Origin of the sequence: Scandinavium sp. (assembly GCF_036271055.1) — a bacterium.
Taxonomy (GTDB): Bacteria; Pseudomonadota; Gammaproteobacteria; order Enterobacterales; family Enterobacteriaceae; genus Scandinavium.
The window spans coordinates 115,343-158,855 of the sequence record NZ_DATBBJ010000100.1; the positions used below are offsets into that span (position 1 = coordinate 115,343).

General features: G+C 52.9%; 42 protein-coding genes and 1 other RNA gene (1 of these 43 only partly in view). 24 read left to right on the forward strand and 19 right to left on the reverse strand.

The annotated features are described in order from the left end of the window. The 6 genes from dapA to ypfH all read left to right on the forward strand — a co-directional run. A protein-coding gene (gene dapA / locus VH187_RS21550) for a 4-hydroxy-tetrahydrodipicolinate synthase (protein ID WP_329703477.1) crosses the window boundary here: on the forward strand, nt 1–757 show its 3' portion. The gene continues 122 nt to the left of window position 1, outside the view; 757 of the gene's 879 nt are visible here — the last part of the coding sequence; its start codon lies off the left edge, out of view; the stop codon is at nt 755–757. Nucleotides 758–773: 16 nt separating this feature from the next. Beyond that, a complete protein-coding gene (gene bamC, locus VH187_RS21555; protein ID WP_329703478.1) occupies nt 774–1,805 on the forward strand; it encodes an outer membrane protein assembly factor BamC in 1,032 nt (343 codons plus the stop codon). A gap of 112 nt (nt 1,806–1,917) precedes the next feature. Beyond that, nucleotides 1,918–2,631, forward strand: a complete 714-nt coding sequence (purC, locus tag VH187_RS21560) for a phosphoribosylaminoimidazolesuccinocarboxamide synthase (RefSeq protein ID WP_329703479.1) — start codon at nt 1,918–1,920, stop codon at nt 2,629–2,631. 127 nt (nt 2,632–2,758) lie between these two features. Then, nucleotides 2,759–3,643 (forward strand): KPN_02809 family neutral zinc metallopeptidase, encoded by an 885-nt coding sequence (ypfJ, locus tag VH187_RS21565; RefSeq protein ID WP_329703480.1) that lies wholly within the window; start codon nt 2,759–2,761, stop codon nt 3,641–3,643. A gap of 3 nt (nt 3,644–3,646) precedes the next feature. Further along, nucleotides 3,647–5,647 (forward strand): tRNA(Met) cytidine acetyltransferase TmcA, encoded by a 2,001-nt coding sequence (locus VH187_RS21570; protein ID WP_329703481.1) that lies wholly within the window; start codon nt 3,647–3,649, stop codon nt 5,645–5,647. Nucleotides 5,648–5,725: 78 nt separating this feature from the next. Continuing rightward, nucleotides 5,726–6,421 (forward strand): esterase, encoded by a 696-nt coding sequence (ypfH, locus tag VH187_RS21575; RefSeq protein WP_329703482.1) that lies wholly within the window; start codon nt 5,726–5,728, stop codon nt 6,419–6,421. A gap of 49 nt (nt 6,422–6,470) precedes the next feature. Here the strand turns inward: ypfH and VH187_RS21580 are convergent, their stop codons facing one another. The 3 genes from VH187_RS21580 to VH187_RS21590 are packed head-to-tail and all read right to left on the reverse strand — an operon-like array spanning nt 6,471 to nt 8,173. Beyond that, nucleotides 6,471–6,662 (reverse strand): YpfN family protein, encoded by a 192-nt coding sequence (locus VH187_RS21580; RefSeq protein WP_329703483.1) that lies wholly within the window; start codon nt 6,660–6,662, stop codon nt 6,471–6,473. Between the two features lie 26 nt (nt 6,663–6,688). Then, on the reverse strand, nt 6,689–7,816 hold the full coding sequence (gene dapE / locus VH187_RS21585; RefSeq protein WP_329703484.1) for a succinyl-diaminopimelate desuccinylase: 1,128 nt from the start codon (nt 7,814–7,816) through the stop codon (nt 6,689–6,691). Between the two features lie 3 nt (nt 7,817–7,819). After that, nucleotides 7,820–8,173, reverse strand: a complete 354-nt coding sequence (locus VH187_RS21590; protein ID WP_329703485.1) for an ArsC family reductase — start codon at nt 8,171–8,173, stop codon at nt 7,820–7,822. Nucleotides 8,174–8,527: 354 nt separating this feature from the next. Between VH187_RS21590 and ypfM the strand changes: the two genes are divergently transcribed. Next, nucleotides 8,528–8,587 (forward strand): protein YpfM, encoded by a 60-nt coding sequence (gene ypfM, locus VH187_RS21595; RefSeq protein WP_100780840.1) that lies wholly within the window; start codon nt 8,528–8,530, stop codon nt 8,585–8,587. 403 nt (nt 8,588–8,990) lie between these two features. On the opposite strand, the gene VH187_RS21600 is transcribed toward ypfM, so the two are convergent. The 3 genes from VH187_RS21600 to acrD form a co-directional block, all read right to left on the reverse strand. Next, nucleotides 8,991–9,599: a helix-turn-helix domain-containing protein gene (locus VH187_RS21600; RefSeq protein ID WP_329703486.1), complete on the reverse strand. Its 609-nt coding sequence runs from the start codon at nt 9,597–9,599 to the stop codon at nt 8,991–8,993. Between the two features lie 198 nt (nt 9,600–9,797). After that, the gene (locus tag VH187_RS21605; protein ID WP_329703487.1) at nt 9,798–10,052 is read right to left on the reverse strand and encodes a hypothetical protein; all 255 of its coding nucleotides are present in this window, start codon (nt 10,050–10,052) and stop codon (nt 9,798–9,800) included. A gap of 632 nt (nt 10,053–10,684) precedes the next feature. After that, nucleotides 10,685–13,798 (reverse strand): multidrug efflux RND transporter permease AcrD, encoded by a 3,114-nt coding sequence (gene acrD, locus VH187_RS21610; protein ID WP_329703488.1) that lies wholly within the window; start codon nt 13,796–13,798, stop codon nt 10,685–10,687. A gap of 218 nt (nt 13,799–14,016) precedes the next feature. Here acrD and nudK point away from each other — a divergent pair, with 218 nt between their 5' ends. Together nudK and VH187_RS21620 are read left to right on the forward strand one after the other, a co-directional pair. After that, complete coding sequence (gene nudK / locus VH187_RS21615) at nt 14,017–14,592, forward strand: GDP-mannose pyrophosphatase NudK (protein WP_329703489.1); 576 nt, start codon at nt 14,017–14,019, stop codon at nt 14,590–14,592. Nucleotides 14,593–14,667: 75 nt separating this feature from the next. Next, entirely contained in the window at nt 14,668–15,714 is a 1,047-nt protein-coding gene (locus tag VH187_RS21620; RefSeq protein WP_329703490.1) for a DUF1176 domain-containing protein, read from the forward strand. A 121-nt stretch (nt 15,715–15,835) separates the two neighbouring features. Here the strand turns inward: VH187_RS21620 and tkt are convergent, their stop codons facing one another. Further along, nucleotides 15,836–17,833, reverse strand: a complete 1,998-nt coding sequence (tkt, locus tag VH187_RS21625; protein WP_329703491.1) for a transketolase — start codon at nt 17,831–17,833, stop codon at nt 15,836–15,838. Between the two features lie 21 nt (nt 17,834–17,854). After that, on the reverse strand, nt 17,855–18,805 hold the full coding sequence (gene tal / locus VH187_RS21630) for a transaldolase (protein ID WP_329703492.1): 951 nt from the start codon (nt 18,803–18,805) through the stop codon (nt 17,855–17,857). A gap of 274 nt (nt 18,806–19,079) precedes the next feature. Between tal and maeB the strand changes: the two genes are divergently transcribed. Then, complete coding sequence (gene maeB / locus VH187_RS21635) at nt 19,080–21,359, forward strand: NADP-dependent oxaloacetate-decarboxylating malate dehydrogenase (RefSeq protein WP_329703493.1); 2,280 nt, start codon at nt 19,080–19,082, stop codon at nt 21,357–21,359. Nucleotides 21,360–21,393: 34 nt separating this feature from the next. On the opposite strand, the gene hemF is transcribed toward maeB, so the two are convergent. Both hemF and amiA read right to left on the reverse strand, forming a co-directional pair. Further along, nucleotides 21,394–22,293, reverse strand: coding sequence for an oxygen-dependent coproporphyrinogen oxidase (gene hemF, locus VH187_RS21640; protein ID WP_329703494.1), 900 nt, complete (start codon nt 22,291–22,293; stop codon nt 21,394–21,396). After that, nucleotides 22,293–23,162 carry an N-acetylmuramoyl-L-alanine amidase AmiA gene (gene amiA, locus VH187_RS21645; protein WP_329703495.1) on the reverse strand — a complete coding sequence of 290 codons (870 nt, stop codon included), beginning with the start codon at nt 23,160–23,162 and terminating at the stop codon, nt 22,293–22,295. Before amiA ends, hemF begins: the two co-directional genes overlap by 1 nt. 213 nt (nt 23,163–23,375) lie before the next feature. Here amiA and VH187_RS21650 point away from each other — a divergent pair, with 213 nt between their 5' ends. From VH187_RS21650 to VH187_RS21665, 4 genes are all read left to right on the forward strand, one after another. Beyond that, on the forward strand, nt 23,376–23,801 hold the full coding sequence (locus VH187_RS21650) for a GNAT family acetyltransferase (RefSeq protein ID WP_329703496.1): 426 nt from the start codon (nt 23,376–23,378) through the stop codon (nt 23,799–23,801). Further along, nucleotides 23,788–24,237, forward strand: coding sequence for a DUF2919 domain-containing protein (locus VH187_RS21655; protein WP_329703497.1), 450 nt, complete (start codon nt 23,788–23,790; stop codon nt 24,235–24,237). Before VH187_RS21650 ends, VH187_RS21655 begins: the two co-directional genes overlap by 14 nt. A 62-nt stretch (nt 24,238–24,299) precedes the next feature. Next, a complete protein-coding gene (locus VH187_RS21660) occupies nt 24,300–24,887 on the forward strand; it encodes an RpoE-regulated lipoprotein (protein ID WP_329703498.1) in 588 nt (195 codons plus the stop codon). A 103-nt stretch (nt 24,888–24,990) separates the two neighbouring features. Further along, entirely contained in the window at nt 24,991–25,890 is a 900-nt protein-coding gene (locus VH187_RS21665; RefSeq protein WP_329703499.1) for a Dyp-type peroxidase, read from the forward strand. 111 nt (nt 25,891–26,001) lie between these two features. On the opposite strand, the gene nudI is transcribed toward VH187_RS21665, so the two are convergent. After that, nucleotides 26,002–26,427: a nucleoside triphosphatase NudI gene (gene nudI / locus VH187_RS21670; RefSeq protein WP_329703500.1), complete on the reverse strand. Its 426-nt coding sequence runs from the start codon at nt 26,425–26,427 to the stop codon at nt 26,002–26,004. A gap of 180 nt (nt 26,428–26,607) precedes the next feature. Here nudI and cysP point away from each other — a divergent pair, with 180 nt between their 5' ends. From cysP to pdxK, 6 genes are all read left to right on the forward strand, one after another. After that, entirely contained in the window at nt 26,608–27,621 is a 1,014-nt protein-coding gene (gene cysP, locus VH187_RS21675; RefSeq protein ID WP_329703501.1) for a thiosulfate ABC transporter substrate-binding protein CysP, read from the forward strand. Continuing rightward, on the forward strand, nt 27,621–28,454 hold the full coding sequence (cysT, locus tag VH187_RS21680) for a sulfate/thiosulfate ABC transporter permease CysT (protein WP_319628066.1): 834 nt from the start codon (nt 27,621–27,623) through the stop codon (nt 28,452–28,454). Before cysP ends, cysT begins: the two co-directional genes overlap by 1 nt. Then, complete coding sequence (gene cysW, locus VH187_RS21685; RefSeq protein ID WP_329703502.1) at nt 28,454–29,329, forward strand: sulfate/thiosulfate ABC transporter permease CysW; 876 nt, start codon at nt 28,454–28,456, stop codon at nt 29,327–29,329. The genes cysT and cysW overlap by 1 nt, the downstream gene beginning before the upstream one ends. Beyond that, nucleotides 29,319–30,413: a sulfate/thiosulfate ABC transporter ATP-binding protein CysA gene (gene cysA / locus VH187_RS21690; RefSeq protein ID WP_329703503.1), complete on the forward strand. Its 1,095-nt coding sequence runs from the start codon at nt 29,319–29,321 to the stop codon at nt 30,411–30,413. Before cysW ends, cysA begins: the two co-directional genes overlap by 11 nt. A 96-nt stretch (nt 30,414–30,509) precedes the next feature. Beyond that, complete coding sequence (gene cysM / locus VH187_RS21695; RefSeq protein WP_329703504.1) at nt 30,510–31,421, forward strand: cysteine synthase CysM; 912 nt, start codon at nt 30,510–30,512, stop codon at nt 31,419–31,421. Between the two features lie 5 nt (nt 31,422–31,426). Next, on the forward strand, nt 31,427–32,263 hold the full coding sequence (pdxK, locus tag VH187_RS21700) for a pyridoxine/pyridoxal/pyridoxamine kinase (protein ID WP_329703505.1): 837 nt from the start codon (nt 31,427–31,429) through the stop codon (nt 32,261–32,263). Between the two features lie 63 nt (nt 32,264–32,326). Here the strand turns inward: pdxK and crr are convergent, their stop codons facing one another. From crr to cysZ, 5 genes are all read right to left on the reverse strand, one after another. Continuing rightward, entirely contained in the window at nt 32,327–32,836 is a 510-nt protein-coding gene (gene crr / locus VH187_RS21705) for a PTS glucose transporter subunit IIA (RefSeq protein WP_097333298.1), read from the reverse strand. A 40-nt stretch (nt 32,837–32,876) separates the two neighbouring features. After that, the gene (gene ptsI / locus VH187_RS21710; RefSeq protein ID WP_329703506.1) at nt 32,877–34,604 is read right to left on the reverse strand and encodes a phosphoenolpyruvate-protein phosphotransferase PtsI; all 1,728 of its coding nucleotides are present in this window, start codon (nt 34,602–34,604) and stop codon (nt 32,877–32,879) included. Nucleotides 34,605–34,648: 44 nt separating this feature from the next. Then, complete coding sequence (gene ptsH / locus VH187_RS21715; RefSeq protein WP_034459025.1) at nt 34,649–34,906, reverse strand: phosphocarrier protein Hpr; 258 nt, start codon at nt 34,904–34,906, stop codon at nt 34,649–34,651. A gap of 378 nt (nt 34,907–35,284) precedes the next feature. Further along, nucleotides 35,285–36,256, reverse strand: coding sequence for a cysteine synthase A (gene cysK, locus VH187_RS21720; RefSeq protein WP_329703507.1), 972 nt, complete (start codon nt 36,254–36,256; stop codon nt 35,285–35,287). 171 nt (nt 36,257–36,427) lie between these two features. Then, complete coding sequence (gene cysZ / locus VH187_RS21725) at nt 36,428–37,183, reverse strand: sulfate transporter CysZ (RefSeq protein ID WP_329703508.1); 756 nt, start codon at nt 37,181–37,183, stop codon at nt 36,428–36,430. Between the two features lie 230 nt (nt 37,184–37,413). Here cysZ and zipA point away from each other — a divergent pair, with 230 nt between their 5' ends. The 3 genes from zipA (at nt 37,414) to VH187_RS21740 (ending at nt 40,756) form a co-directional block, all read left to right on the forward strand. Then, nucleotides 37,414–38,451 (forward strand): cell division protein ZipA, encoded by a 1,038-nt coding sequence (gene zipA / locus VH187_RS21730; RefSeq protein ID WP_329703509.1) that lies wholly within the window; start codon nt 37,414–37,416, stop codon nt 38,449–38,451. 69 nt (nt 38,452–38,520) lie between these two features. Next, the gene (gene ligA, locus VH187_RS21735) at nt 38,521–40,536 is read left to right on the forward strand and encodes an NAD-dependent DNA ligase LigA (protein WP_329703510.1); all 2,016 of its coding nucleotides are present in this window, start codon (nt 38,521–38,523) and stop codon (nt 40,534–40,536) included. 1 nt (nt 40,537) lies between these two features. Next, the gene (locus VH187_RS21740; RefSeq protein WP_319628079.1) at nt 40,538–40,756 is read left to right on the forward strand and encodes a DUF3820 family protein; all 219 of its coding nucleotides are present in this window, start codon (nt 40,538–40,540) and stop codon (nt 40,754–40,756) included. Here VH187_RS21740 and VH187_RS21745 read toward each other — a convergent pair. Further along, nucleotides 40,753–41,751, reverse strand: a complete 999-nt coding sequence (locus VH187_RS21745; protein ID WP_329703511.1) for a bile acid:sodium symporter family protein — start codon at nt 41,749–41,751, stop codon at nt 40,753–40,755. The two genes, VH187_RS21740 and VH187_RS21745, sit on opposite strands and share 4 nt — an antisense overlap. An 89-nt stretch (nt 41,752–41,840) precedes the next feature. Here VH187_RS21745 and VH187_RS21750 point away from each other — a divergent pair, with 89 nt between their 5' ends. Continuing rightward, complete coding sequence (locus VH187_RS21750) at nt 41,841–42,767, forward strand: LysR family transcriptional regulator (RefSeq protein ID WP_329703519.1); 927 nt, start codon at nt 41,841–41,843, stop codon at nt 42,765–42,767. Here the strand turns inward: VH187_RS21750 and VH187_RS21755 are convergent. Then, a complete protein-coding gene (locus VH187_RS21755) occupies nt 42,758–43,102 on the reverse strand; it encodes a FlxA-like family protein (RefSeq protein ID WP_329703512.1) in 345 nt (114 codons plus the stop codon). The genes VH187_RS21750 and VH187_RS21755 overlap by 10 nt on opposite strands. A gap of 274 nt (nt 43,103–43,376) precedes the next feature. Then, nucleotides 43,377–43,502: non-coding RNA, RtT sRNA (locus VH187_RS21760), on the reverse strand. Nucleotides 43,503–43,513: the final 11 nt, after the last annotated feature.

The window sequence follows — 43,513 nt, forward strand, 5'->3', positions numbered from 1 at the left end:
GGTAGGCACTACCGGAGAGTCCGCCACCCTGAGCCACGATGAACATGGTGATGTGGTGATGATGACTGTTGAACTTGCTGATGGGCGCATTCCGGTCATTGCAGGCACGGGCGCTAACGCGACCGCAGAGGCTATCAGCCTGACCCAGCGCTTCAATAACAGTGGTATTGTCGGCTGCCTGACAGTCACGCCGTACTACAATCGTCCGACTCAGGAAGGTCTGTTCCAGCATTTTAAAGCGATCGCTGAACATACTGATTTGCCACAAATTCTGTATAATGTGCCGTCTCGTACTGGCTGCGACATGCTGCCGGAAACCGTTGGGCGTCTGGCGAAAATCAAAAATATTATCGCTATTAAGGAAGCCACAGGGAACTTAAGTCGCGTTCACCAGATCAAAGAGCTGGTTTCAGACGACTTTATTCTGCTGAGTGGCGACGATGCCACCGCGCTCGACTTCATGCAACTGGGTGGTCACGGTGTGATTTCCGTCACCACAAACGTAGCCGCGCGCGAAATGGCAGAAATGTGTAAACTGGCCGCCGACGGTCGCTTTAATGAAGCCCGTGCGATTAACCAGCGTCTGATGCCGTTGCACAATAAATTATTTGTCGAACCCAATCCTATCCCAGTGAAATGGGCTTGTAAGGAGTTGGGTCTTGTGGCGACCGATACGCTGCGCCTGCCAATGACCCCGATCACTGCCCATGGCCGTGACGAGGTGGCATCCGCGCTGAAGCATGCCGGTTTGCTGTAAAGTTTAGGGAGATTTGATGGCTTACTCAGTACAGAAGTCGCAGCTGGCAAAAGTTGCGGGTGTTTCGCTTGTTCTGCTCCTCGCAGCCTGTAGTTCCGATTCGCGCTACAAGCGCCAGGTGAGTGGTGATGAAGCCTATCTGGAAGCGCCACCGCTTTCCGAGCTTCATGCGCCAGCTGGCATGATCCTGCCTATCCAGAACGGTGATTACAACATCCCGGTTGCTCGCGGCGACGGTGCCACGGGTAAAGGGCTGGATATTCGTCCGCCAGCACAGCCGTTAGCATTGGTTTCAGGCGCGCGTACCCAGTTCACGGGTGATACCGCCTCGCTGATGGTCGAAAGTGGCCGTAGCGGTAACCTGTGGCCGCAGGTAGTGAGCATCATTCAGGACAAAAATTACACCATCGACAAGCGCGATGATGCGACGCAAACCCTGACCACCGATTGGGTGCAGTGGAACCGTCTGGACGAAGATCAGCAATACCGTGGTCGTTACCAGGTGTCTGTGAAACCACAGGGCTATCAGCAGGCTGTCGTAGTCAAACTGATTAATCTGGAACAGGCCGGTAAACCGGTTGCGGATGCCGCATCCATGCAGCGTTACAGCGCTGAAATGCTGAACGTGATCTCTGCGGGTCTGGATAAAAACGCCACGACTGCGCAAAACGCAGCGCAAAGCCGCGACGGGGCAACCTTTGACGTGCAGAGCGCCGCTGATGACACCGGCTTACCAATGCTGGTCGTGCGTGGTCCGTTCAACCAGGTGTGGCAGAAACTCCCGGCAGCGCTGGAAAAAGCAGGCATGAAAGTGACTGACAACACCCGCTCTCAGGGCAGTATGGCTGTGACCTACAAACCGCTGTCTGACAGTGGCTGGCGTGATCTCGGTGCACGAGATCCGGGCCTGACTTCCGGTGACTACAAATTGCAGGTCGGCGATCTCGATAACCGCAGCAGCATGCAGTTCATCGATCCGAAAGGGCATACGCTGACTCAGTCGCAGAACGATGCGCTGGTGGCGGTGTTCCAGGCTGCATTTAAGTAAGAAATAAAAGGGCTGGCGCAAACCAGCCCTTTTTTCTGTTACCATACGCAAACGTGTGCGTCGGCAGAAAAACCGATTTTAATGTCCATTTTCCTACCCGGAGTATTGAAAGATGCAAAAGCAAGCTGAGTTGTATCGCGGCAAAGCGAAAACCGTTTACAGCACCGAAAACCCGGATCTGTTGGTGCTCGAATTCCGCAATGATACGTCAGCCGGTGACGGAGCGCGTATTGAACAGTTCGACCGTAAAGGAATGGTGAACAACAAGTTTAACCACTTCATTATGAGCAAGCTGGAAGAGGCGGGCATTCCGACCCAGATGGAACAGCTGCTGTCCGACAACGAATGTCTGGTGAAAAAACTCGATATGGTGCCGGTAGAGTGCGTGATCCGTAACCGTGCCGCAGGATCACTGGTTAAGCGTTTGGGCATTGAAGAAGGCATTGAGCTGAACCCACCGCTGTTTGACCTGTTCCTCAAAAACGATGAAATGCATGATCCGATGGTAAATGAGTCGTATTGCGAGACGTTTGGTTGGGTTAATAGAGAAAATCTGGCAACCATGCGTGAACTGACTTACAAAGCCAACGATGTGCTGAAAAAGCTGTTCGATGACGCAGGTCTGATTCTGGTCGACTTCAAACTTGAGTTCGGTTTGTTCAACGGCAAAGTGGTGCTGGGTGATGAATTCTCCCCTGACGGCAGCCGTCTGTGGGATAAAAACACCCTGGATAAAATGGACAAAGACCGTTTCCGTCAGAGCCTCGGTGGCCTGATTGAAGCCTACGAAGAAGTCGCTCGTCGTTTAGGTGTGACGCTCGATTAAGGCTAAGTCCTTCTAAATTGAGAGGATGCTTAGCATCCTCTTTTGCTATCTGCCTTGTTAACTATGGTAATTCCGCGCTGAACCGCCTACGATCACTGTATCAGGAACACGAAATACAGAGGTTGTTATGCGTTGGCAAGGTCGTCGCGAAAGCGACAATGTCGAAGACAGGCGAAATGATTCCGGCGGAATGCCTCCGATGATGGGCGGCGGGCGCGGGGGATTTCGTCTTCCCAGCGGTAAAGGCGGCATTATTTTGCTGATTGTGGTGGTTGTGGCGGGCTATTACGGTGTCGATCTCACCGGCATGTTGACCGGACAACCGATGACCCAGCAGCAAACGGCGCAGCGTTCTATCAGCCCGAATGATGACGAAGCGGCCAAATTCACCTCCGTTATTCTTGCTACCACAGAAGATACCTGGGGGCAGGTTTTCCAGAAAATGGGCCGTCAATATCAGCAGCCAAAACTGGTGATGTATCGCGGGGCTACGCGCACCGGATGCGGCACGGGCCAGTCGGTCATGGGGCCGTTCTACTGCCCGGCAGACAGCACCGTCTATATCGATCTCTCTTTCTACGATGACATGAAAAGCAAACTCGGCGCTGACGGCGATTTCGCTCAGGGCTACGTGATTGCGCATGAAGTCGGGCATCACGTGCAGAAGCTGCTTGGCATCGAGCCTAAAGTGCGCCAGATGCAGCAGAATGCTTCTCAGGCTGACGTCAACCGCCTGTCGGTGAAAATGGAATTGCAGGCAGACTGTTTCGCTGGCGTCTGGGGCCACAGCATGCAACAGCAGGGTGTGCTGGAAGCGGGTGATGTACAGGAAGCACTGAACGCGGCTGAAGCGATTGGTGATGACCGTTTGCAACAGCAAAGCCAGGGCCGCGTCGTACCGGACAGCTTTACGCACGGCACATCACAGCAGCGTTACAGCTGGTTCAAACGCGGCTTTGACAGCGGTGATCCGAACCAATGCAACACCTTCGGTAAAACTGCGCTCAATTAAATCATGAATGACATGGATGCCATCCTCGCGCATTGCGTGGAAATGAAAGCGCAGGGCATTCGCCGTCTGCTGGTGCTGAGTGGCGAGGCAGACTGGAGCCATCAGCAGGCATTACTACTGCGTCAGCGACTCGGCGGCGATGGGCTGTTGATCAGCCCAGAAACCCAGCCAGAACCGTATTGCGCGCCGTCTTCACTAAAAACTCTTCTGGGGCGTGAATATGAACACGCCTTTTTTGATGCGCGTAAAGGCTTCGATGTCGCCGCTTTTGCTGCACTTGCCGGCACGCTAAAAGCCGGAAGTTGGCTGGTTCTGCTAACGCCGCCATTGAATCAATGGCCCGCGCTGACCGATGCCGATTCACTTCGCTGGAGCGACAGCGCAGAACCCATCCCCACACCCAATTTTGTTCGCCATTTTTGCCGGGCGTTGCAAAGCGACGGCGAAACGCTGGTCTGGCAACAACATCAATCCTTGAGTCAACCTGCGTTTATTTCTCGCCCGGAATGGTATCCCGCGAACGGTGAGCCGCAGGCAGAACAAGCCAGGATCCTTGCCGAACTGAAAACATTGCCGCCTGGTGTCGCGGTAGTGACCGCTGAACGCGGGCGCGGGAAGTCGGCGCTGGCAGGAATGCATCTGAAAACTCTCTCTGTCAGTGCGATTGTGACTGCGCCAGCAAAGGCCGCAACAGACGTACTCGCTCAGTTTGCCGGTGAGCATTTTTGTTTTATGGCACCCGATGCGCTTCTGGCGTCAACAGAACAAGCAGAGTGGCTGATTGTCGATGAAGCCGCTGCGATCCCCGGCCCGTTGCTGGAAAAGCTGGTCAATCGTTTTCCCCACGCGCTGCTGACCACGACCGTGCAGGGCTATGAAGGCACCGGGCGTGGTTTTTTACTCAAGTTCTGTGCGCGCTTTCCCGGCCTGAAATCGTTTACTTTGGAGCAACCTGTGCGTTGGGCCAGCGGTTGTCCGCTGGAGAGGTTTATCAGTGATGTGCTGATGTTTGATGACGCCCTGCCAGTGTTACCTGTTGCTGACAAATTACGTATTCAGCGCGTTGAACAAACTGCATGGGTACATGAACCCGTCCTGCCCGTCGCGATGTACCGTCTGCTTTCTGCTGCGCATTACCGAACTTCACCGCTCGATTTACGGCGGATGATGGATGCGCCGGGCCAGCATTTTATTTCTGCACAGCAAGGTGACAGTTTGACTGGCGCGCTGTGGCTGGTGGATGAGGGCGGCCTCAGTCCGGAATTGAGTCAGGCAGTGTGGGCTGGTTTTCGTCGCCCGCGTGGCAATCTGGTAGCGCAATCCCTGGCGGCTCACGGGGGTAGCCCACAGGCCGCGACATTACGAAGCCGACGCATCAGCCGCATCGCCATTCATCCACAACTACAGCGTCAGGGCATCGGTCAGCGGATGATTGAAGAGGTGATTGCGCAGACGGCTGATTGCGATTATCTGTCAGTGAGTTTTGGCTTCACCGATGAGCTGTGGCATTTCTGGCAGCGCTGTGGTTTTCATCTGGTGCGTTTAGGTACACATCGGGAAGCCAGCAGTGGTTGCTATACCGCAATGGCCATCTTTCCGTTGAGCGAGGCGGGCATTCAACTGGCAGAGCGTGAGCAGGGCCGCTTCGGGCGAGATGCGTTCTGGCTTGCCGCCTGGCGTGATGATGCAGACTCGCTTACGAATCCCCCGACAAAGGCTATCCTTACTGATGATGACTGGCAGGAATTGAGCGGGTTTGCTTTTGCACATCGCCCATTTATGGCGGCGGTTGGCAGTCTTAATCGCTTGATAGCGACCGTTGATTTACCGTTGCCCGCGCTGCGCAACACATTGACGCTTAAAAATGAGGCTGAATCAGCGCATGGCGGGCGAAAAGCGCTGCTGGCGATGCAACGACAGGAAACTGCAATGGCGTTGGATTTTCTCGATGCCGAACGCTGTCTGCTACTCGCGAAACACGTCAAAAACCTGCAGTTTTTTTAACAAAGTCATTCAGTTAAATGTCATGGTCATTAATGCCCGACGGCGTAGACTCCCCTGTAACAAACGAAGGAGAAAGCCATGAAACATGATCATTTTGTTGTTCAGAGCCCATCAGCCCCAGCCAAACAACTGCTGCTGCTGTTTCATGGCGTAGGCGATAATCCGGTGGCGATGGGGCAGATTGGCAGCTGGTTTGCGCCGCTGTTTCCTGACGCGTTGATTATCAGCGTCGGCGGGGCAGAACCTTGTGGCCCAACGGGCCGCCAGTGGTTTTCGGTACAGGGCGTGACGGAAGAAAATCGTCAGCAGCGCATTGATGCGATTATGCCGACGTTTATTGAAACGGTTCGCTACTGGCAAAAAGAGAGCGGTGTTGACCCGCAGGCGACAGCGCTGATTGGTTTCTCACAAGGCTCGATTATGTCGCTCGAAAGTACCAAAGCGGCCCCAGGTTTAGCCTCGCGAATTATTGCCTTTAACGGACGTTTTGCCACGCTGCCAACAAAAGCCAGTACCGCGACGACCGTGCATTTGATTCACGGCGGGGAAGACGGAGTGATTGATTTAGCCTATGCCGTGGCGGCTCAGGAAGCGCTGGAGCAGGCGGGTGGGGATGTGACACTGGATATCGTCGACGATCTCGGTCACGCCATTGACGATCGCAGTATGCAGTTTGCGCTCGACCATTTGCGTTTTACCGTGCCGAAACACTACTTCGACGAAGCCCTGAGCGGCGGTAAACCGCAGGATGACGATATTATCGAACTGCTGTGATTAGCCGCGAGCTAACAGACAGAAAAGCGCCCAATGGGCGCTTTTCTATTTAAGGCTTTTTCTTTGGCCACTCGTCGTCGTCGTCCCACTTATCGTTGAAATCACGATGCGGAGGAAGCTCCGGCTTGTTCGCCATGTATTTTTTCGGGTCGACGCGCTTGAGATCTTTGATGACGTTGAGAATAACGCCTAACAAAAACACCAGCACCAGGATCCACCAATATTTTGCCAGCCAGTCCATGCCTGATACCTCTTTGAGTAATGCCGCTACGCGACAAGTTGTTCCATGATCCGCTGATACATCCGGGCCAGAAGCTGCAGGTCGGCGGCGTTCACACATTCATTGATTTTATGAATGGTCGCATTCACCGGCCCGAGTTCCACAACCTGAGCGCCCATCCGCGCAATAAAGCGCCCGTCGGACGTGCCACCCGTGGTCAGCAGCTGCGGTTTAATTTCATTATAGTGCTCAATGGCGTTCACCACCGCATCGACTAACTTGCCGCGTCCGGTCAGGAACGGTTGGCCGGAGAGCCACCAGTCCACGCTGTAGCGCAGTTCGTGTTTATCCAACAGCGCCAGGACTTTCTGTTTGATCATTTCATCGGTCAGTTCAGTGCTGAAACGGAAGTTGAACTGCACGAACAGATCGCCCGGGATCACGTTGTTGCTGCCAGTGCCCGCATTAATATTGGCAATCTGCATGCTGGTGTGCGGGAAGAATTCATTCCCTTTATCCCACTCGATCGCCACAAGCTCATTGAGCATGGGGGCCGCGCGATGGACCGGGTTATCCGCCAAATGTGGATAAGCAACATGACCCTGCACACCGTGAATCGTCAGGTTGCAGGTGAGAGAGCCGCGACGGCCATTTTTCACCACATCGCCAACCACTTCGGTACTGGACGGCTCGCCGACCAGGCAGTAATCCAGGCGTTCGTTGCGCGCCATTAGCGCTTCAACCACTTTCACGGTTCCGTGCGTCGCACTGGCCTCTTCATCAGAGGTGATAAGAAACGCCAGACGGCCTTTATGGTTGGGATGCTGAGCGACGAAGCGTTCTGCCGCCACGACCATGGCCGCAAGCGACCCTTTCATGTCGGCTGCACCGCGACCAAACAACATACCGTCACGGATAGTGGGTTCGAACGGGGGATTAATCCAGCGGTCGGCATCACCCGCAGGCACGACATCGGTATGACCGGCGAACGCGAGCGTTTCCCCTTGACCGCGCCACGCCCAGAAATTCTGCGTATCGCCGAAATCCATCGCTTCTACGGTAAAACCAATCGCGCGCAGGCGCTCAATCATCAGCGCCTGGCAGCCCGCATCATCGGGGCTAAGAGAAGGGCGGCGAATAAGCTGCTGAGTCAGCTCAATGACCGGGCATGACATACACTACACCTCGTTAAACGTCTGGTAACTGGAAACATTAAAACCCAGCAGCATAGGCTTACCGGGGGCGCAGAGCAATGGGCGTTTGATGATTGCTGGCATTTCGAGCATCAGCGCGGCGGCGGCATCGGCGTTGGTAATTGACGCTCGCAGCGTTTCATCCAGTTTGCGCCAGGTCGTACCGCGCGTATTCAGCAGCGCTTCCCAGCCCAATTCGGCAATAAACGTATCAAGTAATGCGCGGTCAAGGCCGTCAGCCCGGTAGTCATGAAAGCGGTACTCCAGCTGATTTTCTTCCAACCAGCGACGGGCCTTCTTGATAGTATCGCAGTTTTTAATGCCATACATCGTAATCATGATGAATCCTTTTGCGTCGAAACAGGTGAATCGCTCAGATTTTTCGAATAATTAAAAATCAGGAAAATATCATACGCGAAATAATACCGACAACCAGACTATACGTCAGCAAAATATCTTCACATCTGAAGTGAATGAATTTTCATTTAAATTGCATAATTGTGTGAAATCATATATCGGCATCACTGTTTCAGAATGTTGCAGTAAGTCACATTAAATTAATGGGTATCGGTCATAGTTATGGCAAGCCCTGTGATACGGCGCATCGGGCCAGTTATCGCAGCAATGGGTTGAACCATCTTCACAACACCAGGTTCTTTTCGTACAATAACCATAATAATAAGAGAGGCTGTTATGATCGAACGTGAACTGGGAAACTGGAAAGATTTTATCGAAGATATGCTTCGTAAATAATTCCATAGTGGGTAGTGCGCTAGCTGTTTGAACGTTGTGTTACTTTGCAGAAGCGATAAAAAAGCGACCTCAGGTCGCTTTTTTGCTTAGTTGTACGAATATTGTTCACGTTTTATGGTTTTTTTAGGTGGGAAACCAGAGGCGCGATTATTCCTCAAATTTTGCATCTATTGACATAAGCTATACAGTTTTCCAATGAATTTTTTCGATGTGGAAATTGAGTTTTTTTGGGTTGCAATACGTTTTACTGTGTTTTGATCGTAAAATTAATTCCGAAAAATAAAACGGGTATAATAAATTTCACTATTAACCAAGAACAGGGGGCTTGATGCGCCAAGCTAGTTGGCTCAACGTATCGTTGACGTTTTATAATAAGTTCAACGTGTTAATTCTATCGAGCCTATTAATATTTGTCTGGCAGTTTGTTTATATCCAGCAGAATGCCACGTTCTATAGATATATAACCACCAAGCTTTAGGTCGCTTAATATTTTCATTATGCCACTACGGGAAAGTTGGGTTTTGTCTTTAATATATTCACATGCCGTTATTTTTGCGCGAAGGTTCTCAGGTTCAGTCATTAATCTTTTCAAATTATTACATACAATTGCATAGGTTGATACGCCAACTGAAAGTGAACTGTATTCGAGGAATCGTTTTGAGTTATACATGAACACATAGGAAAGGTTGCGCCAGAGATCTTTTTGTTCTAATGTTTCGACGAATTCGTCACGTGCAATAACCTCGTAACGAATAGAGCCTCTTGCTTGAATATAAACATCGTGATTTTTTTCTATGAGTAAATTAACTCCAATAATGAAAGGTGCACTGACGTTGGTGATCATAACATGATCTTTTTCACGAAATATTGAGATGACGCCTTCATGTATAATTATACAGACTGGAGCAGGATACCTGCTTAATGAAATGACTTGTCTTTCACGTCCCGCTTGTATGCGTGAGGGGTCAGTAACAGCATTAGTCAGTGCAATAATGTGTTCTTCAGGTTTCATGGCATGTCGTCCCCAGAGAGTATAGTTATGTTACAGTTTAGCAGATTTTTGATTTTTGTTGGTTTTATAAGTTTATGAAATCAGTCTGTTAGCGTGATAATCTGCTTCTATTAAAAATATCAACGAGGAAATTTATCTTAAGTTGCATGCGATGTTTGAAAATTTAACTGTAGTTACGAATTAATGCGTAACAATAAACTAAATTTTTTCCTGTAGTGCATCAAACCAATGTCTGATGAGATCTAATCCAACATAAATAATGTTGTCGTCCTCTTGTTGGAGAGGTATGCATGGGTAAATACTGGGTTTTTCATCTTCAAGCAAAGCTTTGATTTCTTCTTTGGTAAAACAACTGTAATCGTTTCGAGATAAATACCATCGATCAAAGTCGTCTTCGCACATAAGAATGCGAACCTTGGTCGCTGTAATATCATTCCTGAAGGTTGATTTCATGGTCAATCTCTTTATTGAAGAACAAATGAATAGCATTACATAAGACATTAGTGGCTTTTATATTATAAATTAGCTTCTTAATCTGCTCTTCCTCTTCAGTATTTGAGGTTTGATTGAAATGATATTAGCAGTATTTTTAATATTTATATTAAATGTCCCTATCATCCAGCTTAATAATATTAATTATAAGTGAAAGTATATCTTAATGTGATTGATTTTTTTTGGCAAAAAAAATTAGGGTCTAAAAATGGATTTATTACATCTTGCTGATATACGCGATGCTGTTGTATGTGATTGTTTTTTAAGGAGTTAATTGAATTTCGGGAAGTGTTGTTTGGGTGGGGTGAAAATGCGAATTATCAGCATAAACTTTTTTTTTGATACCTTGAATCGTCATGTTTTCTCATGTGGAAAACAAAAAAATATTTTTAGAAACGCGCTTCAAGAAGATTAAACTCTATATACATATCTATCAGATAGGCCTGAAGGAATTCATTGAATGAATGTACCAGTTTGTACCTGAATATATGAGTAATAATCTCAAAAGTATTATCAATACAAAAAGACGATCGTTTTTTTGCGATCGCCTTTTATATAATGTCATTGCACTTTATTTAGTGGAGATGTTCAGTTTATTGCGGTTTCTCTTTCAGCGGGAAACGGCGGCGTACTAACACGAAGAATAACGGTACGAAGAAGATAGCCAGTATGGTCGCAGAGATCATACCGCCCATCACGCCGGTACCGACCGCATGCTGGCTGCCAGAGCCTGCGCCAGTACTGGTGGCCATCGGCAGCACGCCGAAGATGAAGGCTAAGGATGTCATCAGGATCGGGCGCAGACGCTGACGGCAGGCGTGGAGCGTTGCCTCCAGCAAATCCTGGCCTTTCTCATTCATTTCGTTGGCAAACTCAACGATAAGAATGGCGTTCTTCGCCGACAAACCAATCACCGTCAGCAGCCCCACCTGGAAATACACGTCGTTCTCAAGTCCGCGCATCCACGTGGCGAGCAGCGCGCCGATAACACCCAGCGGCACCACCAACATCACCGAGAATGGCACCGACCAGCTTTCATACAGCGCCGCCAGACACAGGAACACCACCAGCAGTGAAATGGCATACAGGGCAGGGGCCTGCGCGCCGGAGAGGCGTTCCTGATAGGACATCGCCGTCCATTCGAGGCCAAACCCGGTCGGCAGCTGGCTGACCAGCCGTTCCATGATATCCATCGCCGTACCGGTACTCACGCCAGGTGCGGCTTCGCCCACGATTTCCAGCGCAGAATAGCCGTTGTAGCGTTCCAGTCGCGGCGAGCCGGTTTCCCAGCGTGAAGTGGCAAAGGCTGAGAACGGCACCATTTCACCGCTGCTGTTACGCACATACCAGAAATTGATGTCATCCGGCAGCATGCGATACGGCGCGGCCGACTGGACATACACTTTCTTGGTGCGCCCGCGGTCCATAAAGTCATTGACGTAATCCGAGCCCCAGGCCGTTTGCATGGTGTCGTTGATATCGTTGATCGACACGCCGAGCGCCTGCGCTTTGCGCTGATCGATATCGATCTGCAACTGTGGACTGTCATCGAGACCGTTGTGACGCACGCGGGTTAAGTCCGGTTCATTGCTCGCCATATCCAGCAGTTTGTCACGGGCCGCCATCAGCGCGGTGTGGCCCAGCCCGGCGTGATCCTGCAACTCCATATCGAAACCTGCCGAACTGCCCAGCCCGCTGATAGCCGGTGGGTTGTTCGCGAACACGCGGGCTTCGTTGATTTTGTTAAACGCTTTGGTTGCTCGCTCGATAATGGCGAACGATGTTCCGGTTGACGAATCGCGATCGTCCCAATCTTTCAGGCGCACAAACATACGCGCCACGTTCTGACCATTGCCACCCGGGCCGGAGCCGATAGTGGCAAAGATGGAGGCAACGTTGGCCTGTTCGTTTTTAAAGAAATAGTCCTCAACTTTTTCCACCACTTTCAGCGTTTGCTGTTGAGTGGAGCCGCTTGGCAACTGGATAGACGTCAGGAACATGCCACGGTCTTCCTGCGGCAGGAAAGAGGTCGGGAGTTTGACGAACAGGATCACCATTCCACCGAGCAGCAGCACGTAAATCAGGATCCAGCGCAGACTGCGGTGCAGAATTTTTCCAACGCGGTTTTCATAGCGTTCGGCACTGCTGTTGAACACCCGGTTAAACCAGCCGAAGAACCCTTTCTGACCGTGCTGCTCGCCTTTGTGCAATGGCTTGAGCAGCGTGGCGCACAGGGCCGGTGTGAGGATCATCGCGACCAGAACCGACAACACCATCGCAGACACAATGGTCACTGAGAATTGACGATAAATGGCCCCGGTAGTGCCTCCGAAGAAGGCCATCGGGATAAACACCGCCGACAGCACCATCGCGATACCCACCAGCGCGCCCTGGATTTGCCCCATCGATTTGCGTGTTGCCTCACGGGGCGATAGCCCTTCGGAGGTCATGATTCGCTCGACGTTTTCCACCACCACGATGGCGTCATCCACCAATAGGCCGATAGCCAGCACCATCGCGAACATCGTCAGCGTGTTTATCGAATAGCCGAAGGAGAACAAAATCGCGAACGTGCCCATCAACACTACTGGCACCGCGATAGTCGGAATCAGTGTCGCGCGGAAATTTTGCAGGAACAGATACATCACGAGGAACACCAGCGCGATGGCTTCCAGCAGCGTTTTCACGACGTCGTGAATCGAGGCTTTAACGAACGAAGTCGTCTCGTAGGCAATTTTGTATTCAAGCCCGTGCGGGAAGTAGTGCGACAGCTCGTCGAGTCGTGCCAGCGTGGCTTCGGCAGTTTGCATTTCGTTCGCGCCGGATGCCAGCTGAACACCCAATCCTGAAGCGGGTTTGCGGTTGTAGCGGCTCAGGTAATCGTAGTTTTCAGCGCCTAATTCCACTTTTGCCACATCACCAAGCGTCACCAGTGAACCGTCTTTATTGACGCGCAGCGTGATATCACGGAACTGCTGCGGCGTTTGCAGCAGCGATTGCGCATTCACCGTGGCGTTGAGCGCCTGTTTGTCCACCGATGGCGTACCACCCAACTGACCCACCGCCACCTGGGCGTTCTGCGAGCTAATGGTATCGGTGACATCCTGAGTCGTCATTTGATAGCTATTGAGCTTGGAAGGATCGAGCCAAATGCGCATCGAGTACTGTGAACCGTAAGCCGTAATGTTACCCACGCCGTTCACGCGACTCAGTGGCTCCTGCACGTTACTGGCGACGTAGTCGGCGATATCCTGTTTATCCATGCTGCCGTCCGTCGAAACGAAGGCGATGGTCAGAATGTTAGTATCCCCGGTTTTACGCACCGTCACGCCCTGATCCTGCACGGCCTGCGGCAGCTTTTTCAACGCCGATTGCAGCTGGTTTTGCACCTGCTGCATCGCTTCGTTAGGGTCAGTACCTGCGGTAAAGGTAATAGTGATCGTTGCCTGCCCGGCAGAGCTGCTCTGGGACGACATATACATCATGTTATCGAGCCCGGTCATATTCTGCTCGATAACCTGCGTGACCGTATTTTCCAGCGTTTGCGCCGAAGCGCCTGGATAGTTGGCGGTGATGCGCACGTTTGGCGGCGCTAAATCGGGGTATTGCTCAACTGGAAGCGACAAAATCGCCAGGGTTCCTGTCAGACACAACAGAATGGCCAGCACCCAGGCAAAAATGGGGCGATCGATAAAGAAATTCGCCATCGGAATCAGGACCTCGTTACACGTATTTTTTTGTTATGACAGGCTTTGAACACTGTAGCGGCAAGGCCCGAGCGAAACGTGGAGAAATTAAGGAGATAGTGTAAATTATCATGCCGCTTTCCTGCATAAGCATACATAACTTTCATCAAACCAGCGTAACGACAAATCGTGTTACGGCGGGTAGACTTGAACGCGAATTCTGACGCTGTGGAGCCGTAATGTCATTTAATATCGAAATCATCAAAGACCAAATCCTGTCGGAAAATTACTTTGTGCTGCGCAACATCACCTACGATTTGACGCGCAACGATGGTGAAGTGGTGCGCCACAAGCGTGAGGTCTACGATCGCGGCAATGGGGCGACGATCCTGCTGTACAACCCGCAGCAGAAAACGGTGGTGCTGGTGCGCCAGTTCCGCGTTGCGACGTGGGTTAATGGCAATACCGATGGCAGACTGATTGAAACCTGCGCCGGGCTGCTTGATGACGACGAACCGGAAGTCTGCATTCGCAAAGAAGCGGTGGAAGAAACCGGCTATCAGGTCGACGAGGTGCGCAAAGTTTTCGAGCTGTATATGTCACCTGGTGGCGTGACCGAACTCGTGCATTTCTTTATCGCTGAATATCACGACAATCTGCGTACAACCGCGGGTGGCGGTGTAGAAGATGAAGATATCGATGTGCTGGAAATGCCGTTTGAGCGCGCACTTGCGATGGTCAAAAATGGCGAGATCCGTGATGGTAAAGCCGTCATCCTGCTGCAATATCTGCAAAACGTCGGTTTAATGGACTAATCCGATTGAGTAAAAGGTGGTCGCCAGGTGAGGATACGCGCAGTAATCGGCGTTTTTCTCTTCTGGGGTCATCTCGTGTCTTACCGTCTGCTTTTCCTTCTGCTGCTGACCGCGTTGTCGTCATCGCTGACGTGGGCTGCGCCTGTGCAACAGGAATTCAGCGACTGGCAGGTCACCTGCAATAATCAGAATTTTTGTACCGCTCGCAACATTGGCCTGCATCACGGGCTGGTGATGACCCTGACCCGCAGCGCGGGCGCGCATAATGATTCCACGTTGCGTATCGAACTGGGCGGCCCGGAAAATCTGCTGCCGAAAATTCCCTCCATCTCGACACGTCTGTTGATCGACGGCTCACCGGTAAAACTGGCGGGTGAACACTGGAAGATTACGCCATGGCGTTTTAGCACGGGTGATAACCAGACGATCACCGCGTTTCTCCAGCATATTCAGGAAGGACAGTTGCTGACGCTGGTTCAGGGAACACAAAGCATTTCCCTGCAAGGGCTGAAAGCGGCGCTGTTGTTTATCGATGATCAGCAGAAACGCGTCGGCAGCGAAACGGCGTGGATAGGCAAGGGCGCTGAACCGCCGCTAAGCGTACCGCCTGCACCCGCGCTGAAATCGGTTGCGAAGGTCAACCCGACACCCACGCCGTTCAGCCATGAAGAGTTCAATGAGCTGCTGGATTATGGCAGTTTGCGCATGAGCAGCAGCCAGTGTTCGCTCGACCCGCTGCGCCGCGAAATTTGGGTCACACCGCTTACCGACGATAAAGCGTTGCTGATGTTGAGTTGTGAATCGGGGGCGTACAACACGATTTATCGCGCATGGCTGGTGACACGGCATAAGCCGTTTGTTGCTCAGGCGGTGCGTTTACGTTTGCCGTTTCAGCCGCCGGACAGCGAAGATCGCGACATAGAGCTTGTCAATCTGACGTTTAACGACAAAACCCGTGAACTGGCAACGCTGGATAAAAGCCGCGGTCAGGGCGATTGTGGCGTGCAAACGCGCTGGCGCTACGATGGTCAGCGCTTCCGTCTGGTGCGCTACGCCGGACAACCGGCCTGCGATAACTGGCAAGGGCCAGATGCCTGGCCCACGCTGTGGATCACGCGCTAATCTCCCTGCCCGATGGCGACGCATTGCGTCTTATCGGGCCTACGTGATGCCGTTGCTGGCATCAGCGCGGTGGTGGTTTTGTAGGCCCGGTCAGGCGCAAGCCGCCACCGGGCGCTGTGCATCATGATTTCCCGAGCACCTTCTTCGCCTTCGCGACAATGTTCTCTACGGTAAAGCCGAAGAACGGGAACAGCTTATCGGCGGGGGCGGATTCGCCGAAGGTGGTCATGCCGACAATCGCACCTTTCAGCCCAACGTATTTGTACCAGTAATCCGCAATCCCGGCTTCGACTGCGACACGAGCAGACACATCCGAAGGCAGAACCGATTCACGATATTCCTCGTCCTGCGCATCAAACACATCGGTTGACGGCAGCGACACCACGCGCACGCTGTGGCCGTCGGCGCGCAGCTTTTCTGCCGCCAGCACGGTGATTTCCAGTTCCGAACCTGTTGCTATCAGAATCAAATCTGGTTTTCCGCCTGCATCTTTCAGCACGTAGCCGCCGCGTGCGATCGCTTTCACCTGATCCGGCGTGCGCTCCATTTGCGCCAGATTTTGACGAGAAAGGATCAGCGCCGTTGGCCCGGTATGGCGTTCAATGGCTGCTTTCCACGCAACCGCCGTCTCAACCTGATCGCAAGGCCGCCAGGTGCTGAAGTTCGGCGTCAGGCGCAGGCTGGCGAGTTGTTCAACCGCCTGGTGCGTCGGGCCATCTTCACCAAGACCAATGGAATCATGGGTGTAGACCATAATTTGCCGTGCTTTCATCAGCGCCGCCATACGCGCCGCGTTGCGGGCATATTCGACAAACATCAGAAATGTAGCGGTGTACGGCACAAAGCCGCCGTGATGGGCTATCCCGTTGGCGATGGCTGTCATGCCAAATTCACGCACACCGTAGTGAATGTAATTTCCGGCGTGATCTTCTTTCAGCGAAACCGAATCTTTCCAGATAGTCAGGTTACTCGGCGCGAGATCCGCTGAACCGCCTAACAGTTCCGGCAGATGCGGACCAAACGCATTCAGCGTGTTTTGCGAGGCTTTACGGCTGGCAATTTTGGCCGGTTCAGACTGCAATTTTTCAATGTACGCTTGCGATGTGTCCTGCCATTCTTCCGGCATTTCACCGCTCATACGGCGCAAAAATTCCGCAGCCAACTCTGGATGCACTTTCTTGTAAGCCGCCAGTTTTTCATTCCAGCCCTGCTGCGCTTTCTCGCCTTTCTGATGCGCGTCCCAGCCCTGATAAATCTCTTTCGGGATTTCAAAGGCCGGGTATTTCCAGCCGAGCTGTTTACGCGCCAGCGCGACTTCTTCTTCGCCGAGCGCCGCGCCGTGCGACTCTTCTTTCCCGGCCTTATTTGGCGAGCCGAAACCAATCACTGTACGACAAATAATCAGCGACGGTTTGTCCTTCACGCCTTGCGCTTCGATGATCGCTTTTTTCACCGCTTCCGGGTCGTGCCCGTCGATTTCATGCACTACGTGCCAATGGTACGCCTCGAAGCGTTTGGCGGTGTCATCGGTAAACCAGCCGTCGGTTTCGCCGTCAATCGAAATGCCGTTGTGATCGTAGAAACCAATCAATTTGCCGAGCCCCAGCGTGCCGGCCAGCGAACACGCTTCGTGCGAAATGCCTTCCATCAGACAGCCATCGCCCATAAATACGTAGGTGAAGTGGTCGACGATGTCATGGTCCGGCTGATTAAACTGCGCCGCCAGCGTGCGTTCGGAAATCGCCATCCCGACGGCGTTTGCCAGCCCTTGCCCTAACGGGCCGGTTGTCGTTTCGATGCCTGGCGTATAACCAATTTCGGGGTGTCCCGGCGTTTTGGAATGGAGTTGGCGGAAGTTTTTTAGCTCTTCCATCGGCAGATCGTAACCGGTCAGGTGTAACAGGCTGTATAGCAGCATCGAGGCGTGACCGTTAGATAAAATAAAGCGGTCGCGATCGTACCAGTGCGGATCGGTCGGGTTATGTTTGAGGAAATCATTCCACAACACTTCGGCAATATCCGCCATCCCCATGGGCGCACCCGGATGACCGGAATTGGCTTTCTGCACGGCGTCCATACTCAGGGCGCGAATCGCGTTGGCAAGCTCTCTACGGGACATATTCATACTCCGTGGCAAAAGTTACAGTTTGGCGGCAAGCAAGTCTTCAAGTTTGCGCTGGTCAACGGCGAACAGGCGAATACCGTCCGCCAGTTTGTCCACCGCCATCGGATCCTGATTATGTTCCCAACGGAATTGCGCTTCCGTGAGCGGAACAGGGCGAGTAAAGGACTGCGCAGTCGGGATCAGTTTGCGTGTGACCGGGGCGTCTTTTTCCTGCAATTCCTTCAGCAGCGGCGGGGCGATGGTCAGCCTGTCACAGCCCGCCAGCGCCAGGATTTGTTCAATACGGCGGAAACTCGCGCCCATCACCACGGTTTCATAGCGATGCTGTTTGAAGTAATCGTAGATATTGCGCACTGATTTCACGCCAGGATCTTCTTCCACCACGTAGGGGTCCATCGGCTCGCGCTGTTGATACCAGTCGTATATACGCCCGACAAACGGGGAAATCAGGAACACGCCAGCTTCGGCGCAGGCGCGTGCCTGAGCAAACGAGAACAGCAGTGTCAAGTTGCAATGAATGCCTTCTTTCTCCAGCACTTCGGCGGCGCGAATACCTTCCCAGGTGGAGGCGAGTTTAATCAGAATTCGCGATTTATCGATTCCTTGCTCGGCATACAGTTCCACCAGATGGCGCGCTTTGGCGATGCTTTTGTCTTTATCGAAGGACAGTCGCGCATCGACTTCGGTAGATACGCGTCCGGGAATGCTTTTCAGAATTTCCGCACCGAAATTAACGGCCAGTTTGTCGCAGGCGTCGATCACCTGCTGTTCGCGGCTGGCCCCCTGCTTTTTGGCGTAGGAGACTGCGTCATCAAGCAGATGACCATAATTCTCAAGCCCGGCGGCTTTTAGCAGCAATGAGGGGTTGGTGGTGGCATCTTCCGGCTGATAGTGGCGAATGGATTCGATATCGCCGCTGTCAGCGACCACGGTGGTGAACTTTTTGATTCCGTCTAGCTGGTTCATGAAAAGAGACTCCTTAGAAAGCAAAGCGTTATACGAGGGAACTCGTGTGCGCTTCGGGGGAATTCAGGTCATGCTTAACTCAAAAGCATAGCAGACGGTCGCCGCCTTGTTTTACGATAGCCCTTAACAAGAGTGTTAAAAATTACTAACAAAATGACGTTTTGTTGACAAGAGTATGGCGGCCTTCAAAGTTTACGAAACCGCGAAAGGGGATACTCAGGGGTTAGCACCGGGAACATTTTTCTCCTAATACGTGACGTGAAAGGAACATCAAATGGATGACCAGTTAAAACAAAGCGCTCTCGATTTCCACGAATTCCCGACTCCGGGAAAAATTCAGGTTTCACCAACCAAGCCGCTTGCCACGCAGCGTGATCTGGCACTGGCCTATTCGCCAGGTGTCGCGGCACCCTGTCTTGAAATCGAAAAAGACCCGCTGGCAGCCTTCAAATACACCGCTCGTGGCAACCTGGTGGCGGTGGTATCGAACGGCACAGCGGTGCTCGGATTAGGTAATATCGGGGCGCTGGCCGGAAAACCGGTGATGGAAGGTAAGGGCGTACTGTTCAAAAAATTTGCCGGGATTGACGTTTTCGACATTGAAGTGGATGAACTCGACCCGGATAAATTTATTAATGTCGTGGCGGCACTCGAACCGACGTTCGGCGGCATTAACCTCGAAGACATCAAAGCGCCAGAATGTTTCTACATCGAGCAGAAACTGCGTGAGCGCATGAAGATCCCGGTTTTCCACGACGATCAGCACGGCACGGCGATCATCAGTACCGCAGCCATCCTTAATGGCCTGCGCGTGGTAGAAAAAAATCTGTCAGACGTGCGCATGGTGGTGTCTGGCGCGGGCGCGGCGGCGATTGCCTGTATGAATCTGCTGGTGGTGCTCGGCATGCAGAAACACAACATCGTGGTCTGCGACTCGAAAGGGGTTATCTACAAAGATCGCGAGCCGAATATGGCGGAAACCAAAGCGGCTTATGCAGTGGATGATGACGGCAAACGAACGCTTGATGACGTGATTGAAGGCGCGGACATTTTCCTCGGCTGTTCTGGCCCGAAAGTGCTGACCCAGGAAATGGTCAAGAAAATGGCACGTGCGCCAATGATTCTGGCGCTGGCGAACCCGGAACCGGAAATTCTGCCACCGCTGGCGAAAGAAGTGCGTCCGGATGCGATCATCTGCACCGGGCGCTCTGACTATCCGAACCAGGTCAACAATGTGCTGTGCTTCCCGTTCATCTTCCGTGGCGCGCTGGACGTTGGCGCGACGGCTATCAACGAAGAGATGAAACTGGCGGCGGTACATGCCATTGCTGAACTGGCACTCGCTGAACAAAGTGAAGTGGTGGCGTCGGCCTATGGCGATCAGGATCTGAGTTTTGGGCCTGACTACATTATTCCAAAACCGTTTGATCCGCGTCTGATTGTGAAAATTGCTCCGGCAGTCGCCAAAGCGGCGATGGATTCCGGTGTGGCGACGCGTCCGATAACCGATTTTGGGGCCTATGAAGAGAAGCTGAGCGAGTTCGTTTATAAAACCAACCTGTTCATGAAGCCGATTTTCTCGCAGGCGCGCAAAGAGCCGAAGCGCGTGGTGCTGGCGGAAGGAGAAGACACTCGCGTGCTGCACGCGACGCAGGAACTGATCACCCTCGGTCTTGCGAAGCCAATTCTGATTGGTCGCCCGAACGTGATTGAAATGCGTTTGCAGAAACTGGGCCTGCAAATGAAGCCGGGCGTCGATTTCGACATTGTGAACAATGAATCCGATCCGCGCTTCAAAGAGTACTGGATGGAGTACTACAACATCATGAAGCGCCGGGGCATCACCCAGGAGCAGGCGCAGCGTCATGTGATCAGCAACACCACGGTGATCGGCGCGATCATGGTTCAGCGCGGTGAAGCGGATGCGCTGATTTGCGGGACCATCGGCGATTATCACGAGCATTTCAGCGTGATTCAGCAGTTGTTTGGCTACCGCGACGGCGTGCATACCGCCGGGGCAATGAACGCGCTGCTGCTGCCAAGCGGTAACACGTTTATCGCCGATACTTACGTCAATGAAGATCCGACCCCGGAACAGTTAGCGGAAATCACGTTGATGGCGGCAGAAACCGTGCGTCGTTTTGGTATCGAACCGCGTGTGGCGCTACTGTCGCATTCTAACTTCGGCTCTTCCAATTGTGCGGCAGCAACCAAAATGCGTAACACCCTCGATCTGGTTCGCGCCAGTGATCCCGATCTGATGATTGATGGTGAAATGCATGGCGATGCGGCGCTGGTGGAAAGTATTCGTCTGGAGCGGATGCCGGACAGCCCGCTGAAAGGCGCGGCGAACATTCTGGTGATGCCGAATATGGAAGCGGCGCGTATCAGCTACAACCTGCTGCGCGTGTCCAGTTCTGAAGGGGTGACGGTTGGGCCTGTGTTGATGGGTGTGGCAAAACCGATACACATTCTGACGCCAATCGCTTCCGTTCGCCGTATCGTGAATATGGTCGCGCTGGCAGTGGTTGAGGCGCAGACACAGCCGTTGTGATGGAAACTGTCGGGCGACGTTTCGCCGCCCGGCGTTAAATCCAGTCTCGTACTTTAATAAACTCACTCAAGGCAGCCTCCGGGCTGCCTTCTTCTGGCTGGTAGTTATACTCCCAGCGCACCAGCGGCGGCATCGACATCAGAATCGACTCCGTGCGCCCTCCGGTCTGTAAACCGAACAACGTGCCGCGATCCCACACAAGATTGAATTCCACATAACGACCCCGGCGATAAAGCTGGAAATCGCGCTCACGCTCGCTGTATTCCAGCGCTTTACGGCGCTCAACAATCGGCAAGTACGCATCGGTAAAACCGTCGCCAACGGCCTGCATAAACGCAAAGCAGTGGTCGAAATCGGGCGTATTGAGATCGTCAAAGAACAGGCCGCCAATGCCGCGTTGCTCGTTGCGATGTTTCAGGAAGAAGTAGTCGTCACACCATTTTTTGTAGCGAGGATAAACGTCTTCGCCGAAGGGAATGCAGAGATCGCGGGCAACGCTGTGCCAGTGCACCGCATCTTGTTCAAAACCGTAGTAGGGCGTTAAATCAAAACCACCGCCAAACCACCATACCGGATCGGCACCCGGTTTCTCAGCGATAAAGAAACGCACGTTCGCGTGGCTGGTGGGGACGAATGGATTACGCGGATGCACAACGAGAGAGACGCCCATCGCTTCAAAGCTGCGACCAGCCAGTTCCGGACGGTGCGCTGTTGCAGACGCAGGCATGGCATCGCCGTAAACATGGCTGAAATTCACGCCAGCTTGTTCAAACACGCCGCCGTCGCGCAGGACACGACTGCGCCCGCCGCCACCGGCTTCACGTTCCCAGCTATCTTCGACAAACGCGTTTCCATCGACCGCTGCGAGCTGCCGGCAGATGCGATCCTGGAGTTCCAGTAAAAAGGCTTTTACTTGCGTGGCATCCGGTTTCATTAACGTCTCTTCACGTGCGCTTTCTGATTATCAAACCAGTTGAAATAACTGATGATGCCGGACGCAATCGCGTTGGCAATTTTCTGGCGAAACGCGCTGGTGCCGAGCAGTTTCTCTTCACCTGGGTTGGTGATAAAAGAGGTTTCCACCAGAACAGACGGGATTGATGGCGATTTGAGCACTACAAACGCGGCCTGTTCAGTGCTGCGGCTATGCAGGCGATGCACCGGTTTAATCTGTTTCAGTATATGCGAGCCGAGCGTCAGGCTGTTCTTAATGGTGTCAGTTTGCACCAGATCGAACAGCACTTGCTGGAGCAGATGATCTTTATCGAGCGCTTTCTTGCCGGCCAGTTCATCGGCGGCGTTTTCTTTATCGGAAAGATACTTCGCCATGGCGCTACTGGCGCCGCGATTGGACAGTGCGAAGACGGATGCTCCGGCGGCACTCGGGTTGGTAAAACCGTCTGCGTGGATCGACATAAACAGGTCGGCTCCGTGCTTATGCGCGATTTCAACGCGATCGTATAACGGAATAAACGTATCGCCGGTTCGCGTCAAGCGGGCTTCGATACCGTGGTTGCGCAGAATTGAACGCACGTTTTTAGCTATCGCCAACACCACGTGTTTTTCTTTTGAGCCGCCGTGACCAATGGCCCCGGTGTCAATGCCGCCGTGGCCTGGGTCGAGCATGACGATGCGCTTTGCTCCGGCCTTTTTCGCCGCAGGTTTACTGTGACCGTTGCTGGTTTTCAGCGTCGCGTCTTTCGCGATGGCTGTGGACATGCCAGACAGCGTCAATGCAGCCAGTCCGGCTTTCAGCACCTGGCGGCGCGATGCAAGTGTCTTAAGGGGTTTAAAAGTGCTCATGCGGCCTGATTTGTAAAAATAAATAATCCATGTGTTATATCGTATCGTCTTTTCCGTTACGACTGTCCGGGATGAGAATTGTTTTACTTTTCATTTCAATACGTGACAATGCAACATTATGCCATTTTTTTGACCGTTATTCGTCAGATATTGGATAATTAGGACGTTCACGCCATAATCACTGTTTTTAAACCTAAAAAGATGGGCAATACCATGGAGATACGCGTTTTTCGCCAGACCGATTTCGAAGAGGTTATTACGCTTTGGGAGCGTTGTGACCTGTTACGCCCATGGAACGACCCGGAAATGGACATTGAACGTAAGCTCAACCATGACGTGAGCCTGTTTCTGGTGGCTGAAGTGAACGGCGAAGTGGTCGGTACAGTAATGGGCGGCTACGATGGTCACCGTGGCTCGGCGTATTATCTCGGTGTGCACCCGGAATACCGTGGGCGCGGTATCGCCAATGCATTGCTCAATCGCCTCGAGAAAAAACTGATTGCCCGCGGCTGCCCGAAATTGCAGATCATGGTGCGGGAAGATAACGAGATGGTTCAGGGCATGTACGAGCGCTTGGGCTACGAACATTCTGATGTCGTGGTGCTCGGTAAACGATTAATTGAAGATGAAGAATACTGATTTTCCACCGTCGGCGTACGATGGTCACGGGCGGCTTCGGCTGCCTTTTCTGTTTTGGTGTGTGTTGTTATTGCAGGCGCGAACCTGGGTTTTATTTGTGATGGCAGGCGCATCGCGCCAGCAGGGCGATACGCTGCTTAATCTGTTTTATCCCGATCACGATAATTTCTGGCTTGGCTTATTGCCAGGCGTGCCTGCGGTTGTGGCCTTTATGCTGAGCGGGCGGCGACATCAGCTACCGCGTTTGTGGCCGCTGATGCGCTGGGTGCTGATTGTCGCGCAATTAGCGCTTCTGCTCTGGCAGCCGCTGTTGTGGTGGCAAGGTGAACCGCTGAGCGGCATCGATCTTACGCTTATCATTTTCGATGGGTTTGCCCTCTGGTGGTTGCTCAGCAATCGCCGTTTACGCGCCTGTTTTTCCCCGCACGAGGATTAATGGCACTTTTCTGTCATTATGGACTCCAACTGGCGTTGTTTTGACATACAAAGGATCCTGGAATGAAATCAATGCGTTTATTGCTCTGTGCGCTGCCTCTGGTCTTAAGCGGCTGTGCCACCGTCAGTTCTGGCTTCAGCTCTGTGCACTGGTCATCGGCGCTGCCGTGGAACTGGTTTGGCTCTTCAATGGAAGTGACTGAGCAGGGCGTTGGCGATTTAACGGCCTCTACGCCGTTAGATGAACAGGCCATTAACGATGCGCTGGACGGCGATTATCGTATCCGTAGCGGAATGAAAACCAGCAACGGCAGTATCGTGAAGTATTTTGAAGCGTTGAAAGATGACAAAGTGGCGCTGGTGGTCAACGGTGAGGCGGGCAGTATCAGCCGGATTGACGTGATGGACAGCGATATCGCCACCGCCGATGGCACCAAAATTGGCACCCATTTCAGCGATGTGTACAGCAAAGCGTTCGGCAACTGTGAGAAAGGCAGTGGTGACGACAGTGCGGGCGTTGAGTGTAAAGCCAAAGACAGCCAGCACATCAGCTACTTGTTCAGCGGCAGTTGGGGCGGTCCGCAGGATTTAATGCCGCCGGATGACTCCCTGAAATTCTGGAAAGTCAGCAAGATTATCTGGCGTCGTTAATTTGCGCATAGACAAGCTGTCGCGCTGAAAAAGCGGGTATAATACGCGCCATCTAAATGCCACGAGTTCGTGGCATCTTTTTTTCAGCAGTTCAGGAGGAGCGATGTCTCAGGTTCAGAGCGGCATTTTGCCGGAACATTGCCGTGCGGCGATTTGGATTGAAGCCAACGTAAAAGGCGACGTCAACGCCCTGCGTGAGTGCAGCAAAGTGTTTGCCGATAAGCTGGCAACCTTTGAAGCGAAATTCCCCGATGCGCATCTGGGGGCCGTGGTGGCGTTCGGTCACGATACCTGGCGTGCATTGAGCGGCGGTGTGGGTGCGGAAGAACTTAAAGATTTCACGCCTTACGGCAAAGGCCTTGCTCCGGCTACTCAACACGACGTGCTGATCCACATTCTTTCTTTGCGCCACGACGTGAATTTTTCCGTCGCTCAGGCTGCTATGGAAGCGTTTGGTAGCGCGATTGAAGTGAAAGAAGAAAACCACGGTTTCCGTTGGGTCGAAGAACGTGATCTCAGCGGTTTCGTTGATGGCACCGAAAACCCGGCAGGCGTTGAGACGCGTCGTGATGTGGCGGTGATTGCCGATGGCGTCGATGCGGGTGGCAGCTACGTGCTTGTTCAGCGTTGGGAGCACAATCTCAAACAGCTGAACCGCATGAGCATTCCTGATCAGGAAATGATGATTGGCCGTACCAAAGTCGCTAACGAAGAAATTGACGGCGATGAGCGTCCGGACACATCGCACCTGACACGTGTCGATCTGAAAGAGAACGGCAAAGGGCTGAAGATTGTTCGCCAGAGCCTGCCGTACGGCACCGCCAGTGGGACGCACGGGTTGTACTTCTGTGCCTACTGCGCGCGCCTGTACAACATCGAACAGCAGTTGTTGAGCATGTTTGGCGATACCGACGGCAAGCGCGATGCAATGTTGCGCTTCACCAAACCGGTGACTGGCGGTTATTACTTTGCGCCGTCGCTTGATAAGCTGTTAGCGCTTTAATTCGACGTTTGTTTTGCCCGGTGGCGCTGCGCTTACCGGGCCTTCAAGACAAGCGTTGGTCAGGCAATTTGTAGGCCGGTGCAAGCGTAGCGCCGCCCGGCAATACGTCGGTTACAACAATCCTTTATCAATAAACGTCTGGCGGGTTGCCACGTTCAAATCATACTCACATAGCTTCTCCGGCCTGACCCACGCAATTTCCTGAAACTCTTCGTTAAACGTCACGTCACGGTTGGCACTGATGCAGTCGAACATCAGGTAAATCATGTAGATCTCTTCTTTCGTGCCGTCGGCGTAGGTTTTGATGCGCGTATCGTCGCGGAAATGCCACGGCGTAATTTTCTCTATTATCAGCTTATCGCCCAGTTCCTCACCAATTTCGCGCAGCAACGCCTGCTCCATGGTTTCACCCGCTTCCATACCGCCGCCGGAAAGCGCCCATTGTCCGGGGAACACGCCCCGGTCATCGGCCATTTTGCACAGCAGATACTCACCGTTGTTTTGAATAATCGGGCAGACAATCGTCCTTTGGCGCATCGGTTCATCCTCTTTAGGTTTTGGTCGAGTGTACCAAACTGTGTGGTCGCTGAACGTCGAAATAGCCTTATTCTGTTTTAAACTTCCAAATCACCAAACGGTATATAAAACCGTTACAGCTTTCATCCCCGTTATAAATATTATGACTGTCGATAGTCATCACATTTATAAGGGTTCGCAATGGCCGTTACATCACTGAAAAAAGGGACACTGGCGCTGACAGCCTTGCTGTTGGCGGCTCAGGCACAGGCGACAGAACTGCTCAACAGTTCCTATGACGTTTCCCGCGAGCTGTTTGCGGCCCTTAATCCTCCCTTCCAGCAACAGTGGGCGAAGGATAACAACGGTGACAAGCTGACCATCAAGCAATCCCATGCTGGTTCTTCCAAACAGGCGCTGGCGATTTTGCAGGGCCTCAAGGCCGATGTGGTCACGTACAATCAGGTGACGGATGTTCAAATCCTGCACGACAAAGGCAATCTGATCCCGGCCAACTGGCAGAGTCGTTTGCCGAACAACAGCTCGCCGTTCTATTCGACGATGGCGTTCCTGGTACGGAAGGGCAATCCGAAGCAGATCCATGACTGGAATGATTTGGTGCGTACCGACGTGCAACTGGTTTTCCCAAATCCGAAAACATCCGGTAATGGTCGTTATACCTATCTGGCGGCCTGGGGCGCAGCGGCTAAGGCTGACGGCGGCGATAACGCTAAAACCGAACAGTTTATGACGCAGTTCCTGAAAAACGTTCAGGTGTTTGATACCGGCGGTCGTGGTGCGACCACTACCTTCGTTGAGCGCGGTCTCGGCGATGTGCTGATCACCTTTGAATCCGAAGTGAACAATATTCGTAAACAATACGCAGACCAGGGTTTTGAAGTCATCGTGCCAAAAACCAACATTCTGGCTGAATTCCCGGTGACGTGGGTGGACAAAAACATCAAAGCCAATGGCACCGAAAAAGCGGCTAAAGATTACCTGACCTGGCTTTACAGCCCACAGGCGCAGACCATCATCACCGATTACTACTACCGTGTGAATAACCCGGCCGTGATGGACAAACTGAAAGATAAATTCCCGCAGACTGACTTGTTCCGCGTGGAAGACCAGTTCGGCTCCTGGCCGCAAGCGATGAAAACCCATTTCGCCAGCGGTGGCGAGCTGGATAAGCTGTTAGCAGCGGGGCATAAGTAATGTTTGCTGTTTCCTCCAGACGCGTGCTGCCGGGCTTTACCTTAAGCCTCGGCACCAGTCTGCTGTTCGTGTGCCTGATTTTACTGCTGCCACTTAGCGCGCTGGTAATGCAGCTGGCGCAGATGAGCTGGGCGCAATACTGGGAGGTCATCACCAATCCTCAGGTGGTGGCGGCCTATAAGGTGACGCTGCTGTCGGCGTTCGTGGCGTCCATTTTCAACGGCGTGTTTGGCCTGCTGATGGCGTGGATCCTGACGCGCTACCGTTTCCCTGGACGTACGCTGCTTGATGCGCTGATGGATTTACCTTTTGCGCTGCCTACCGCGGTGGCGGGTCTGACGCTGGCGTCGTTGTTCTCGGTTAACGGTTTCTACGGCGAATGGCTGGCGAAATTCGATATCAAAGTGACGTACACCTGGCTTGGGATAGCCGTTGCGATGGCGTTCACCAGTATTCCGTTTGTGGTGCGTACTGTTCAGCCTGTGCTCGAAGAGTTGGGGCCAGAATACGAAGAAGCAGCAGAGACATTGGGCGCAACACGTATTCAGAGCTTCCGCAAAGTGGTGTTGCCGGAGCTTTCTCCGGCGCTGCTTGCGGGTGTGGCGCTGTCGTTTACGCGTAGCCTCGGCGAATTTGGCGCAGTGATTTTTATCGCCGGTAATATCGCCTGGAAAACGGAAGTGACGTCGCTGATGATTTTCGTACGTTTGCAGGAGTTTGACTATCCGGCGGCGAGCGCGATTGCCTCGGTGATTCTCGGTGCCTCGCTGCTGTTACTGTTTTCCATCAACACCTTGCAGAGTCGCTTTGGTCGACGTGTGGTAGGTCACTAATGGCGGAAGTCACGCAATTGAAACGCTATGACGCGCCCCGCATCAACTGGGGTAAATGGTTTCTGATTGGCACCGGGATGTTGGTTTCGGCCTTCATCCTGCTGGTGCCGATGATTTATATCTTCGTCCAGGCGTTCAGCAAAGGGCTGATGCCGGTGCTGCATAACCTGGCTGACCCGGACATGCTGCACGCTATCTGGCTGACAGTGATGATCGCGCTGATAACCGTGCCGGTGAATTTGGTGTTTGGCACACTGCTGGCGTGGCTGGTGACGCGCTTTAATTTCCCAGGGCGTCAGCTTTTGTTAACGCTGCTGGATATTCCGTTCGCGGTTTCGCCTGTTGTGGCGGGCCTCGTGTATCTGCTGTTTTACGGTTCGAACGGCCCGCTCGGTGGCTGGCTGGATGAACATAATTTGCAGGTGATGTTTGCCTGGCCGGGCATGGTGCTGGCGACTATTTTCGTTACCTGTCCGTTTGTGGTGCGCGAACTGGTGCCGGTGATGTTGAGCCAGGGCAGTCACGAAGACGAAGCGGCGGTGCTGTTGGGCGCGTCCGGCTGGCAGATGTTCCGTCGCGTGACGCTGCCAAACATTCGCTGGGCGCTGTTGTACGGCGTGGTACTGACCAACGCCCGCGCGATTGGTGAATTTGGTGCAGTATCGGTGGTGTCGGGTTCGATTCGCGGTGAAACGCTGTCGCTGCCGTTGCAGATTGAATTACTGGAGCAGGACTACAACACCGTCGGGTCGTTTACCGCCGCAGCCCTGCTGACATTAATGGCGATTGTGACCCTGTTTTTGAAGAGTGCGGTGCAGTGGCGCCTGGAAAACCAGGAAAAACGCGCGCATCAGGAGAAGCATCATGAGCATTGAGATTGCCAGCATTAAGAAATCGTTTGGGCGCACCCAGGTGCTGAATGATATCTCCCTGGATATTCCGTCCGGGCAGATGGTGGCGCTGCTGGGACCGTCCGGTTCCGGTAAAACCACACTGCTGCGCATTATCGCCGGGCTGGAGCACCAGACCAGCGGACAGATTCGCTTTCAGGGTACTGACGTCAGCCGTTTGCATGCCCGCGATCGTAAAGTCGGTTTTGTCTTCCAGCATTACGCGCTGTTCCGTCACATGACGGTGTTCGACAACATCGCCTTTGGTCTGACGGTGCTGCCGCGTCGCGAGCGTCCTAATGCGACTCAAATCAAAGCCAAAGTGACGAAATTACTGGAAATGGTTCAACTGGCACATTTGGCAGACCGTTTCCCTGCGCAGCTTTCAGGTGGACAAAAACAGCGCGTGGCGCTGGCCCGTGCACTGGCGGTTGAACCGCAAATTCTGCTGCTCGATGAACCCTTTGGTGCACTCGATGCGCAGGTGCGTAAAGAGCTGCGTCGCTGGCTGCGTCAGTTACACGAAGAACTGAAATTCACCAGCGTGTTCGTGACCCACGATCAGGAAGAGGCGATGGAAGTCGCCGATCGCGTGGTGGTGATGAGTCAGGGCAATATCGAACAGGTCGACGTGCCAGAACAAGTGTGGCGTGAACCCGCGACCCGCTTCGTGCTGGAATTTATGGGCGAGGTTAATCGCCTGCAAGGCACCGTTCGCGGTGGACAGTTCCACGTCGGCGCGCACCGTTGGCCGCTCGGCTACACGCCAGCGCATCAAGGGCCGGTGGATTTGTTCCTGCGTCCCTGGGAAATCGATGTCAGTCGTCGCACCAGTCTGGATTCACCGCTGCCGGTACAAGTGCTGGAAGCCAGTCCAAAAGGCCATTACACCCAATTGGTCGTGCAGCCGCTCGGTTGGTACGATGAAGCGCTGACTGTCGTCATGCGTGGTGACGATGCGCCACAACGCGGAGATCGTCTGTTCGTGGGTCTGCAACATGCTCGTCTTTATAACGGCAAAGCGCGCATTGAAAACCGCGAGGAGCTTGCTCTGGCGGAGTCTGCCTGATAGCTTAAAAAAACAGACTCGTTATCACGACAACAAATCGAATTTTGTAGGCCGGGGAAGCGAAACGCACCCGGCCTTTTTATTGGGCAGAACAGCGTGAATACATTAGAACACACCATCGGCAACACGCCGTTAGTTAAGCTCCAGCGCCTCACGCCAGACAATGGCAGTGAAATCTGGGTCAAGCTTGAAGGGAATAACCCTGCAGGGTCAGTGAAAGATCGTGCCGCACTGTCGATGATTGTGCAGGCGGAAAAGCGCGGCGAGATTAAACCGGGCGATGTGCTGATTGAAGCCACGAGCGGCAATACCGGCATTGCGCTGGCGATGATTGCTGCGCTGAAAGGCTATCGCATGAAGTTGTTGATGCCTGACAATATGAGCCAGGAACGCCGGGCGGCAATGCGCGCTTACGGCGCTGAACTTATCCTTGTGAGTAAAGAGCAGGGCATGGAAGGCGCGCGTGATTTAGCGCTGGAAATGGCTGAGCGCGGCGAAGGCAAACTTCTCGACCAGTTCAACAACCCCGATAACCCTTACGCGCATTACACCACTACCGGGCCGGAAATCTGGCAGCAAACGGACGAACGCATCACCCATTTCGTTTCCAGTATGGGCACAACGGGCACCATTACCGGTGTGTCGCGTTTTCTGCGTGAGCAGGCGAAAGCGGTGACGATTGTGGGTTTACAGCCGGAAGAGGGCAGCAGCATTCCGGGGATCCGTCGCTGGCCTGCGGAATATATGCCGGGCATTTTTAATGCTGCGCTGGTGGACGAAGTGATGGATATCCATCAACGTGAAGCGGAAAATACCATGCGTGAACTGGCCGTGCGGGAAGGCATTTTCTGCGGCGTGAGTTCCGGTGGTGCGGTTGCCGGTGCGATTCGGGTGGCGAAGGCCAATCCGGAGGCGGTGGTCGTGGCGATTATCTGCGATCGCGGCGATCGCTATTTGTCGACAGGCGTGTTCGGTGAAGAGAGTTACAGTCAGGGAGCGGGGATCTAACGGTCATGGAGATGATTTTATTCCGGGATAAAACCCGAGCGCAGCAGGCTGATATCGTAGCTGTGCAGTCTCAGGTGGTGTATGGCAGCGTGGGCAACAGCGTCGCGGTGCCGAATATCAAACAGCATAATCTGAACGTGTTGGCCGTGCCGACGGTGTTGTTCAGCAATACGCCGCATTACGATACCTTCTACGGCGGGGTGATCCCCGATGACTGGTTCAGCGGCTATCTGCGTGCGCTGGAAGAGCGCGACGCATTACGCGAGCTTAAAGCCGTGACAACGGGTTATATGGGCAGTGCCAGCCAGATTGCGATTCTGGCGCAGTGGCTCAAAGCGATGCAGGAAAAACACCCACAGATGATGATTCTGGTGGATCCGGTTATCGGCGATACCGACAGCGGCGTGTACGTCAAACCAGAAATTCCGGCAGCCTACTGTGAGCATTTACTGCCCTTGGCGCACGGAATTACGCCTAACGTGTTTGAGCTTGGCGTGCTGAGCGGCAAACCGTGCAGCACACTGGATGAAGCGATTATTGCTGCAAAAGGTCTGCTTTCAGACACGCTCAAATGGGTGGCAATCACCAGTGCGCCGGTTTCGGACGATAACGACATTCATGTGGTGTTGGTCACCGCAGATAGCGTGGATATTAGCGGCTGGCCGCGAGTCGCGACGGATTTAAAAGGCACGGGTGATTTGTTCTGTTCTGAGCTGATAAGCTCCGTTGTACAGGGAAAAACCTTACAGGAATCGGTGCATGCGGCCGGAAGCCGGGTGGTTGAGGTGATGGGGTATACGCTTGAAAAAGGTTACGACGAGCTGATTCTACCGCCACGATAACAGCCAACAGCAGAAACAAAAATGGCGCCCGAAGGCGCCATTTTTCTATCCATGCAGCATCAATTATTTTTTGATGCGGATAACTGGAGTTTCACCCACAGTCACGCTGCCGGACAGTTTGATCAGTTCTTTGATTTCGTCCATGTTGGAGATAACAACCGGAGTCAGGGTAGACTTGGCTTTCTCTTCCAGCAGTGGCAGATCGAACTCGATTACCGTGTCGCCAACTTTAACGCGCTGGCCTTCTTCTGCGATACGTTTGAAACCTTCGCCTTTCAGTTCAACGGTGTCGATACCGAAGTGAACGAACAGCTCAATACCACTGTCGGACTCGATAGAGAACGCGTGGTTGGTTTCAAAAATTTTACCGATAGTGCCGTCAACCGGCGCAACCATTTTGTTGCCGGTCGGTTTGATAGCAATGCCATCGCCCACGATTTTCTCAGCAAAAACAACATCCGGCACGTCTTCGATATTGACGATCTCGCCAGAGAGCGGAGCTATAATCTCAATAGTTCCGGTGTCTTTCTTATCATCAGAAACCAGAGATTTCAGTTTATCGAACAAACCCATGATCTTCTCCTAAGCAGTAATTTGGGCCGCATCTCGTGGATTAGCAGATTGTTTTTTCTTCAATGAACTTGTTCACCAACGTCATTAAATCGTCTGTCGTTGGTTGCGCAAGAGCTTGTTCTGCTAAAACCTTCGCATCTTCGAAGTTCGTGTTACGGATAATCTTCTTAATGCGCGGGATGGAAATGGCGCTCATAGAGAATTCGTCCAGACCCATACCCAGCAACAGAAGTGTAGCACGTTCATCGCCTGCAAGCTCACCACACATGCCAGTCCACTTGCCTTCAGCATGAGAAGCATCAATAACTTGCTTGATCAAGGTGAGGACAGACGGTGACATTGGCTGGTAGAGATGCGAGATCATATCATTACCACGGTCAACTGCCAGAGTGTACTGCGTTAAATCATTGGTTCCGATACTAAAGAAGTCAACTTCTTTGGCCAAATGACGTGCAATGGTCGCCGCGGCTGGTGTTTCCACCATCACGCCGATTTCAATTGTTTCGTCAAAGGCTTTACCTTCGTCACGCAGTTCCTGTTTGTAGATTTCGATCTCTTTTTTCAGTGCACGCACTTCTTCAACAGAGATGATCATCGGGAACATGATGCGAAGTTTACCGAAAGCGGATGCACGCAGGATAGCGCGAACCTGATCACGCAGGATCTCTTTACGATCCATTGCGATACGAATGGCACGCCAGCCCAGGAACGGGTTCTCTTCTTTCGGAAAGTTCATGTACGGCAGCTCTTTATCGCCACCGATGTCCATGGTACGGACGATCACCGCCTGAGAGCCACAGGCCTCAGCAACGGCTTTATACGCAGCAAACTGTTCTTCTTCAGTTGGCAGCGAGTCACGGTCCATGAACAGGAATTCTGTACGATACAGGCCGACACCTTCTGCGCCGTTGCGCTCTGCACCGTCGATATCACGAACAGTACCGATGTTGGCACAGACTTCAACCTGATGACCGTCGAGCGTGATCGCTGGCAGGTCTTTCAGTTTTGCCAGTTCTGCTTTCTCTTCAGCAACCTGAGTCTGAATCTTACGCAGGGCTTCGATCTCGTCGTTAGTCGGGTTAACGTAGACTTTGTTGTTAACCGCATCGAGGATCAGGTAGTCGTCATTTTTGACTTCAGAGGTCACGCTACCGGTGCCCACAATCGCTGGCAGTTCAAGGGAACGCGCCATGATGGAGGTGTGGGAGGTACGGCCACCAATGTCAGTGATGAAACCCAGCACCTTGTTCAGGTTCAGCTGTGCGGTTTCAGATGGCGTCAGATCTTTAGCGACCAGGATAACTTCGTCCTGGATGGAGCTGAGATCGATAATTGCCAGACCTAGGATGTTGCGCATCAGGCGCTTACCGATGTCACGTACGTCAGCCGCACGTTCTTTCAGATATTCATCATCCAGCTCTTCGAGAGCAGTCGCCTGACCTTCGATAATCTCATGGGCTGCTGCATCAGCAGTCATGTGCTTATCTTTAATCAGGGCTATGATTTCCTGCTCCAGCTCCTCATCTTCCAGCAACATAATGTGGCCTTCGAAGATGGCTTCTTTTTCTTCGCCGAACGTTTCGCCAGCTTTCGTTTTAATCGCTTCCAGCTGCGCGGACGCCTTAGCGCGACCACTCAGAAAGCGTTCAACTTCCTGGTCGACGCTATCGGCAGAAATTTTCTTCCGGTCGATGACAATTTCATCTTCTTTCAGCAGCAATGCTTTGCCGAAAGCGATACCCGGGGATGCTAAAATGCCTGAAATCATAACCCTACCTTACTTGTGACTGATTTTAAAAAGAACTCGTGAACTTACTCGAGTTCAGCCATCAGTTTAACCAGATGCTCAACTGCTTTCTGATCGTCTTCGCCTTCTGCAGAAATGGTCACTACGGTGCCCTGAGTCAGACCCAGAGTCTGCAGTTTGAACAGGCTTTTAGCGCTGGCGCTTTTACCGTTGGAGGTCACGGTGATCTCAGAAGTGAAGCCTTTAGCTTCTTTAACAAACTGAGCGGCAGGGCGAGTGTGCAGACCGTTCGGAGCGGTAATGGTAACTTCTTGCTGGAACATTATATTTCCCCAACTTATAGGTTTAGTGTTGTGGAACTAAAGTCTAGCCTGGCGGCTTTACTTTAGCCTGTATTGATTAGCGCCGGCGGATACGAAACGACTCAGAAGGTCTGACGCGATCCTGGCAGGCACTTCTGGCCGGTGACGTTTAGCTCGTCATTAAACATTATGCAGCGAAAGCAAGACTTGAACCAAATCATTAAATCGATTCAGCAAAGGGAAATCCTGAACTGAATAATTTCGCGCATCAAAATAAATGTGATGGTTAAATACCAGACCCAACCAGGGGAAGCAATGCCAGGTGGGCTAAAAGTATGACCTGTGCCACAAAAAAGCACCCTATCGGGTGCTTTTTTAGTCAACTTTTTACATTTGGCATTACTGTTGCAATTCTTTCTCAGTGAAGAGATCGGCAAATAATGCGGTGCTTAAGTAACGTTCACCCGAAGAGGGTAGGATAACCACAATATTCTTATTGGTAAAGGTTTCATCTTCCTGCAGCTTCAGGGCTGCAGCGACCGCCGCACCTGATGAAATCCCAGCCAGAATGCCTTCTTCTTCCATCAGACGACGTGCGGTAGAGATGGCTTCTTCGTTGGTGATAGCCACCACTTTATCAATCAGTTTCAGGTCGAGGTTACCCGGAATGAAGCCCGCGCCGATACCCTGAATTTTATGGGGACCCGGTTTGATCTCCTCACCCGCCAGCGCCTGAGCGATAACAGGCGAATCAGTTGGTTCGACCGCGACGCTAATCAAGTCGGTTTTGCCTTTTGTGCCTTTAATATAACGAGTCACACCCGTCAGCGTACCGCCTGTACCCACGCCTGCGATAAACACGTCTACCTGACCATCGGTGTCTTCCCAGATTTCGGGTCCGGTGGTTTTTTCGTGGATCTCAGGGTTTGCCGGGTTACTAAACTGCTGCAACAGCAGGAATTTCTCCGGGTTATCCGCCACAATTTCTTCGGCTTTCTGAATAGCACCTTTCATGCCTTTCGCGCCTTCGGTCAGCACCAGATTGGCACCCAGCGCCTTCAGCAGCTTGCGACGTTCAACGCTCATGGTCTCTGGCATGGTCAGCGTTAGCTTATAACCACGTGCAGCAGCCACATAAGCCAGTGCAATACCGGTGTTACCGCTGGTCGGTTCAACCAGTTCGATGCCCGGTTTTAGCATGCCACGTTTCTCGGCATCCCAAATCATATTGGCACCGATACGGCACTTGACGCTGAAGCTAGGGTTACGTGATTCCACCTTCGCGAGGATGCGTCCATTACCGATGCGGTTCAGACGAACCAGTGGCGTATGACCGATTGTCAGCGAGTTATCTTCAAAAATCTTACTCATGGCCCGTCCTTAACTGTATGAAATTTGGGAACGACACCAGCATACGCAGATGGTCATGATGCGGAAGGAAGGTTTTCGCATAACGATATGCTGATGTGAAATAAAGGTTATCAGTATGGAATAAGGGGCGGCATTTACCACCCCGGATTTACTTTTATATACAGAAGACAATCACTTCCACATCGCGTGTTTGTCGCGGTAGCAATCGACCCACATGGCGGTTGCGCCGCAAATGGCAACAGGCAGAATCACGAGATTGAGGAATGGGATCATAGTGAACAGACTGGTAAGCGCACCAAACTGCATGTTAGTGACTTTGCGGGCGCGTAACGCTTCACGCATCGTTTTAAACGGCACTTTGTGGTTATCGAACGGGTAATCGCAGTACTGGATAGCCATCATCCAGGCGCTGAACAGGAACCACAGCACCGGGGCAACGGTTTGACCGATACCTGGGATGAAATAGAGCACCAGCAGAAGCAGGGCTCGCGGTAAATACCACGCCAGTTTCTGCCATTCGCGCTTCATGATGCGCGGCACGTCTTTCATCACGTCCAGTACGCCTGTATCGGGCGGCGTTGCGCCTGTCAGTCGGGCTTCGAGTTGTTCGGCAAGCAAGCCGCTGAACGGGGCGGCAATCCAGTTGGTGATAGTTGAGAAGAAGTAGCCAAAGACCAACAGCACAGAGAGGACGACAATCGGCCAAAGCAAATAGCTTAACCATTGCAGCCAGTCAGGCACGCGGCTCATCAGGGCAGGGATCCAATTTCCGAGTTCGCTGAACAGCCACCAGAAAGCACCACCCATCAGGATGATGTTGACCAGTAATGGCAGGAAAACGTAACGGCGAATCCCGGGCAGGCTTATTAGCTTCCAGCCCTGAGAAAAGTAGTAGACCCCACTACGAGGTGCAGAGGATGAAACCATGGTCAGGTGATACTCCTTTTATAAAAGTCCTGGTTGTTACGCGACTATATTATCGACATGTTTAGTGAGATCCAGTTCGGAAATGTTCGAAAAAACAGCAAAAAGCACGTTTTGGCTCATCTTTATGCTCCGATTTCCTGGTACGCACTTGCACTTGACGTAATGGGCAAATACTCTTAGTGAGTAAATGTTTGCCGTGGTGGCAAGGTGTTAGAACAACAGAGAATATAATGATGCAGGATTTGCGTCTGATATTAATCATTGTTGGCGCGATCGCCATAATTGCATTGCTGGTTCACGGTTTCTGGACCAGTCGCAAAGAACGTTCTTCGATGTTCCGCGATCGCCCAATGAAACGTATGAAATCGCGTAACGACGATGAGTCGGATGACGACGACTTCGATGACGAGGTTGAAGGCGTTGGTGAAGTTCGTGTTCACCGGGTGACCCCTGCCCAAAATACGAACGCTGGGGAGCATGATGCGACCCGTCAGTCGCCGCAGCACCAGTACCAGCCGCCTTATGAACGCCAGGTACAACAGCCTGTTCGCCAGGAAGAGCCAGTGCGTCAGCCCGCTCAGCCTCAGCAGCCGCCTGTACGCCAGGCTCCGGCTCATCAGGCACCTGAACAGCATCCGCCGGTTCAGCCTGTGGCACCGCAGCAGTCCGCCGCAGCGCCAGAGTACCAGCAGCCTGTGCAGCCTCAGGTTGTGCAACCTGTACATCAGCCTGTAGTGGCAGAGCCGCAACCTGTTGCTCAACAGCCAATCGCTCAGCAACCTGTGCATCAGCCTCAGCCGCCGGTTGCAGAACCGCAGCCAGAGCCGCAGCCGGTTAAGCAGGAACGCAAAGAAACGGTTATCGTGCTGAGCGTTGCCGCGCATCAGGGGTCGCAGATCAATGGCGAACTGTTGCGTAATAGCGTTGAGCAGACAGGTTTTGTGTTCGGTGATATGAATATTTATCATCGCCATCTGAACCCAGGCGGCGGCGGTCCGGCCTTGTTTAGCCTTGCCAATATGGTGAAGCCAGGGACATTCGACCCTGAAAACATGGCTGATATGCAAACGCCAGGCGTGACCATCTTCATGCAGGTGCCGTCTTATGGTGATGAGCTGCAAAACTTCAAGCTGATGCTGCAATCTGCGCAATACATTGCGGATGAAGTCGGTGGTGTGGTGCTCGATGACCAGCGCCGAATGATCACGCCGCAGAAAGTGCGCGAGTATCAGGCTCGTATCCGCGAAGTGAAAGACGCCAACGCGTAATCGCCCGGCGTATCACACCCCTTCCTGAACCCCCGCATGTCGGGGGTTTTTTATCATTGATGGTGGGATATGGAACCAATCGAACAACAACTGACAGAACTGCGAACCACGCTTCGCCATCACGAATACCTCTATCATGTCATGGATGCGCCGGAAGTGCCGGACGCGGAATATGACCGCCTGATGCGCGAACTGCGCGAGCTGGAACAGCAACACCCTGAACTGATTACGCCTGATTCTCCTACACAACGCGTGGGCGCGGCCCCGCTTGCGTCATTCAGTCAGATTCGCCATGAAGTGCCAATGCTGTCGCTGGATAACGTCTTTGATGAAGAGAGTTTTGTTGCGTTCAACAAGCGTGTTCAGGATCGCCTGAAAAGCACCGATGCGTTGACATATTGTTGTGAACTGAAACTGGATGGACTCGCTGTCAGTATTCTTTACGAGAACGGCGTGCTGATTCAGGCGGCAACGCGTGGCGACGGAACAACCGGCGAAGACATTACCGCGAACGTGCGCACCATTCGCGCCATTCCGTTAAAGCTGCGTGGCGATAACATTCCTGCTCGCCTGGAAGTGCGCGGCGAAGTGTTCCTGCCACAGGCGGGATTCGAAAAAATTAACGAAGACGCGCGCCGGACTGGTGGCAAGCTGTTTGCCAACCCACGTAATGCGGCGGCAGGTTCATTGCGCCAGCTTGATCCACGCGTGACAGCGAAGCGACCGCTTACTTTCTTCTGCTATGGTGTCGGCGTGCTTGAGGGCGGCGAATTGCCCGGAAGCCATCTTGGGCGTTTGCAGCAATTTAAAGCCTGGGGGCTGCCGGTCAGCAACCGCGTGAAGCTGTGCAGTTCGCCGGAGGAAGTACTCGCTTACTATCACAAGGTGGAAGAAGACCGCCCGACGCTCGGGTTTGATATTGACGGCGTGGTGATTAAAGTCGACTCGCTCGATTTACAGGAACAACTGGGCTTTGTGGCGCGTGCGCCGCGCTGGGCAGTGGCGTTTAAATTCCCCGCCCAGGAACAGATGACCTTTGTCCGTGATGTGGAGTTTCAGGTGGGCCGCACCGGGGCGATTACCCCTGTTGCACGTCTGGAACCTGTACAGGTAGCGGGTGTGTTGGTGAGTAACGCCACGCTGCATAACGCCGATGAAATCGAACGTTTGGGCCTGCGCATTGGCGATAAAGTGGTGATTCGCCGTGCCGGAGATGTTATCCCGCAGGTGGTGAACGTGGTGACGTCTGAACGCCCGGAGAATACCAGGGCTATCGAATTCCCGGCTCACTGTCCAGTCTGTGGTTCAGACGTAGAACGTGTCGAAGGCGAAGTGGTCACTCGCTGTACCGGTGGCCTGATTTGCGGCGCTCAGCGCAAAGAAGCGCTAAAACATTTCGTCTCTCGCCGGGCGCTGGATGTTGATGGCATGGGCGACAAAATTATCGATCAGCTGGTGGAGAAAGAGTACGTCCATACGCCAGCGGATCTGTTCCAGCTGACGGCGGGTAAGCTGACCGGGCTTGACCGAATGGGACCGAAGTCGGCGCAGAACGTGGTCAACGCGCTTGAAAAAGCCAAAGAAACGACTTTCGCCCGCTTCCTGTATGCGCTCGGTATTCGTGAAGTTGGTGAAGCGACGGCGGCGGGTCTTGCAGCCCATTTCGGTACACTCGACGCCCTGATCACGGCCTCGATCGAAGATCTGCAAAAAGTGCCGGATGTCGGCATCGTCGTGGCAACACACGTCTTCAACTTCTTCGCCGAAGAGAGCAACCGCGAAGTGATCCAGCAGTTGCAAAACGAAGGCGTGCGCTGGCCTGCGCCCGTCATCATCAATGCCGATGAGATAGACAGCCCGTTTGCCGGTAAAACGGTGGTACTGACCGGCAGTCTGAGCCTGATGTCGCGTGATGATGCCAAAGCGCGCTTGATTGAGTTGGGCGCAAAAGTCGCGGGCAGTGTATCGAAGAAAACGGATTTGGTGATAGCCGGTGAAGCCGCTGGGTCGAAACTGGCGAAAGCGCAGGAGCTTGGCATCGACGTTATCGATGAAGCTGAAATGCTGCGCTTGCTAGGAGCGTAACGTGGAAAAAGAGCAGCTGATTGAAATCGCTAACACCGAGATGCCGTTTGGAAAATACAAAGGGCGGATGTTAATTGATGTCCCGGAAGAGTATTTGCTGTGGTTTGCCCGTAAGGATGAATTTCCTGCCGGGCGGCTTGGCGAACTGATGGCTATCACGCTGTTGATCAAAAGCGAAGGGCTGACCCATCTGGTGCAGCCCCTGAAGCGTAGCCGTTAAGCTTTCGCCTCATCCACGCCTTTTTTGGTCTGCAGTTCTTCGGTCTGGCGCTTATAGCGACGCGCCAGCACCGCGCAGACCATCAGCTGTATCTGATGGAAAATCATCAGCGGCAGCACCATCATGCCTATCATTGCCGTTGGGAACAGAATATTGGCCATCGGGATGCCGTTGGCCAGACTCTTTTTCGAGCCACAGAAGACAATCGTAATTTCATCCGCTTTATTGAAGCCGCATTTGCGCGCCACAACCATGTTGACTGCAATCACAATTGCCAGCAACACGATGCTGACCACCACGATAAACAGTAGCGAACCGACGCCTACTTTGTGCCAGATACCGTTCACAACCGCTTCGCTGAAGGCCGAGTAAACCACCAACAAAATCGACGTCTGGTCTGTTTTTGAGATCCATTTCTTGTTGCGTGCGACCCAAGCCCCGGTCCACGGGCGAGATAAATGGCCCAGCACAAACGGCAGCAGCAGTTGCAGCATAATCTTACCGACTTGTTCCAGACTGCCTTGCGCGCCGTGTAAATTCATCAGCAGGCCGACTAACAGCGGCGAAATGAAAATCCCGAGCAGGCTTGAGGCTGATGCGGAGCAGACCGCTGCTGCGACGTTACCGCCCGCCATTGACGTGAAGGCAATCGCCGACTGTACGGTGGCGGGTAAAATACACAGATAGATGAATCCGTTATACAGCGCGGGATCGACATCGACAGGCGCCCAGCGGGCAAACAACACACCCAGCACCGGGAACAACACGAAGGTGCTACACATCACCCATAAATGCAGTCGCCAATGACTGCCGCCCGCAATGATGGCCTCGCGCGACAGTTTTGCGCCATGCATAAAAAACAACAGTGCAATGGCGGCAGTCGTCAGTCCTTCAAAAAAAGGGACAAAGCCACCGCGTGCGGGAAACAGAGAAGCCAGCAGGACGGTGCAAATAAGTATCAGTGTAAAGGGGTCGAGAATGCGAAAAAGTTTCATAAACGCTCCTGAAAATCGATGCCGCTATTGTGCTTTTTCTGCTTTGAGAAATAAAATTGATTTATTGCATTCATTGATGAATAAAAATGATGAATTACTCGTTACGTCAGTTGAAAGTGTTTATCACCGTCGCGCAGGCGAAAAGTTTTAGCCGGGCAGGGGAGATGATTGGCCTCAGCCAGTCAGCGGTCAGTCACAGCGTGAAAGAGCTGGAGCTTCAAACGGGTGTGAAGCTGCTGGACCGCACAACCAGAGAAGTGCTGCTGACCGAAGCCGGACAACAGCTGGCCATCAGGCTTGAGCGGTTACTCGATGAACTCAACAGCACACTGCGGGAAGCCGGGCGAGTTGGGCAACAGATGACAGGTACTGTTCGTGTCGCAGCCAGTCAGACGATTTCAGCGCACTTGATCCCACAGTGCATCGCCGACAGTAATCAGCGCTATCCAGAGATTGATTTTGTGCTCCACGACCGGCCGCAGCAGTGGGTACTGGAGAGCATTCGACAGGGTGAAGTTGATTTTGGGATCGTGATCGACCCCGGCGCGGTGGGAGATTTGCAGTGTGAACCGATTCTTTCGGAGCCTTTTTTCGTGCTTTGTCGCCAGGATCATGCCTTTGCGGCGTTGCCGGATGTTTCCTGGCAGGCGCTTCAGGAAACCCGTCTGGTATTGCAGGATTATGCCTCAGGCAGCAGACCACTGATTGATGCGGCGCTGGCTTATCACAACATATCGGCCAATATCGTCCAGGAGATAGGCCACCCGGCGACGCTGTTTCCGATGGTTGAAGCCGGGATTGGGATTAGCATCTTACCGGCGCTGGCGCTGCCATTACCCCAGGGGAGCCAGTTGATGGTTAAACGCCTGACGCCTGTTGTTGAGCGACAACTTATGCTCGCCCGGCGTAAAAACCGCTCGCTTTCGACGGCGGCTCAGGCGTTGTGGGATGTTGTCGGGCAGCAGGCTAAGGCGCTCACCGCCGCCCGTGAATACGATCCGCTATATCAGACGTAAATATCAATCTGGTGATCGTCAGAAGGATTGTTAACGCCAGTGGTGGGTGTAGACGGTTGCTGCTGAGCTTGTTCTTTTTCTGCTTGTTGGCGCTGAAGCTGCGCTAACTGAGCTTCAAGCATGGTGATCTGTTCCTGAATCATCTCGGCTTGCTTTTGTTTTTCATCGGCGTCACCGCTGCCGTCAGCAATGGTTTTCAACTGCTGTGTGAGTTTTACGATTTGCTGAGTGATTCGGGTCATCTGCGAAGCCGTGTCGTTGCCTTGCGGGTTTGCGTGAACGGTTGTTGTTTGCAGACCTGGGGCAGAAGATGAAGGCATTGAAATGGCGGCCATTGAGAACTCCTTTCTATGAGGAAAATAGAGTTATCGGCAGGCGCTGTGGAAAGTTGATATGAAAAAAAGAAGAGGATAGATAAGAGAGTGGGGATCAAAGCCGCTGCAAGTAGTCGTGCAGGATATCACTCGTCTCCTCCTGAGACTCGCCCTGCGGGTCACCGCAAGCGGTGATGCAAAATCGTTCCCGACGATTTTGTCGAACCTGCAGCAGGTTCTCATCCGGCACGAATTGGGCATAGCAAAAAGGCGCCTTTAGGGCGCCTTTCCACATTGGTGGGTCGTGCAGGATAACTCGCTTCGCTCGCCCTTCGGGCCGTCGCCGCAAGCGGCTCCGGTGTCTCACTTTGTTCGACTCGAACCTGCAGCAGGTTCTCATCCGGCACGAATTGGGCATAGCAAAAAGGCGCC

Bases quoted from the DNA above. Each gene is read 5' to 3' on its own strand.
- VH187_RS21745 (WP_329703511.1), bottom strand. From the start codon at position 41,751: ATGAAACTTTTTCGCATTCTCGACCCCTTTACACTGATACTTATTTGC.
- VH187_RS21750 (WP_329703519.1), top strand. From the start codon at position 41,841: ATGAATTACTCGTTACGTCAGTTGAAAGTGTTTATCACCGTCGCGCAG.
- pdxK (WP_329703505.1), top strand. From the start codon at position 31,427: ATGGAGATGATTTTATTCCGGGATAAAACCCGAGCGCAGCAGGCTGAT.
- tkt (WP_329703491.1), bottom strand. From the start codon at position 17,833: ATGTCCCGTAGAGAGCTTGCCAACGCGATTCGCGCCCTGAGTATGGAC.
- VH187_RS21655 (WP_329703497.1), top strand. From the start codon at position 23,788: ATGAAGAATACTGATTTTCCACCGTCGGCGTACGATGGTCACGGGCGG.
- VH187_RS21650 (WP_329703496.1), top strand. From the start codon at position 23,376: ATGGAGATACGCGTTTTTCGCCAGACCGATTTCGAAGAGGTTATTACG.
- tal (WP_329703492.1), bottom strand. From the start codon at position 18,805: ATGAACCAGCTAGACGGAATCAAAAAGTTCACCACCGTGGTCGCTGAC.
- dapE (WP_329703484.1), bottom strand. From the start codon at position 7,816: ATGTCATGCCCGGTCATTGAGCTGACTCAGCAGCTTATTCGCCGCCCT.
- cysW (WP_329703502.1), top strand. From the start codon at position 28,454: ATGGCGGAAGTCACGCAATTGAAACGCTATGACGCGCCCCGCATCAAC.
- cysK (WP_329703507.1), bottom strand. From the start codon at position 36,256: ATGAGTAAGATTTTTGAAGATAACTCGCTGACAATCGGTCATACGCCA.
- VH187_RS21755 (WP_329703512.1), bottom strand. From the start codon at position 43,102: ATGGCCGCCATTTCAATGCCTTCATCTTCTGCCCCAGGTCTGCAAACA.
- cysT (WP_319628066.1), top strand. From the start codon at position 27,621: ATGTTTGCTGTTTCCTCCAGACGCGTGCTGCCGGGCTTTACCTTAAGC.
- ptsI (WP_329703506.1), bottom strand. From the start codon at position 34,604: ATGATTTCAGGCATTTTAGCATCCCCGGGTATCGCTTTCGGCAAAGCA.
- ptsH (WP_034459025.1), bottom strand. From the start codon at position 34,906: ATGTTCCAGCAAGAAGTTACCATTACCGCTCCGAACGGTCTGCACACT.
- purC (WP_329703479.1), top strand. From the start codon at position 1,918: ATGCAAAAGCAAGCTGAGTTGTATCGCGGCAAAGCGAAAACCGTTTAC.
- crr (WP_097333298.1), bottom strand. From the start codon at position 32,836: ATGGGTTTGTTCGATAAACTGAAATCTCTGGTTTCTGATGATAAGAAA.
- VH187_RS21665 (WP_329703499.1), top strand. From the start codon at position 24,991: ATGTCTCAGGTTCAGAGCGGCATTTTGCCGGAACATTGCCGTGCGGCG.
- amiA (WP_329703495.1), bottom strand. From the start codon at position 23,162: ATGAGCACTTTTAAACCCCTTAAGACACTTGCATCGCGCCGCCAGGTG.
- maeB (WP_329703493.1), top strand. From the start codon at position 19,080: ATGGATGACCAGTTAAAACAAAGCGCTCTCGATTTCCACGAATTCCCG.
- hemF (WP_329703494.1), bottom strand. From the start codon at position 22,293: ATGAAACCGGATGCCACGCAAGTAAAAGCCTTTTTACTGGAACTCCAG.
- nudK (WP_329703489.1), top strand. From the start codon at position 14,017: ATGTCATTTAATATCGAAATCATCAAAGACCAAATCCTGTCGGAAAAT.
- VH187_RS21580 (WP_329703483.1), bottom strand. From the start codon at position 6,662: ATGGACTGGCTGGCAAAATATTGGTGGATCCTGGTGCTGGTGTTTTTG.
- VH187_RS21600 (WP_329703486.1), bottom strand. From the start codon at position 9,599: ATGAAACCTGAAGAACACATTATTGCACTGACTAATGCTGTTACTGAC.
- cysP (WP_329703501.1), top strand. From the start codon at position 26,608: ATGGCCGTTACATCACTGAAAAAAGGGACACTGGCGCTGACAGCCTTG.
- cysZ (WP_329703508.1), bottom strand. From the start codon at position 37,183: ATGGTTTCATCCTCTGCACCTCGTAGTGGGGTCTACTACTTTTCTCAG.
- VH187_RS21590 (WP_329703485.1), bottom strand. From the start codon at position 8,173: ATGATTACGATGTATGGCATTAAAAACTGCGATACTATCAAGAAGGCC.
- nudI (WP_329703500.1), bottom strand. From the start codon at position 26,427: ATGCGCCAAAGGACGATTGTCTGCCCGATTATTCAAAACAACGGTGAG.
- acrD (WP_329703488.1), bottom strand. From the start codon at position 13,798: ATGGCGAATTTCTTTATCGATCGCCCCATTTTTGCCTGGGTGCTGGCC.
- bamC (WP_329703478.1), top strand. From the start codon at position 774: ATGGCTTACTCAGTACAGAAGTCGCAGCTGGCAAAAGTTGCGGGTGTT.
- ypfJ (WP_329703480.1), top strand. From the start codon at position 2,759: ATGCGTTGGCAAGGTCGTCGCGAAAGCGACAATGTCGAAGACAGGCGA.
- ligA (WP_329703510.1), top strand. From the start codon at position 38,521: ATGGAACCAATCGAACAACAACTGACAGAACTGCGAACCACGCTTCGC.
- VH187_RS21660 (WP_329703498.1), top strand. From the start codon at position 24,300: ATGAAATCAATGCGTTTATTGCTCTGTGCGCTGCCTCTGGTCTTAAGC.
- zipA (WP_329703509.1), top strand. From the start codon at position 37,414: ATGATGCAGGATTTGCGTCTGATATTAATCATTGTTGGCGCGATCGCC.
- cysA (WP_329703503.1), top strand. From the start codon at position 29,319: ATGAGCATTGAGATTGCCAGCATTAAGAAATCGTTTGGGCGCACCCAG.
- ypfH (WP_329703482.1), top strand. From the start codon at position 5,726: ATGAAACATGATCATTTTGTTGTTCAGAGCCCATCAGCCCCAGCCAAA.
- VH187_RS21570 (WP_329703481.1), top strand. From the start codon at position 3,647: ATGAATGACATGGATGCCATCCTCGCGCATTGCGTGGAAATGAAAGCG.
- VH187_RS21605 (WP_329703487.1), bottom strand. From the start codon at position 10,052: ATGAAATCAACCTTCAGGAATGATATTACAGCGACCAAGGTTCGCATT.